The organism is Rhizobium sp. 768_B6_N1_8 (assembly GCF_051811225.1).
In the GTDB taxonomy this organism is placed as follows: Bacteria; Pseudomonadota; Alphaproteobacteria; order Rhizobiales; family Rhizobiaceae; genus Rhizobium.
The window spans coordinates 2284915-2339332 of record NZ_JBPWPV010000001.1 but is presented as its reverse complement, the minus strand read 5'-3'; the positions used below and the strand labels follow the sequence as shown (position 1 = coordinate 2339332).

The following is a 54418-nucleotide window of genomic DNA, read 5'->3' as shown; positions in this document are numbered from 1 at the left end:
CCCTGGTCCCGCAGCCAATTGCGGTAGCCGTGCCAATCGCCTGTCAGTGTCGTATCGGCATAGGATGGCGGTGCCGTATCATCCGCCCGTGCTCCCGCGCCGTAAACAGCAATCGCAAACACAAGGGCGGCGCCGGGCAGTTTTTTCATTCTCTTCCCTTTTTCGGAGGCTCTGATTTGGGAGGATGCAAAGGGGCTCACCTGTAGCGCCTTTGGCGCGAATCTGAGCTCGCTATCATTGGAACGAATTGCGCAGCTGGGCAAGATTTGCGCTCTTATGCAGCACATGCCATCAACCGCGCGCTCATTTACGAGCCAGATTGCCACTTGATACTGCCGGAACGCTTCGCTCTCCGAGGTCCCAATAAAGCCCGGCCATCAACGCGAGTCCTTCACGCGCGATATTCATGGGCAGGTGCTCGTTCGGCGCATGCTGAGAGCACCCCGGATACGAGTGCGGTATCCACACGGTCGGAAGCTGCAGAGTTTCAGAGAAGGCATCATTCGGCAGCGAGGCGCCGAGGTTCGGCAGTATTGCCGGCTTTTTCCCTGTTGTACGGCCGATCGAGTCCACTACCCAGTTGACCCAAGGATGCTCAGGATCGAGCCTCGTGGCACGAAAGACCTCATCGCTCGCCTGCGCTATTTGAACCTGGGAAAAACCGTGACGATCCAGGTGACGGCGAAGAGCCGGCAAGACATTTTCCACGTCAATACCGACGACGAACCGTAACTGACAGCGGGCCCAGGCTCTTGCAGGGATAGCCCCAACAGGCGTTCTCGGGTTTCCGGCCTCGAAGGCGAGTACAGCAAATGAACACCAGGCGAACAGCTTTTCCGCTGCCGTCAGCCCAGGCTCGCCCCAGTTCGGATCAATCTGCGGGCCTTCGGCATCGCTCTCGACCTCACAATCCGCAAGCACTCGACGAACATTGTCCGGGATACTCACCGGAAGCCATTCCGGAACAAGAATCTTGCCAGAGGGCTCAGTGATGCTGGCGATCGCGTGGGCAAGCTGGATTGCAGGATCGGAGAGAAGACCGCCCCAGTTGCCGGAATGATGGCCGCCCTTGCGCGCATCGATCCAGATGTCAAAGCTGATCGCGCCGCGAGATCCCAGAAAGACGGTCGGCCGCGCGGCGGAAAGTCGGGGACCATCCGAAGCGATCAGCACGTCGGCGCGGAATAATTCCTTATGGGCGTCAACCAGTGCATGCAGGCCTGGGGAAATTCTTTCCTCCCCCATCTCAATCAGATACTTGGCATTGAATCCGAGTCTCCCGCGCGTCTCCAATACGGCCCGGAGCGCGCCGATGTTGATGGTATGCTGACCTTTATTGTCGGCGACACCGCGACCGTACCACCTGCCGTCCCGCTCGATGAGTTGCCAGGGAGAGAGACCGTCGGCCCATTCATTATCGAGCCCCCGTATGACGTCACCGTGGCCATAACCCAGCACCGTCGGCCGAAGGGCGTCCTCGTGGCGCTCGACGTAAAGGAAAGGCCAGCCGTTTTGGGAAAGCTTGCGACATTGAAAGCCAAGGGCTTCAAAGGCGGGTGTCATCTCACTATCGAGATACTGATCGAGAACCGGTGCACGATCAGGGTTCTGGCTCTCGGTCGGCATCGCGACACGTCGCGCCAGATCCTTCCGAAAATCGCCGGAAGCGAAGTAAGACTCTGCTCTGGCAATAGCGGCGTCTCGGCTCATACCTGCAACCTAACACGAGAGGGAATTGGCCGGAATGGTCAAAGCGGCATGCAACAACGATCGCGTTGGGCCATGAGCGGGCTTCGGTGACATCTGCTACATGATGCCGAGGTTTTTTCGGGTGCGGTATATTCGATTGCACTTGCCCTGCCGCCAGTCCGGAACTCGCCATCCATCATCTCCATGTCGTCGCACACCGCGGTTTTCGCGGGGTGCGACGATGGTTCGTCATGATGTCGGTGATTTTGCCGGTGCCGCATCCGGCACCATGGCGTCACGGCTTGGCGAGATGCCAGACGCCTTCGGCCCCGTCACCGTGAATATCTCCACGCATGGAATCGAAGTGATAGGTGTATAGCGGCGAGCCGTTATAGGCCCACTGGGTTACCCCGGTCGGTCGCGTGACAACGCTCCAGGGACCGGATGCCTTGGCGCCGGCCGGTGCGACAAAGGGAGGCCAGGCGAGGGCACACAGCAGGGTGCAGGATGACTTGCCGGGCTGGTCCTTGTCGAAGGTGTAGAGCGATTGGCCGTCAGCGTCCGCAAACAGCTTCTGCTGTCCGCTGGTCACGATCGTGGCAGGCGACGGCGTCTTTGCCTCTGCAGCCGATAGCGAGATCAGGGCGAGGCCAAGTGAGATTACCAGGCTTTTCGTGGTACCGGACATTTTGGGGTCCTTTCTGCCGCAACCCTGTGCCACAGGAGGGGTTCCTGCCGGCCACAGGCGGCGGTTGGTTCAGGGGTTGGTGGGATCAGTTTGCGGGCAGCTAACCCTTGGCAGCGGGTGCCGGCGGCACCGGCAGAATGATTTCTGAAGCAACCTTCCAGTCCTTTCCGATATGAAGCCAGTCGATGATCATCAGGAACGGTTTGGGCGTCCCGTCCTGGCCGGCATAGGAGACGGTGATGTTCATCGGCGCGTAGGATTCCGCCACGTCAGGCGTCAAACCGACGATCTTGAGCTTCGCGTAATCCGGCTCGAGCACGACCGGGCCGGATGTGCCGATATCGTGCAGCTTCCGGTCGATCGCTTCGTTGCCCCAGAAACCTGCCCAGTTTCCCTCGGCGGGAACGGCGCTCTTGGCGACAAGGAGGGCTGAGGGGGATTGCCAGAACATCCCGTGAAGACCCTTGAAGTCGTGCCGGTTGGCGAGCTCCATCAGCCTGGAGAACTCTGATTTGATCCTGTCCGTGGTCTGAGCGTTCAGTGGTTTCTCGTTGGCGGAAGCAGCAAGCGAGGGCGCGGCGGAAACGGCCAGGGCGAAGGCCGCGGCCCATAATGTCTTATGCATGTCATTGTTGCCTTTGCGGATTTGACGGCGGGGTCGTTAGGACGGACATGATCTTATGGGCTTGCTTGAACTGGTATTCACTGCGCGTCCGGCGAGCGAGGCGGACGCGTGACGCGCACGGGCGGATCGTCAGCATAAGCGAGCGGCCTCATCGCCTGGCAGGGCGTGCTCCGTTCCATGACCACCTCTCCGTTGTCCAAGAGTGACTGTTTTCAGCCCCGTCAGGATCACCGGGTTAGCCGGGATTTGTAACTATACGAAGGTAGAGAACGCGGTAGATGAAGGGGTGAGTACAAAGTTCCGTGAGCCTGATGTGACCGTGCCGGCCTGCCGTCGTGACGGACCGCTTGGCTCGGCCGCGGCGTGCGCGATCTGCGGGCGGATCTCGGGTACGGCGGCCCTTGCAAAAGTGAGCCGCTGCACACAGTTGATGGGTTCAATATCCCTACGGCATCGGCCCGAAAATCGGGATCGATTTTCGGGGGGGCTGATGCGTAGATTCAAAGAAGTAGAGCGTCCCTAGTGCGTCCGAATGGACGCACGGCGCTCCAGGGAATGGAGAAGAATGCAGCGTATCAAGACCTGGCTGAACCAGTATGAGCCGATGACACTCATCACCTTTGCCTGCATTGCCGGCGGCCTCTTCCTGCTGCAGCGGCTGACGAGCGAGGTGCTGGAAGGCGAAACGCTTGGCTTCGACCAGACGATCCTGCTCTGGCTGCGCCAGCCCGGCGATCTCGGCCGGCCGATCGGCCCGCAATGGCTCGTTCATGCGATGGGCGACATTACCAGCCTCGGCGGTGTCACCGTCCTGACGCTGCTGACATTGCTTGCGACAGCCTATCTGCTGCTCGACCGCAAGACTGTCATCGCCGTCTTCCTGTTCCTCTCGGTTCTCTCGGGCTGGCTGGCGAGCACGGGTCTCAAGATCATCATTGCGCGCGCGAGGCCCGACGTTGTTCCGCATCTCGTCGATGTCAACGATCTGAGCTTCCCGAGCGGCCATGCGATGGTCTCTGCCGTCACCTACCTCACGCTCGGGGCGCTTCTCGCCCGCACGCAGCGCTTCCGCGCCACGCGCATCTTCGTCATGGGGGCAGGCATCTTCCTCGCCGTCACGATCGGCCTCAGCCGCATCTATCTCGGCGTCCATTATCCGACGGATGTGGTGGCCGGCTGGGTCGCCGGCTCGCTCTGGGCGCTGCTGTGCTGGCTGGTGTCGAAGCGTTTCGTTGTGCGGGCGGATGGAGAGGGGCAGGGCGGGGGGGCGTGAGGGTTCTTATGGAGGCCTGGTAGGCTGCTTTTGAACGAGGCGCCACCCAACCTCCCTTGCGTGTGGTCCGAAGGTATCTATTGTCGACGAATGCCGGGCGGTTGGGAGTATCTAATGTCGGCAGTGCCATTCTCAAAGATTTCGACGCCGCTCAACGCGCTGTTCGCTACAATCGGTCTCTTGGTCGTTGCCGCACTGACGACGCAGGGCCTTACTGGTCAGGAGAGGCTTGTCTTTGAGCTGCTACTCGCGGCAATTTGGCTTGCTTATGTCCTCCAATTGAGCGGCACATTGCTTTCACGGCGACACCGCTTGTCGGGCGGGATGCCGGCCCTCGTGATCGATTTGCTCGCGGTTCTGGTTCCGGCTGCTGCATTCTTGTTCGTTGGGTCCCGTGATCGAAACCTCTATTGCGCCATTTGGCTTCTCAAGCCGTTGCGCGACTCGACCTTTTTCAGGCTGCTGGCAAAGGTGGTCGCGAATGAATCGCGCAATCTGCTTGGCGTGACATCGGTGTTCGGCATCGTTCTTTTTGGTGCTGCGTTGGCCGGTTATATCATCGAGCGAGACGTCCAGCCCGATACGTTCGGCAGCATTCCGCAGGCGATGTGGTGGGCGGTCGTGACGCTGTCGACGACCGGCTACGGTGACGAGATCCCGCAGAGCCTTGCAGGTCGAGTTCTGGCCGGATTGGTGATGATGAGCGGGATCGGTATTTTTGCACTTTGGGCCGGCATCCTCGCCACCGGCTTCTACGAAGAGGTTCGCCGCCAAGACTTCGTTCGCAACTGGCAATTGATCGCTGCCGTACCCCTGTTCCAGAAGCTTGGTTCCGCTGCACTGATCGAGATCGTTCGGGCGTTGCGGCCGCGCATTGTCCCCGCAGGTGCCGTGATCTGCCGCAAGGGCGATGTTGGCGATCAGATGTTCTTCATTGTCGAGGGGCGGGTCACCGTGGCGACACCCGACCATCCAGTGGAACTCGGTGCCGGAAACTTCTTTGGCGAGATGGCGCTGATCAGCGGCGAACCGCGCTCAGCGACGGTCAGCGCAGCAACCGAGGTATCGCTGCTGTCGCTCTACGTCGTGGATTTCCAGATGTTGTCGAGCAGTAGTCCTGACATCGCGGAGACCATCCGCAAGACGGCGCTGGAGCGGCGGGGCGGGCCGCCGAAGGAATAATCCAAGCCGGCGGGGGGTACGCCTTGACCGGCTCATAGCGCAGGATAACTGCGCCGGCTGCGGTCGTCGTGCTGTCGAGTAGCTTCAGTGGAAGCTGCCGGCCCGCCGGTTTGAAATGCGGGTTGCCGCCGCCGAGGATGACGGCCACAAGGCAGATTCGGATTTCGTCCACTAGGTCTTCCCTCAGAAGTGAATCCGCCAGTTCCGCGCTGCCGAAAATGAAGATCGTCTTGCCGGTTTTAGCTTCTTGAGTTCCGAGACAGGTTTACTCACGACGCGGGTGTTGTTGAAGACGTAATGCGTCCCCGAAAACTCCCGCGTGTCCGGAAATTTGAATAGCTGTCCCGCCGCATGGTCGTCCTTTTCAGGCCCGGGCTTGTTGGCACTCCACCCAAGAGAGCAAGCCCTAGCTATCGATCCCGAAAACCTTCTCGAGCTTTTCCCAGCTCGCATCCATGGCGAAGGCCGCCGAGAGATAGGGGATGCCGATATGGCCGTAGCGGACCGAAAGCTGCCTCTCGGCGCTTTCCTCGTCGAGGCCGGCGATCTGTTGCAGGTAGAGGACGGAGACGAGGCCGGTGCGGTCGGCGCCGGCCTGGCAGTGGATGAGGATCGGCTTTGGGGCGTTGCGCAGCAGGGTCAGCAGTTCGTGCGCCTGCTCGGCCGTCACCTCCGTGGAGGCGGAAAGCCCGTAGTCGATATGGGTGATGCCGTCTTTCTTCGCTGCCTCGGTTTCCTGCATGTACCAGTTGGCGGTGTTTTCGCCGCGCAGGTTGAGGATGGTCTTGATGCCGTAGCGGGCGACGTAGGTGTCGATATCGGCGCCTGAGGGCTGGGCGGAGCGGTAGAGTTCGCCCGGCAGCACTTCATGGAAATTGCCAAGCAGTTGCAGCCCGCCGAGGTAGCCGCCGAACAACAGGGCGGCGACGCCGAAAGCGGCAAAAGCACGTCCGTAGATGCGGACATGCTTTCGCTTTGTCTCTTTGCGCAATTCCGGACGCAAAACCGCTACACACTTTTGCTGGAATTGCTCCAGACTTCTCCAACGTCTTTTCATTTTTATCCTTGGTATTGGGCGGGAAAGAGGAGGGTGATGCCGAGGCCGGGATGCCGGTCGGTGAGCGTGATGTGGGCGGCATGCAGATCGGCGATTGCCTTGACGAGGCTGAGGCCCAGGCCGCTGCCTGATGTCGTGCGGCTCTTGTCGAGGCGGTAGAGGCGGCGGAAGACGAGTTCGCGCTCCGCTTCGGGAATGCCGGGGCCGTCGTCGGAAATACTGGCCGAAAAGCCGTCATCCTCGGCCCGCAGCGCAAGCGTGATCCTGGTCATCGGCGGGCAATGGTTGATGGCATTTTCCACGAGGTTGACGAAGAGCTGGGTCAGCAGTTCGCGGTCGCCATTGACCATGCAGGGGGAGGCGGGCCTGGTGGTGAAATTGAGCGACTGGCCGCTATCCTCTGCAACGCTGCTGTAGATTTCCGCAACCGAACCCATGATGTCGCTGATATCGACCGGCCGGAAGCGCGCCTTGCGGGCGCCGGCCTCGATCTGCGAGATGCGCAACAGCGCCTCGAACGTGGCGTTGATACGGTCGCTTTCCTCGCGGGCGTCGATCAGCAGGGTCTGGACATCCTCACCGCGCCCGCCCTGTTCGATTGCCTGCTCGACGGTCATCTTCAGGCGGTTGAGCGGTGTCTTCAGGTCATGGGCGATATCGGCGCTCACCTGCCGCATGCCTTCGACGAGGGCCGAAAGCCGGTCCAGCGCCTGGTTCATATGGGTTGCGACGACATCGATATCATCGCCATTGCCTTCGAGCGGAATGCGCCGCGCCAGATCGCCGCCCGAAACATCGCTCATCGCCCGCTCGATGCCGTCGAGCCGGCGCTGGGCGCGGGCGGCGAGAAAAGCGCCGCCGCCGCAGGCGAGAATGATGATGCCGCCGGTGGCCCAGCCGAAGCTCATCAGCGCGATATGTTCCAGATCCTCGGTTTCGGCAAAGCTCTCGCCGACGATCAGCCGGTTGCCGCCAACGGTGCCTGCCAGAATGCGGATGCGGTCGTCGCCCTTCTGTCCGATGTCGCCGGCCTCGATGGTCGAAAGGCCGTCTTCTGCCGCAAACGGCGAGACATTGCCGGCAAGCCGCTTACCCTTTTCGCCCGAAAGCAGGAAAATGCTGTCTTCGGCATTGTTGAGGCGGGCATAGGCTGCGACAGCGGCAACGAGGTCTTCGATGTCGGCCGGTGAATAGGTGGAGGCGACGACCGAATAGGTCTCGCGCACGGAATCGTCCAGCGCCTCGGCCAGATCGCGTTTCAGGAGCTGGTAGGTGATGATGCCGGCCACCAGAAAGGCCAGGATGAAAAGCAGGCCGAAGGCCAGCGCCAGCCGGAAGGGCGTGCTGCGCAGCAGCCTGGAGCTTTTCCTGGAAGCGGCTTTTTCCATCAGCATCGGATTACCCGAAAACCGCTGCGCACTTTTCGGTCCGATGGTCTTTTGCTCAAGCATCGGATTATCCGAAAACCGCTACACACTTTTCGGTCCGATGCTCTTTTGCTCAAGCATCGGATTATCTGAAAACCGCTACACACTTTTCGGTCCGATGCTCTAGCGCGGCGCATGCAGGCTGTATCCGGTGTTGCGCACGGTATGAAGCAGCGGGATGTCGAAAGGCCGGTCGATCTTGGCGCGCAGGCGGCTGACATGGGTTTCGACGACGCTGGTCTTCGGGTCGAAGTGAAAATCCCAGACGCGTTCGAGCAGCATGGTGCGGGTCAGCACCCGGCCTTCGCCACGCATCAGCACTTCGAGCAGGGTGAATTCGCGCGGCTGCAGTTCGATCGTCTGGCCCTGTCGCGTCACCTGCCGGCGCACAAGGTCGAGTTCGAGATCAGCCACACGCAGCACCGTCTTCTGGTCCTGCACGGGCGGGCGGCGCGCCAGCGCATTGACGCGGGCGAGCAGCTCGGAAAAGGCGAAGGGCTTGGTGAGGTAATCGTCGCCGCCGGCCTCCAGCCCTTCGACGCGGTCGTCGACGCCGCTGACCGAGGTGAGGAAAATTGCCGGCGTGCCGATCCTTGCGGCGCGCACCGCCTTGATCAGCGACAGTCCGTCCAGGCCGGGCACCATCCTGTCGACGACCAGCACGTCATATTGCTCACGTGTCGCCTGGAAAAGCGCGTCGCGCCCGTCGTCGATGACGTCGCAGACGTGGCCCGCCTCGATCATGCCGCGAGCGACAAAATCGGCCGTCTTTTTATCGTCCTCGACGACAAGAATGCGCATGGCCGGTCCAAACCCTTCACCTGATCGGAAGATTACTCTCACGCGGCACAATTCGCGCAAAATTGTGTCCTCCGCCTTGTCGAATTCTTACGGATTCGTAAGTCGGCGGAACCGGTCCGATCCCGGCTCTTCCTGCAACCGGACCTTTCTTACGAAAGCGTATCTTCCCGGCAAAGGCTGTGTATGGACCGGCGGCTAGAAGCAGAGACAGGGGTGGCGGAAACACGAACGCCACCGCTGTTCAAACGCCGGCGCCGGGGCGCCGCATTCAAGGAGATATCCCATGAAGACATTCCCAACGACACTAGTTGGCGCAGGCCTGCTCAATGCCCTCGTCATGGCCGGCGTCATCGCCGTTGCCATGCCCGCCCATGCCGCCACCGTGCCCTGCGAAGACATGCTGAAGGATATGCGCGCCGCCAAGGCGAAGGCCAAGCTCAGCGATGCCGACATGGCCAAGGTCAACGATCTCGAAGCGAAAGCCGTCGAGCGCTGCAATGCCGATGACGATACCCGCTCGGACAAGTTCCTGACCGAAGCCATGGCGCTGATGGGCAAGTGATTGCAGCAAGCGAGGAGAGATCCAATGGCAGAAAGATCATCAGACGGGCCGGCGAATATGCCGGCTGATGACATCAACCGCGTGCCGCGCGTCACCGTCGATTTCTGGCTGATCAAGCTGATGGCGGTGACGATGGGCGAGACGGCGGCCGATTATCTGGCGGTCAATATGGGCCTCGGCCTGACGGTAACCTCCATCATCATGACCGCCATCCTCATCGGCGCAATCGTGCTGCAGTTTACCCAGAGGCGTTACGTTCCCTGGGTCTATTGGCTGGCGGTGGTGCTGATCAGCGTCGTCGGCACGCTGGTGACGGATAATCTCACCGATAATTTCGGCGTGCCGCTTCTGACCTCGACCATCGCCTTCTCGATCGCGCTGATCGTCACTTTCATCTTCTGGAAGGCGAAGGAGGGCACGCTGTCGATCCACTCGATCTTCACGACACGACGGGAAGCCTTCTACTGGCTGGTGGTGCTCTTCACCTTCGCGCTCGGAACTGCCGTCGGCGACCTGATCTCCGAGGTGTTCGGCTTCGGCTACATCACGACGGGCCTGATCTTCGGCGCCATCATCGCCGTCATCGCCTTTGCCCATTATGCATTCAGGCTCGATGGCATCCTGTCCTTCTGGCTCGCCTATATCTTCACCCGGCCGCTCGGCGCCTCGCTCGGCGACTATCTCTCGCAGCCATCGGACTATGGCGGCCTCGGGCTCGGCACGATCTATACGAGCCTGATGTTCCTCGCGATCATCGCCTTCATCGTCATCTACATGAGCTTCAACTACGAACCCGAGATCGAAGGCAGCCCGGAAGAGCCATTGCGTTAAGGGCTGCCTGACGTGCTCGCCTCGCTCTGTCATGGGTCAGCCATGAGGGGCGAGGCGAGCGCTTACGGATTTGTAAGATCGCGGAAAAGGGCAGGACAGGTCTTTGACCTACAGCCTGTGACACGACCTCCGCCCGCCGCATGCCAATCCATCCCGCACGGCAATCCTCCCACCCGACAGAGCCGGTGTCTGCGGGCTGATCCATGAGGGTGATGGACATGCCGGGTTCGCTGCTGGCATTCTCCCTGCCAAGGCAGCGATGCCCGGTCCTTCCCGCCTGCCTGTCCGGATCGAAGCCAAGAAAACCGAGTAGAAGATGACGACGATCACAAGCATAACCTCGACAATGACGGCCTCCTTCCTCGGCTCCTTCGTGGAAGTCGTGGAGGCCTTTACGATCATCCTTGCCGTCGGCGTGACACAGAGCTGGCGGCCGGCCTTTATCGGCACGGGGCTGGCGCTTTTCGTGCTGGCGGTGCTGGTGCTGGTCTTCGGGCCTTTGCTCGGCCTTGTCCCGATCGACATCCTGCAATTTACCATCGGTACGCTGCTGATCCTGTTCGGCATGCGGTGGCTGAGAAAGGCGATCCTCAGGGCCGCGGGCTTCATTGCGCTGCATGACGAAGAGAAGGCCTTTGCCTCGGAAACGGATGCGCTTGCCCGCCAATCCGCCGACCGGCGGGCCGATTTTCTGGCCGGTACGGCCGCCTTCAAGGCGGTGCTGCTCGAAGGCGTCGAAGTGGTGTTCATCGTGATCGCGACAGGTGCGCGGCCCGGCATGCTGCCCTATGCAAGTCTCGGAGCGCTGATTGCCTGCATCGCGGTGCTCGTCATCGGGCTTCTCGTCCACAAGCCACTGTCTTCAGTGCCGGAAAATACGCTGAAATTCATCGTCGGGCTGCTGCTGACGGCTTTCGGCATCTTCTGGATCGGCGAGGGCATCGGCACGCCGTGGCCGGGCGAAGACCTCTCGCTGCTTGGAATCTTCGCCCTGCTCGCCGCCTTCTCCTTCATCGCAGTCCGGTGGCTGCGGCAATATCACGATACGCATGCGGAGCTCGCCCGATGAACATTCTCAAGATCGCCTTCAAGGAACTCATCGGCATGTTCATCGATGACGGGGCACTGGCGCTGTTGAGCCTGCTGCTGGTGCTCGCCGTCGGCCTCGCGGTGGAAACCACGCTCATCGGCCCGATCGCAGGGGCGGTGCTGCTCGTGGCTGGCTGTCTTGTGATCCTCGCAGAAAGCGTGATGCGGGCGGCGCGGCGGAAGTTTCGGCGTTAGCGGCGGCAAGACACGCGGTATGGGGGCAGGGCGATCTTACCGGCGTCTTTCGCGCGCCGCCGCCAGAATGAGAGGCGAGACGGCGGTGGCGAGGGAGCAGAAGGGCAGCGGTCAAAGATGGAGGTCTCCGGTATAGCCGCGGCAGTGTGAGCCGCACCGGCGACTTCCATTTTGCCTTCGACTCGTAAGTCTGTCGAAGCACCACCATCCACTCTTCGGTAAAACCGACTACGAATAGCCAATTTTGTTCTTACTGGTTCCATACCGAAATTTCACGCTCCCTACGCGCTTTTAGCCCAGGCAAAAGGGTGCCGCTGCGCATTGCCCATCTCCTCATCTCGTCCGGTACCTTTTCATACTGACCGGCGTTTAGCGTTTGTAGCAATGTGGATGACGAGAAATTTTTCACTCCGACGTTCCATACAAAAGAGACTAGAGCTTCACGCTGATTGGGCGAGAGTGGAACTTTAACGAGTTGATCTATGGCCGAGTTGGCGGCCTTAAGATCGTTGGCTAATAAATCTTTCGCCTGATCCACGGTAACCGCTGGTGTGTCCGGACCGACACCGTCCGTGTGGCCAAATCCAATGCTCCACCCGCCAAATGGGTCACGAATGGGGGTTGAGCTGAACCCCTCGAATGCACTGACAAGATCCACACCTGCGACGTTGGATGGAAGAGGATTGCTGCGCAGCTCTTGCAACGCCTTTGGTGACAATGGTTGACTAGCTGATGCGAGTGTATCTCTGAAAACACCCTCGGCCCAAGCCCTAAGCTCTGGGGTGGCGGGATTATCAGATTGGAGAATACTTATCGCTATTTCGGCAGTTTTTTGCTTAGCTGAGCGATCTTGTAACGCTGTATTTACATAGAATCCAGCAATGGCGACGGTGAGCGGAATTAGAATAGAGCCTAGCAATTTACCTAGTATGTCGATTTTGTCCCAAATGTCCTTTGAAACTTCAGGCTCAATTAAATCCGACTGTGTTACGGGCGTGATTGGCTGCTGTTGCATTTTTATGCCCCCAATACATTCCTTGTTCTTGCTACCTTAGAGAGTGGGGGTTCTGGGAGCAATACTCTGGACTTCCGTGTGGAGGAAGTGGTTCCGCGTCAGAAACTGATGTCACCCGGATGATGACGAAGGTGAACGATTTTTGGAATGCGGCTGCCCGATAGAAGCCACTCCGCCATGGCCGGGCGAAGATTTGTCGCTGCTTGCCATCTGCAAGTTCCGGCGCTAGCGGCTGCAGAATACGCGGTATGGAAAGGCCAATCCTACCGGCCTCTCTCCCGCGCAGCAGCAATCACCAGCGGTGCGGCTGCCGTCACCAGCGAGCCGAAGGGCAGCCGCTGCAAGGCCTTGCCCACGAGGAAGGCTGCGGCCATGGCGCCAGACAGTTTCAGCCAGGGATAAGCGCCAAGCTGCGCATGGGCGCTCGCATCCGCCCAGCGAATATTTTCTTCCACCACGCTGCCCGCCTGATGGCGGATGATGTGCAGCCGGGCGCGAAGATTATTGATCTCGTAACGCACATTCTCGATCTGCCGCTCGAGCTCCTCGCGCGCGGCGGCGCGCTCGACATCGACGACGATCTCCTCTATCGGCGCATCCTCGGCGACCGCATGCAGATAGTCTTCATAGGCCGCCTCACTCGCAAAACCCTCGGCCTTCGCGTGCTGATCGGCCTTTTCCTGTTCGGGGGTTTTTTCACGTTCGGGCGCTGGCGTGGGCTCGCTCGCGTCTCTGAGTTCGTCCATGCCTTCGATGGCGTCCCTGCCTGTCGTGCTCGCCATTGCGGTCTCCTCTTTCGCTGACGGAGTTCAAACGTTCGAGGCGGAAAAAGGATGCATGGGCGGCGGGGATTGATTGCCGGCGCGATACGCCGACAGAACGGGTTGATCCCTGACGGATTGAACTCAGCCGCTTGGCTAGGATTGAACGAGGATCACCAGGGTCTCGGGCAATACGCCGTCATATTCCATCGCATCGGCCGCTTGCCTGGTCTTCATGAATTCCGCCAGGCGGCCCATATCGGCGACGTCCATGACGAGGCCAACCTTGTTGGACGATTGCGGATCGACGAAGGTGCGAATGTTCGTGCAGCCGATCGGTTCGAAAATTTCCTTGCGACGGGGCGAGGCGAGCCAGTGTTTGACGTCCTTGACGTCATGATGAGCCAGGATGGTCGGCATTGCGTCCTCCTCTTGCTGCTCTGGACATCAGAGCCGGAGAAAACTTTACGCCTCGGGTAATCGCATGGATATCACCCGCATGGGTGGGCGCATCCAGTTTTACGGGGACAGGATGATCACCGTTCCGATCGAACTCGACGTGACGAATATCAAGCCAAACGGGGAACGGGTGCGCGCGAAGGAAACGGAGCTCGATTTTTCCCTCTGCATGCTCGACCTGATGAACGACTTTCCGGTGCCACTGAAAGCGAAGTGAGGCTGCCGGGTGTCCTTTCCGAAACCGGTGCTGGCGGGATTGAAACGCTCGAGATGGTGAAGAGGATGCTTGGGCGGGTGAAGGGTGCGTGGTGGCGGTGGACTCGAACCAAGCGCTTCGATCTTGGTGGGCAAGACACGCACAATACCTGAAGGCAGCTCTCTTACCCAAGCCCATCATAAGCCGCACCCAGCGCCTCGCACTGCGCATCCGGCGCCAGCGTGGCAATCCGCAGCCGCTCCCGCGCATGAAGCGGCAGATGATCGATCAGCCAGTCCATCAGCATGGCGGCATCGTCGGAGGCTTCAAGCTTGCGCGCCTCATATTCCGAGAGGCCGCCGAGCTGCCGCCCAAGCGCGCCGGCGCCCCTGAGATCGCCGACCATCCTTGCCCGCAGCGCCGAAACCTCCACTTTGCCGGTGACCTCCGGCAGCGGTGCAATGCGCACGGCGGCGAGCGCATCTGATGAAACCGGCTTCTGCCGGCGGCGGAAGAGGCCAGTTGTGCCCAGGGCTTCGAAGCTGCCGTCGATGTACTGGCCGGTAACCTCGGCAATCTGCACAGCCTGCCTGGCGCGGAAGGAAAAGCGCATCGCCTTGCCAGGGCTGCCGCCGCTGCCATGGCATTCGGCAATCACGGCGGGAGCGCCGGGGACGAGCTCGGCTGCCACGACAAAGGGCGTGTCGAAGATCGCGAACTTGTCGCCATCGGCAGGCACCGCCGCCTCGATCGGCGCCTCGCCCTGGCTTGAGAAATTCCCGCCTGATCGCGTCACATTGGCCGAGGCGAAGGCCGGGTAGGGACGGGAGAAATCGATCGGCTCCGGCGGTTTCGGGTTATGGGTGTAGATTTTGTCGGTTGCGACCGCTTCCATCAGGCAGAGGAGATCGGGCGGGCGTCTTGCCGGCTTGATCGGCTCGCCGGATACGGGCTGAAACTGCACCACATAGTCGGGCAGCTTGTCGGCGCCGTTATCGCTTGAGCCCTTGTCTGCCGTACCATCCTCCCTCGCGCTTGGCTCGGCGCTCCACTCAAGCGCGGTCACGGTGACGGCATAGTCTCCATTCGCGATGTCGATCCAATATTCCTCAGCATCCGTTGTCTGCGTCATTTGCTCCTTGCCCGGCAGGGTATCGGTATTGTCGAGAAACACCCGTCCATGCCGCACGCTATAGGGAAAGGTCCAGCGCGGACCGGCATAGGACTGTTCCCGCTCCGTCATCGCGCCATCGGTGAGGCGCAAGGCAAAACTGCCGTCGCTGCGCGTCGACCAGGCAATCAGCCGGCCCGCGGCACTTTCGAGCGGGTAGACGAAGGGCTCGGAATACCAGGCGATCGGCCAGTCGCCGGCATGGGCGAGATCATCGGGGTGGAAGAGCACGATATGGGCAACATCGGTCGAAACCATCAGAGCCTTCGAAAATCCCGTCATGAAATATCGTCCCCTGAGAATGTGATGAATGAAACCACGGCGGCATATGGCCCGCAAGGGCGAGGATATAGGCTGATGGCGTGTATTTTGATGAAGGTCTTTTGGGGGAGGAGGTTCGCCTGCGCTAACCTCTTTTCATGAGGGGTTGTGCCGTGGGATACCCCCCCTCTGTCCTGCCGGACATCTCCCCCACAAGGGTGGAGATCGACAAGCGGCCTGACCTTCTCGTCCCTCTACCGTTTTGCCCGCTGCAACGTTCATTGTTTGGGGAAACCGGTGCCCCAGCCAATCTCCCTCCTTGTGGGGGAGATGTCCGGCAGGACAGAGGGGGTGTGCCGGGGCATACTTGCTCAATTGGATGCTGAAGAGCCTTTTTACTTTAGCATTGGTGCACTTATACGTCAGCGTCATCCGCCGGAAGCGCTCACCTCGGCCATGCGGCCGACGGATGCTGACGAAATCTCCGACGTGGAGGCACGGATGGTTTTGCATCCTTGGCAGGTAAGGTGCTAAGACCTGTCCATGACCCTATCAACAGAGCTAGACTGTCAGGCCTGCGGCGCGTGCTGTTCCTATTCGAGCGAATGGCCGAGATTCTCCACCGAGAGCGATGCCGACCTCGATTTGCTGCCGGCTCAGTTCGTCTCGGCGGATCAATCAGGCATGCGCTGCGATGGAGAGCGTTGCTCTGCGCTCTCGGGCACCATCGGTTCGAAAGTATCATGCGTGATCTACGGCCTCAGGCCGGACGTCTGCCGCACATGCCTTCCCGGAGACGACGCCTGTTCGACGGCGCGCAAGGCCTTCGGGCTGGCGTAGAGCATTTCCGTTTCTTCAAATCACGGAAACGCCCCGTCTCTTTGCTTCACGCAATTCCGGAGGACGCAAGACCGCTGCGCAGTTTTGCTGAAATTGCTCTCGTCGTTTCTACCAACTGTCACTCAATCCAGAAGATCGGCCGGCACCTTGCCGCCGTTTTCCGACAGTTTCTTCATGAGTGCCTTGTGGAGGAAGATGTTCATCTTCGCGCTGTCATTCGTATCGCCGGTGTAGCCGAGCTCGCCGGCAAGCTCCTTGCGTTCGGCAAGGCTCGCATCCATTCCGAGCGCCTTCATGAGGTCGACGATCGAATGGCGCCAATCGAGCTTCTGGCCGGACTTCTTCACGGCGGCGTTCAGGATCTGCTCGATATCGGCACTGCTGGCTTGGGCGGGGCTCGGTTGAGCCGGTGGCGGCGCGCCGGTGGCGGGTTCGGTTACCGGTGGGGACTTGGTGGCTGCCGTGGGCTGAGCGGCAGGGGGAGCTGCGGATGCCGGCTCTGGCACGGGTGCTGCCTGCGCTTTGCCAAAAATCGCGTTCTTGATGCGGTCGAAGACGCCCACGGGGAAACCCTCCTCTTGTGGTTGCTATAGGGAAATGCCCGGACGGAGCCGGGGTTGCCAAATGCTCACCGGGAGAGAAGTAGGGTGGTGAGGCGATCCGCAAAGGCCGCTGACGGGGATCATGGTTCGTGGTGGGCCTTGCTGTATCCGCTGCGGCGCTGAAGGAAGACCCCGCCCCAAACCCATCCTGTCGGATGCCGGGGTCGAGCCACGGGTCTCGACCCGTCCTTCGGACCCCCACAGGTGGGAGGGGTTTAACCTGCTGCACCCGCTTTCCGGATCCTCGCGGGATTATGGAGCAAATGCCACCAACCGATAACGATGCGGCGTTGGCAGCTTTGCGCCACAAGCGGACATTGCGGCTATCGCAGAACTCCGTACTATGCGCCGTGGCAAAAGTTAGGAAAACAAGTGTCGCTTTTATCGGGATTTTCGCGAGGATGCTCATGCAGGTAACGATCCAGCTCGTCAGAGATCCGGGTTCACATGAGCGGTCCGCTATTGCCGCGTCGCTGATTGAGTTCAACGCGTCTCGTATCGGGCGTCCGACCGAAGATAAACTGCTGGCCTTAACTGTCACTGAGCCCGAAACGGGAAATATCATTGGTGGGCTTTGGGGCAGCACGATTCATGACCACCTGCATGTCGATCTACTGGTAGTGCCGGAAGCGCTTCGCCATGGTGGTATTGGCCGTCGTCTCATGGCGCTCGCTGAGCAAGAGGCGATAGATCGCGGCTGCCGAGGCGCGTGGCTCACGACCCATAGCTTCCAGGCGCGCGGGTTTTACGAACGGCTTGGGTATGAGGCCTTCGGGATCATGGATGATTTTCCACCGGGACACAGCTTCATCTTTCTGCGGAAGCGATTTGAGACGCCCGGAGACGTAGCGTCATGAACCAGCTGCGGTCATAGCCGCGCAGCACGCCCCTGCGATTGTTGCCGCCGCTGGTGACCATGTCTCGTATCGCTTCTTCGAATTCTTCACCGCCAATATTTGCAATCCCAACACCCGCAGGGCCTATGGGCGTTGGCCCACACTGCCCGAGGCCTGCGGCATCGTCGCACTGATTGCCGACGCCGTCTCCGCGATCCATGTTTTTCACCGGCCGTCTCCGACATTGGGCAATGCCGTGTCGCAGGAATCCTAAGTTTTGCGGCAAAATCGCGGCGTTATGGAGCAAGTGCCACATGGTTCCGCTAGCTTGTGGTGGGGGCTCGCTCGATATGGCCGACAAGGAGCGACGGCGGCGCTATCATTTGCATACTCTCGGGTGCTAAAATCCCGGTGACGAACAGCGAGGGCGACTGCCAGCCCATCAGACGCCAGACTAGGAGACTGTGTCTTGAGATTGCTGACGCGCCTTTTCCGGAGGTTTCTGGTTTTCTGTCTGGGTGTACTCAGCGTTTGGCTGATCGTCTTCGTAGTTTTCGATACTGCGGACCACAGGTTTCCATGGCTCGCTGCGGTGTGCCTCACATATGGCCTGGCTGCTTACGTCATTCTTCCGAGCGTGGTCCGACTGTCCCTGAAGGTTCTTCATCGGGGGCTGATCCCCAGATACACGATCACGGCCGATGGCCTGCCCGGCGATCCTATAAATTTCGCCCTCATCGGCAATCTTCAACAACTCCGGGAGGCCTTTGCAACGGCGGGCTGGTCCACGGCCGACAATTTGGGGATCGCAAGCTCGTTGCGAATGATGCGCGCTTTCCTGATGAACTCTGCCTATCCCACCGCACCTTTCAGCACCTTCTATCTCTTTGGACGACGGCAGGACATAGGATTCCAGGAGCCCATCGACGATAGCCCCCGCAAGCGCCATCACATCCGTTTCTGGGCCCTTAGCCTTGCCCATTCCGAGGACGACATGAGCGCGGCGAGCTTCTGGTTGAATACCGACAGGCCATCGCCCGAGGAGCGCGTCCTATGGGTTGGGGCGGGCACGAGAGATACCGGACTTTCTCTGACTTGGCTAACATTCCAAGTCACACATAAGACCGATTCCGATACGAACGCCGAGCGCGACTACATAGTCAATGAACTGAGGGCAAAGCAAGTAATCGGGGAGGTCGCGCGGCACCAATCTGGCTCACGTTTGAACACCGGAAAGGTCAACCATTACGTTACCGATGGTGAGATCGCGTTTGCCAGCTTGACTGTCAGTGCCACGGGTGCCGGTCACGCCGGTGCCGTTGTGGGGCCGGATACACCCTGATCCGACAAACCAGACCGAATGAGTTCAAAGTGCCGAGCGCCCTTGATCAAGAGAAAGACCGAGTTCCCGCCAGTCTAGGGGGCCCTGACAGCCGGCGTGCAACGCGCCGAGCTAAATCGCTCGCGACGGTTTGTGGCAAATTCTCCATGGTCCGCATTTTGCGCTTTCCACAGCAGCGGGTGCACGTCTGCAATGGGCTGAACTCGGTCTTCCAACGCGTTCAAATTATGCCGAACTTTCGATCCTAGACTACCGGAAGCTCGGGCTTTAGGGAATTGGCCCGGCATGGTGCCGGGCTCGGGATAAATACCCGATTTGCATATCGATACGCTCAAGGTGAGGGCCGAAATTTTCATAGAAGGAACGTTTGATACTGTAGTCTACCGCGCGGTTGATTTCGGCTTTCGAGTGGCAGCTTCGCGCCCTGCTGCTCTACTGTAGCTGTGTTTATGTAGAGCGTGCCAGGTTGGCTCTGACCACCAGGTAATGAAAAGGTCTGATCGCGTTAAGATAAGTGAAGCCCAAGACATTGTGGGTATGCACAACGGTTGTCGCGATGAGCAACGTGCCTATCGGAGAACGGCGTCGGAGAAGAGATAGCCGGAAGTCCAAGTGTCGGTCATCAGTACCGAGCACGATTTCGTCCTTGCCCTCCCAGTGGACCGGGAAGAAGTCCACCCGTTCATGGCTGTCTGGGCTCGTCCTAACCGTATCGGAGGTTTTGATGCCAAAGGGCGTAACCATGGCGTCGCGCAGCGCGATTAACGCCTTTTGCCACGCGGGTGGATTGACGAGTGTCCGAGTCGCCAACTCGCGCATGCTCGACTGCTCCGATGCAGTCAAGTCAATGCTGTAGCTATCGAGTAAACTAGCGTTCTCGTACCAGCTTGCAACGACACTTTCCGACGGCGGCGTCGCCCGGCGTATCTGCGGTTTGCGGTGCGAACCCACACTCATGATGATGTCACCTAATCATGGCCGCCAACTGCGGGCGTGTTGCGGTGAAAACCCATGGTCATGATGATGTCATCTGCTCAAGGGACCGTCAATTACGGGCGTGAAGACAAATCGCCTCAGGGCTCGGCCTGTCCGCTGTGGGCCGACAGCGGTCATCATCACTGCGGGCCGATTGGAGTCATCAACCAGCGACTCAATTGCCACCACCGAGTTGGTGGCATTTGCTACATAATAACGGATCCTCGACGTTTCGGGGGAGCGAGGCGGTGCCGCGTCTTAGTCCCTCCCTCTTGTGGGGAGGGGTTGGGGAGGGGTTTTAATCAGAGGACAGACCGGGTTGATCCCCCCGGAATGAACCGAATTGGTGGTCGACAAGTCATGGTGTGTCGGAGGGAGGGTCCGATCACGAAAACTCATTCGCCCGCGGCCCGGCAAGCGTCACGCGCCAGGTTGATTTTGCCCGGAAATCCTGCGTCGCAAGAAATGTATAGGGCGTGGCTCTCCAGGGTTTGACCACGTTGTTGAGATTGTCGAGCACGTAGTCGCCATCGTCCATGCGGGCGATTAGCACGACGTGGTTCTCGTCATGCGGGCCGATCACCACTGAGAGCGCCAGGCGGTTTGCCGGAAATCCGGCGTCGATCAGGTCCTTCATCTTCTGCAGAGCGTAATCCTCGCAGTCGCCCCGGCCGCCGATGGGCAGGGTCCAGACATCGCCGTTTCCGGAAGAGGAGCGATCCTCCGTCGAGCGGACGGCGAGGTTCACGGCGCGGGTGACCTTGCGCAGAAGCGGCATGCCCGCCTGCTCAACCGGTGCCCGGCCGCCGCCCTGAGCGGATGTCCGATGGCAAAGCCAGCGATAGCTGGCGCAAGCAGAGGCGAACCCCACCGGCGCGCCGATATTCCTGCCAACCGGCAGAGGCTGTCCGGCAAATGCTTGAAATTGCGTAGGAAAAAACACGAGGGAAACAAAACAAAAAAGCCATCGCATGAATCACCTCTTTATTGTGCGCGGGGAAGGTAACATGGTTTATACTAAAACTTTAATAAAATTTATTACTTGCGTAATTAACTATATATTAATGCGCTGTGCCATTATCCACAGTTTATTCTTGGAATTAACGGTTCGCTAATATAGGAATTCTCCCAGTTAACGGTTTGTTAACTTTGGGAGAGAAAAGATGATCCGCAAAGCAGCGAAGTATAGCGTCGCCGTTGCTTACCTTCTGGCAAGCAGCAGCCTCACGATGGCCGCGCCGGCAGTTGTCAACTGCGCCAAGGCAGCGCCGGGTACGATTGAGGCCAGGCTGTGCCTGCCAACGAAATCCATCCGCACCGACGATGACAGCCGCACGGTCAATGACGACAGCAGCGGCAATCGCTTCGGCAACCGTTCCGGCGGCAGCTCCGACTCTGGCAAACAGGCGTCGAACCAGACCTCTTCCGGCGATCAGAACAACGGCGGCGATGACGGCAACGGCAACACCGGCGGCTCCGACCCTGGTGATGGCGACGGCGACGGCCCCGGCGATCACGGCGGTCATCACGGCGGCAAGGACCACGATCACCACGGCGGCAAGGACCACGACCACCACGGTGGCAAGGATCGTGACCACCACGGCGGCAAGGACCACGACCACGATGGTGGCAAGGATCGTGACCACGATGGTGGCAAGGACCACGATCACCACGGCGGCAAGGACCACGACCACCACGGTGGCAAGGATCGTGACCACCACGGCGGCAAGGACCGCGACCACCACGGCGGCAAGGATCGTGACCACCACGGCGGCAAGGACCACGACCACGATGGTGGCAAGGATCGTGACCACGATGGTGGCAAGGACCGCGACCACGATGGTGGCAAGGACCGCGACCATGATGGTGGCAAGGACCGCGACCACGATGGTGGCAAGGACCGCGACCACGATGGTGGCAAGGACCGCGACCATGACGGCGGCAAGGATCGCGACCACGATGGTGGCAAGGACCGCAATGACAAGGGCGGCAACGACCGCAACGACAAGGGTGGCTCTGACAAGGGTGGCTCTGACAAGGGTGGTTCTGACAAGGGCGGCTCCGACAAGGGTGGCTCTGACAAGGGTGGCTCCGACAAGGGTGGCTCCGACAAGGGTGGCTCCGACAAGGGTGGCTCCGACAAGGGTGGCTCCGACAAGGGTGGCTCTGACAAGGGCGGCTCTGACAAGGGCGGCTCTGACAAGGGCGGTTCGGACAAGGGTGGTTCGGACAAGGGTGGTTCGGACAAGGGCGGCTCGGACAAGGGTGGCTCTGACAAGGGTGGCTCTGACAAGGGTGGCTCCGACAAGGGTGGCTCTGACAGGGGTGGCTCGGACAAGGGTGGTTCCGACAGGGGCGGCTCTGACAAGGGTGGTTCCGACAAGGGCGGCTCTGACAAGGGTGGCTCTGACAGGGGCGGTTCCGACAGGGGTGGTTCCGACAAGGGCGGCTCTGACAAGGGTGGCTCTGACAAGGGTGGTTCCGACAAGGGCGGCTCGGACAAGGGCGGCTCCGACAAGGGTGGCTCCGACAAGGGCGGCTCCGACGAGGGCGGTCATGGCGAGGGCGGTCATGACGGCCAGGGCAATGGCGAACACAACCCCGGCTAATCCAGCATCTTGAACCGGAGGAGGGGCTTCAGGGACGAAGCCCTTCTTTCAATAGCGGTATCGGAAATGCGGCCCCGGCGACGGTGTCTTCTCGTCACCATCTGCCAGGCGCATTCCCTTTCCTCCCTCATTCCTGTGCCCGCGTGCTGGCGCAAAGGAAGTCACAGGAATTCAGGCGTCGCCTCCGCGCGGTGATGGTGCATATGTGCCGCGTAGATGTCATTGCGCCCAAAAGGGGCGGCGCGAATCTCTGTGAGATAACCCGGGCTGGGCCGGGAACGCAGAGGTGAGGGAGGAGAGGGGTGTTTGTGAGGGGGCCGGTATCCGGGGAGGGGATGCCGGCTTTGGGGGGGGCAGAAGGGGGGTGCCGTGAGGTGCCCCCTTTTTGTTGCGCGGAGTCCTCGAAGGGATATCCGTCAACCGCCCGATCTGATCCTGCAATCGGAACAGCCGGTCAGATAGGATCGGGATTGTGGAGCAAATGCCACTGACCGATAACGATGCGGCGTTGGCAGCTTTGCGCCACAAGCGGTCGGTGGCAGTTGCTGCCGAAGCCAACTGCAAATTATGAATGTCGCCGCCGCATGTTCGGCGTATGATCCTCCCTGGCAATCGGGGGATTTCCAATGCTTCATCGCACAAAAATCCGCATGGCGACGAGCACCGTGGCTGCCCTGCTGTTCACATATTTGCTGCTTGCCTATTTCGTCATTCCCGAAATCTGGATTTTTCACGATGCCGACCGCGTTGCCAAGGTTGGCAACATGGTCACGACCACCGAGCAGGGTATTCCCGGCGACCCCATCAATGTCGGTCTTGTCGGTTCGAAGGAAGAGGTCATCCGGGCGTTCGCGGCTGCCGGATGGGATCCTGCCGATAAGATTACTTTGCGCACATCGATCGATATCGGACTGAGCGTGGTGCTTGATCGGCCTGATCTCGATGCGCCGGTCAGCCCACTGCTTTTTGAGGGCAGAAAACAGGATCTGGCTTTCGAAAAGCCCGTGGGCAAAAGCGCCGACGAACGCAACCATGTTCGTTTTTGGCTGACCGAACAAACCGGCCCAAATGATCGCCCGCACTGGCTGGGCTCGGCAAGTTTTGATCGGGGCGTCGGCTTCAGCCACGATACCGGTCAAATCACGCATCATATCGGCCCTGATGTCGACGCGGAGCGAGACCTTGTCATCAGCGATCTTCTCAAGGCCGGGCAACTTTTGTCGAGCTATGAGATCAATGGCATCGGAGCGACCAAAGACGGCCGGAACGGAGGCGGCGATCCCTATTTCACCGACGGAAAGGCTCTCGTAGGCGTGCTTCGAAACCAGTAGCAGGCCGGATATTCAATGTCTTCGGCAGCCGGAAAAGCTCTCGCGTTGAGGGCCGCTCACCGGGCTCGTTCAACCGTGAGGCGGGCGGTTACGGATTTGGGAAAATCGGGAGCTCGGTAGCAATGCAGCAATCCGCAATCGACCGCTTTGCGCCAGAAGCGGTCAATGCAGACTCGCTTTTTATCCATGTAGTTCACGGGAGTGAAATGGCAGCAGGCTTATCATCCAATCAGCAACCCGATAGATATCGCCATTATGCGAAACACAGTCGGTGAAGTTTATGAGTAAGTTGCAGGCATCGCTCTATCTGTTTTTTGGGTACTCGATTTGTGCGCTGCTACTATGCGGCGACCTGATCTCCCCCTTGGCCGACGCACCGATCATGGCATCAAGTGGGTCGAGAGATTTCTGGAACGTGTTCTTCATCGGAAGTTTCGTAGCGGCAGCTATGGTCGCATGGCCATTTGTCACTCCTGCGATTTGGCTGGAGTTTCGCCCCGCGCTGTTCATGACTACCTGGATGTGCTTGGCGGCGATATCTGCAGGCATTTACGGCACGTGGAAAAGGACCGAAGCGATCGCTGCCTTCCATGCAGACAAGGTCATTCAGCACTCATTTTTCATGTCCCTGCATCAGGTCCCGCGTGATCTCCAATTCTATATTCACGCGGCCGTTTTGAAGAACTGCGTGCCGTATTCGTGGAGCTACACCCGTCTGTCTTTCTATCCGCTGGCGCCGAACGTTGCTGTAAACGTGCTACCGCAGGACTGGATAGAGGAGTGTAAAATCAAGCCTAGCTGACTGTTGTCCTATCGGTGTCTGTCTTCGAAGGACCACTTTGGGCCGAAAGTGGCCGTTGGTGGCATTTGCTACATAATTCCGGATCGGATTTAGGGGCCAGCAACCCTCTGTTCAGAGGTTAGTTTCTCCCTTTAGATGTCTTCGCCAGCATCTCGCTCAGCGTTGCCGCCGAGAGCATGGCTTCGGCCAAGAGCTTCTTGAGTTTCTGGTTTTCTTCCTCCAGTGCTCTCACCCTTTTGGCTGAGAGACCGCCGCTTCCGAACTGCAGGGATTGCCACCGATAGAAGGTCGGCTCGCTGATGCCGTACCTGTGGCAAACATCTGCCACCGTTACCCCGGCCTGGTGCTCCTTCAGGATGCCCGTAATCTGGTCGTCGTCGAATTTTCTCTTGCCCATCACAGTCTCAGTCCTCGCGAAATGCTCTGTTGAAACTGTCGAGGAGTGGTCTGATGGCATAGAGCGCCACGCTGCTTTGGCCGGTTTCGATCAGTGTCTGCGCGGGCATGCCCGCGACCAGTTCGACATTTCTCATTTTCGCCAGCCGCTCGTCCGTGACACGGATTGTCGCGGCATAGTAGGGCTGGCCGCTCTGCTGATCGATGAGACGGTCCGCTGAAACATATTCGACACGACCTTTCAGGAGTGGAACGCGCCGCTGATTGTATGGAAGGAGATGAACCTGTGCCTCGAGCCCTGCACGGACGAGATTGATGTCCTCAGGCCTGACATGGGCGGACACGATAAGGCGATCGGCGCGTGGCAAGAGATCGACGAGCGGTTCACCGGCGCCGATGACCCCACCGATTGTGTGGATGCGCAGGTTCATGATCGTTCCATCTTCGGGAGCACGGATATCGGTCCTCGAAACCTGGTCGTCGATCGCCCGCAAGCGCTCGCGCAGCTGCATGATCCGGCTTTCCGTATCGCGCATGCCCTGGGCGACTTCGCTCAACCGGTCGCTCTCAAGCTTTGCGAGATCGGCCTGTGACTCGCTGATCACCTGATAGGCGCGGGAGATCTGTGCCTCTACTTCACCCTGCCGGCCATCAAGGTCTGCTTTTTCCCGCTGGAGGTTGAGAAGTCTGCTCTTCTTTTCCAGTCCTTTGGCGTTGAGGGCAGTAACCTGATCCATTTCCTGGCCCGAGATCGTGGTCCTGTCGGCCAGTGATGCCTTCTGTGCGCCAAGTCCGACGATCTCCTGCCGCACCTGCGCGATTTTTTCATTGATGATGCCAATTTCCGCCTGCATGACCCGGCGACGGGCTTCGAAGATTTTCTGTTGCCCGGTCAGAATCTCGCTGACCGAAGGATATCGGTCCATGGCTGCCCTCAGGTCGTCAGGATAGGCGATATGGTCGCTGCCCGTCTGCTCCGCAAGCAGGCGGGCGCGGCTTCCTTCGGCGTCCCAAAGCTGCCCTTGAATGCTGTCGCGCTCCGAGCGGGACTTCGTATCGTCGAGCTCTATCACGATCTGCCCGCCCATGACCGCATCGCCGTTTTTGACGAGGATCCGCCGCACGATCCCACCTTCCAGATGCTGAATGGTCTTGCGGCTGGTTTCCGGTTCGATAATGCCCGATGCGACCGCGGCGCTTTTCAGCGGCGCCAGGGCCGACCAAGTCCCCAATCCGACGATGAAGACCAGGATCAACAGGTTGCCCGTCCAGACAACGCCTCTGAGCCCCGGCATGGGCGAAGGAGGGGCGGGGCCGCGCTGTTTCGGATCGATGACCGGAAGATAGGTTGTCTGTTGCACGGCTGGCGCTGTCGATCGTCGAGCCAACCGCAGACCCGTTCTTGACAGATCTGAAAATTTCGCCAGCGCTACGTTCAACTGAACAAGGGTCACGGCGGCGTCCCTCCCTATGTTCCTGTTCGAGACGGTGGCTGAAGATAGGTGTCGTAAATCCGGTCACTGTCGCCGAAGGCAGTCACCGTCCCGTTACGCATGATGGCAATCTTGTTGGTGACCGGCAGGATCCCCATTCGGTGCGTTATGATGACGACGGTCATCCCCCTGGATTTCATGCGCTCGATTGCCGTGAACAACATGCGTTCGCCGTCATAATCCAGGCTCGAATTCGGATCGTCGAGGACGATGAGAGATGGATTTCCATAGGCTGCGCGCGCCAGTCCCAGCTGTTGGCGCTGAGCCCGAAGGAGCAGGTTTCCCCCTTCGCCGATATCGGTCTCATAGCCCCGGGGCAGCCGCATGATCGCTTCGTGCAATCCCACCAGCTTCGCGGCGTCGATCGCCTTGCCGGGATCTCCTCCGTCCAGCCGGCCGATCACATCCTTGATCGCTCCGCCGAAGAGTTCGATGTCCTGCGGCAGGTATCCGACATGGCGGGTTCCCCCGCAAAGGCGGAGCGCCGAGATATCGACGCCGCCAAGGAGAACACATCCGCTCGTTGCCTGCACAACGCCGGCTATGACGCGACCGAGTGTCGATTTTCCCGATCCCGACGGACCGATCAGCGCTACGCAATCGCCTGGCGCGAGGCGCAAGGTGATATCAGTCAATATCGGCCGATCGGCGAATGGCCTGACATAGCTGACATTATCGAGAATGAGGCCATTGGGTTCCGGTATCGGCACTACTCGGCCGTCTTGTTCCGATGCAACTGTTATCAGCATTCTATTCAGGCGATTGAAGGCATTGCGCGCAAACGTGAAGGAGCGCCATGCGCCTATTGCGCCCTCGATTGGTGCAAGCCCGCGCCCGAGCAGCAGGCTCGCAACGAAGATGATGCCGGGACTGCCGCTGTTTACGAGCACCAGCCATGTGGCCGATCCCATCATCAGGATTTGCGCGAGCGTGCGGATCGATTTGGAGAAACCAATAATGATCTCCGTGCGATGCATCGCGACGTCCTGCGCCTTTCTTGCCATTTCCGCATCGCGATAGACGATCTGCGCTGCGCCATCCTGCATGCCCATCGCCCTGATCACCTCGATGTTCTTGAGGGCGATCGCAAATCGCAGATAGCTGCTCGAAAGGGCAAAATTGGCCTGGGTAAGCGGCTCTTTCGTCGCCAGCTCCGTCATGACCGCAAACAGCAGAAGTGCAACTGCGCTCAGAAGACCGATGGCCCCGAGCAGCGGATGAACGAGAAAGAGCAGGAGCAGGAATACCGGCGCCCAGGGAACGTCAAAAAACAGAGAGCTGGCCGGTGAATCGAGAAACTGGCGCAATGCGGCCAGGTCCCTGTAGCACTCCGTGGCGGCTCCCGCATTGGCAAGAGTGGCATATTCGAATGATGCCGTGAGCACCATGGGCCGCAGCCTGTGGTCCAGCCAGCTGCCGATGCGCGAAAGAGCTGCCCTGCGCACGATATCCAGCATGGACCCGACCAGCACGGCGATGGCGATGATCAAGGTCAGCATCAGGAGCGTGTCGGCACTTCGGCTCGACAGGACCCTGTCATAGATCTGCAGGAGATAGATGGAAGGCGCCAGAAGAAAGAGATTGTAGCCGCAGCTATAGAGGAAGACTAACCCGAAGGCGCCGGCGCAAGCTCGGAGCGCAACAACGAGGTGGGTCTGCGGGTGCGATGGTTTTACGGAAATCGTTGCCATTATCAGATCTCGCTGCATTTGATACTGACACGAAGAGGGCGTTTGCTGGTTCAGCAATACAGGAGGGTCGCCAGCCGAAGCCGGCGACCCTCAGAGCCTTGAGTTCAGGAGCCAAGATGGCTTACGTCGATATGGCCGAAGGCGTTTATGAAATGATCGAGAGCATTGTTCACCGTCGTCGTTTCGGGATTTGTGTGAACCACTGCTGACGAGATGTCGCCGCCCAGAGCGTTGTTCCCGTTGCCGCCGTTGCCGCCGACGCCTGCGAGGATGGTGGCATGCTGGTCAGCCACAAGTTGCGTATACTGTGTTGCGGTCGTAGCCGCATTCACCGTAGCCGTGTCGCCGCCGCTCGTGTTTCCTTGACTGCCGTTGGAGGTAGCCGCTCCCCCTGCGCCACCGGCGCCGCTGGTGAGCGATGCCAGGAAGCCGTTCTGGGCCTGGCTGAAGCCACCGGGTCCACCGCCGCCGGCGTCCCAATCTGCCCCCTGCCAAACGTGATCGCCGTTGTGCAGATGGGTATCTGCCCCGTAGACCGTTTGCACGGGATCTACATAGGCAACCGGGTTGTAGTCGATGTTGCCATGATTGATGCCATCGCCGCCGTTGCCGGCATTCGCGTCACCTGCATCCGGGTTGTGGAGATAGATCGTGTCAGACATTTGAGGAATAGGCATTGATGTCGCTCCTTCTACTTCGTTTCTACCGGGTTTATTCTACGGTGTTTCCCCCTACGGTGTGATTATTCAGGATGCCACCGCCAGCCAATACAACCGCGGCCGAATATTGCCTGCGATTTAATATTTGAACCATCTAGATATTCGGTGACGTTCTTTTGGATGTATACTTGAAAGTGGCGGAGCGTTGTTTTGAGCTTGTTTTTGATGATTTGGCGCCGGATGGCATTGTCATGAACATATGTGCGACCTCACCGAAGCGCCGCCGCTTTTCGAAGCTCGGCCGCCCAAGCGAACCGGCTCTATTGCTGGGTTCTGATCAGGCTGCGCCTGGCGGAGGAGGGCTGAAAGACTCTCATGACACGCCGCGAGAACGGGGGGGTAAAGGATGCAGGGCCTCCACCCCGAAGGCGGATTTAGTGCTCGCAAACGCGCATAACGGGCGCTGCGGCCATGACAGCCAAATGGCTAGAGAACTAGCCAAGGGGATGTAGACGAATTGCAGGCTCCGCTTTTCGTCCGTTCAGATGCACAATGCCTGAACAATTCAGGGCCTGAACAATTCAGCCTACATCCGCTGCACGCCCGGTTGCCGTGCGGTTGTCCGCGGAATGGAGACGGTAATGACGGAAACTCGTCCCTCATCGGAAGACCTGCCCAAGTCAGGCTCCGATCAACACCTCGCTTCCAACGTGGCCGCGGGGCATCTGGCATTGGTGCCGACCTGGCTTCCCTTGGATGTCGCTTCCGGTCCAGGCTATAGCTCAGCCGGCAGCGGCGGTGATGGAATAAGCGACGGCGTGATCAGCAGCAATGCATTGGCCGTCTTCATGCCGTCCAATGCCGCTATTGCAGGACCGCATTCGGCTGCCGACGCCGTCCAGGGCAATGATGCGTTCATCAATCAGCATCCCACCGAAATGGCCGGGATAGGCGGGAACGGTGGAAGCGGCAATGTTGCCATCGGCAGCGGCGAGGGCGCCAGTCATGCCGGCAGCGGCGGCAATGGTCTCTTCTACGGTGGGCTCGTCAGCACCGAAACCGCGGTGTTTGTCCCCGTCAATACGGCCGTGGCGGTAGGCCCTGGCGCGGAGGCTCACGCCCTGCAAACGAACAACGCACTGTTCCTGCAGGGCGCAACCCAGATCGGCGGCATGGGCGGCTCGGGCGGAGACCTTAATGCTGCGGGCCATGACGCGTTGAGCCAGGGGACGTCGCTTACATTGAACGGCGACTTTTATGCGGGCCATGGCGGCAATGGATATTTCGCCGGCAGCATCGTCGACGTGAGTATTGCCATATTCTCACCGATCAACATCGCGATCGGCGCCGCAGGCGGCTCGGCTGAGGCGCATCAGACAAACAATGTCATTTTCGATCAGGGCGCTGTGCAGATCGCCGGCATCGGCGGCAACGGCGGCGGCTTCAACCTGTCGTCGGACACGATTTTCACCGGCAACCATGCGGGCGGCGGTGGCGGGGTCGGATCGTCAACCGGCAGCATGGTCGACGTCAATTTCGCCTATTTCCATCCCATCAACATTGCCGTTCCCGCCGGTGGGACGGCGGACGCCCAGCAGGTCGATCATGTTCTCTATGACCAGCATGCGCTCCAGATGGCCGGTATCGGGGGGCACAGCGGAGAGGGCAACCTCACAGACGCCCATTCGGCTCTCGTCGACGACATTCTGGGCTTCATGCATAGCTAGGATCACGACCGATCAACTGAACAAAATCTCGCAAGACGACTGCGAGCCTCCGACGGATCTCAATCAGCCAGTCGATGGGCAGCCAGTCATGGGCAGCCGGTCGATGCGGCGGTGAAAACCGCCAACTGAGCATCGAAAGCACGCTCGAAGGCGTGCCGCGCTTCGCCGCGGGCGACGTAGGCGGAGAGATTCGGATATTCCTCCAGAATGCCCGATCGTTTCAACCTGCGCAGCACCGACACCATCATCAGGTCGCCGGCGGTGAAGACACCGTCGAGCCAGTCGGCATCGCTAAGCCGGACGGAAAGGTCGCGCAGTCGATCACGGATACCTTCCTCGACGAGAGGCCGGCGCTGCTCGTACCAGGGCTCGTCGAGGCCGCGGTTGATGATCGGCGGCTCCACCGTGCTGAGCGCAGCGAACATCCAGGTGATCGCGCGGGCGCGGGAATTCGCATCGTGTGGCAGCAGGCCTCTATGGCGCTCTGCGATATGGAACACGATCGCCCCGGACTCGAAGAGAGCGAGATCGCCTTCCTCATAGGCCGGGATCTGCCCGAAGGGCTGACGCGCCCGGTGCGCCGGCTCCTTCATCGCTTTGAACGAAACAAGGCGAACCTCGTAAGGCTGTTCCACTTCTTCGAGCGCCCAGCGAACGGGCATGTCACGCGCCAGTCCCTGGCCGCGATCAGGCGACCGTTCAAAGACGGTAATGGTGGGGGTGATCCTGTCGGTCATCGTCGTCTCCTTTTGGCCTGCTATCCGAGAGACGATTGAAACCGGACCGGTCCGACAACGCCAAAACCGGCAGCGAAGCATTTATTCATGTCTATTTCGGCTAAGTTCGGTTTGGATTGAGATGCCAGCTGATGTTAATGCGTCAATGGCCCCCAGTTATTCAGTAATCATAAAGGGTTACCGGCAATCTCGGGCTTTTGTTGCTTTTCGCGCTGGTCGTTTCGCTGGAGAGGTCGGCGACTGATTTGAACTGAGTTATGGGAACAAAGCCGAGCCGATCGGCAGCGCGTTCTATCAAACGGCTCTCTCCAGAAAGGATCTGTAGCAGATCGCCTGCCTTTTCAGTGCCTTTGAAAGCTTTGTTGAGGCGCTTGCCGTAGGTGAATTCGACGAAGACTGGTAAGTCTGCAGCGACAAGTCGCTTCAACAGCGCCTCATAGATAAGCTTTCAAAAGTGCTCTGCGGATACAGTTGTCTCTCACCGGATTCTTATAGACTATAAGAATTATCATGAGAGATCAGACTATTGATGCCCGTAATACACTCATTTTTTATCATGACATGAAGCGAGAACAGGAATATTGTGAATAGCTGTTGGGTTGCAAATCTTCTGGGGAGCACGCAAGTGTCCGACAGTGCCAAGACTAAGCGCCGAATGGGGCGCACTGCACCAACTGTGATCATAATCGAGCATTCTACACTGGCACGCACCACCGTGGTGAAGCTTCTTGAGCATGAACTCGCCGGTTGGAACTTTATCGATTTGATCTCGACCGAGAGCCTCGACCGAGCTCTTGGAGCTGAGGTGCGTTTGATTGCATTGGATTTGGCCGGCAGAAGTATCGAGAGCACTAACCTGCGTGATGACCTTGCGGCCATTGCTGCACGTTTTCCTGAGGCTCCTATCACGTTGCTCTCAGGGACTGACGACGCCTTCATAGCCCGTCAGGCGCTCACGATGGGTATTCGCGGCTTTTTCACGACTTCACTGCCCATTGACATTGCCCTTGCCGGTCTTCGTCTTGTTCTGGCAGGGGGAACATTTTTCCCGCAGCTCATGGGAGCTGTTACAAACGGCTCGAACGAGCATATCCCGGTCAGAACCGAGGCCGAAAGAAGGCTGGACGACAGGATGCAGTACCTGGCGATTGCCGAATTCACTCCGCGGGAAGCGGATGTGCTGGCAGAGCTGCAAAGCGGCTGCTCAAACAAGGTGATTGCGGGAAAGCTCAATCTGTCGGGGCATACGGTGAAGATGCATCTGCAGCACATCATGCGCAAGCTGCAGGCGCAGAACCGTACTGAAGTGGTTGCCCGCCTGGTTCAAAGAGCCGCCGGGCATGACGCCGCGCCGAGTTAGGCAGGGTCGCCAGGGAAGGGCGCTGTCGCAACGTGAGAAGGGCAGGCGCCACCCATGAGCGTTTTGGGCTCAAAGCAGTCTTGAAGCACGTCGCATCACCTGTTCCGAGCAACGCGCTTCAGGAATTGGTTTTTCGGATATCTTCGATGCCGGCCAAAACCGACGCTCATTAGCCAAACCGTTCCACCAGGAAATCTATCATAGTCCGCAACATCGCCGTCGGCCGCCGGTTCGGCGCGTAGACGAGGTACATCGGGACAGGCCGGTAGGACCATTCCGGAAGCACCGGCTCGAGCCGCCCTTCGGCGATGTCAGCGGCCAGCAGCAATTCCGGCTGAAGCGCGATTCCCGCGCCGCTGAGCGCTGCCATGCGCAGCGCCGCACCCTGGTTGGTCGAGAATTTTCCGGAAATCAGTACATCGCGCATTTCATCTCCCGGCCCGATCAGGTGCCAGCGATCCTGCATGCGCCAATAGGAGTGGCCAAGGCAGAGATGGTTCGCGAGATCCTCCGGCGAGGCCGGCCGGCCATGGCGGGCGAGATAATCAGGCGAGGCTGCGAGAATCCGCCGATAGGGGGTCAGCGGGCGGGCGACCAGGCTGCTGTCAGATAGCGGGCCGATGTGGATGCCGAGCTCGAAACCCTCGCCGACGAGGTCATGGACGTTGTTGTCGAGCGATAGCTCGATGCTGACGTCGGGATAGGCGTTCTGATAGTCGATCAGCGCCGGCACAAGGTTCTGCGTCCCGAAGCTCACCGGCGCAACCAGCCGAAGCCGGCCGCGGGGCGCCGATTGGAGCTCGCTTGCCGAAGCCTCGGCTAGCGCCACTTCGGCCAGCGCGCGCTTGCAGCGCTCGTAATAGAGCTGGCCAATCTCCGTCAGCTGATGGCGCCGCGTGGTGCGATGGATGAGCTTCGCCCCGAGCCGGGCCTCGATCGTCTTGATTTGCTTGGCAACCATGGCGGGCGACACGCGCGCGATCTCTGCCGCTGCCGCAAAACTGCCGGCTTCGATAACCCTGACGAACGTTGCCATGCCAGCCAGCTTGTCCGTGATTACCTACCTGTAGGTTTCGAATGACGATACCTGCAGCTTATTTATCAACCGCGGCATTTACAACATAGTCGTCATGCCCGAGCCAAGGCGACGGGACATTGCCAACGTGACCAAGGAAAAAACATGCCCATTCTTCACCTGCAGATGCATCCCGGCCGCACCGACGATCAGAAACGCGCCTTCGTGCGCGAAGCCACCAGGGCCGCCGTCGAAACCCTGGCGTGCCCGCCTGAATCGCTGGAAATCCTGATAACGGAGATCGGCAAGGATTCCTGGGCGGTCGGCGGCAAGCTGAAGTCCGAGGCCTAAAGCGTGTCGCGCAAAAGTGTGCAGCGGTTTTGCGATAACGACACGCGAAAACAACAATCTAAAGTGCGACAAGCGAATCTGAAAGATCGCGACGCGCTTTAGAGACGGCCCGCGGTGCCTCGAGCATCGGCCCGGAAATCGCAATCGATTTTCGGGCGATTTTCGGGCAGCCTGATGCGATCGTCAAAGAGGCAGACCGTCCTTTGGGCACCCGCCAGCGCGTGGCCCTGGCGCCTTCAATCCCCGTTGCCATTTCTCACGAATTGCCACTCGATACCGGTAATCCGCGTCGGCTTGACAATGTGCATGCGCGCCTGCAGCAGCCGGAGGGTTGGCACGAGCTTTTGGGGATCCGCAATCTCTGCAGGGACGGGTCTGCCCATCTCCTTGTAATGCGACTCCATTTCTTCCCTGAAGTCTCTGATATCGAAGGTGTCTACACCTGCGTTGTACCAGTCTACCAGGATGACATCGCATACAATATCAAGGCTGTTTGGGTCGTCGGCATCGAGCAGGGGCGGCATTGGCGGACCTTCTGAAGATGGAGTTCATCCTTAAGCGTCCCCCGAGGCAGTCTGTTCTGACGCAGTTTCGTCAGATGGCTGGTGAAGACATTGGGGCTCGCCACCCAGCACCAAGACGAGCCCCAGCCCCGGTGCTTGTCTCATCTGCGCCCTTCACCGTGACAATGCGATTAGACGCCCGCGCATGACGCGCAGCAATTCGACCAGTTGGATTAACTCGGCGGTTCGCGCCAGAAAATCCCAGTTTCTGCGGGATTTTTTTCGCCTGGAGCTTGCGAATAAACCTGTGGATAAAATTGGAACCGTGCATTGTGATTAGCCTGCTGCGACCACTGGTTAATCCTCTCGGCCCGGTAGCGCCCATCTACCCATACGGATCGTAATCCACCGCCGCCTTGTGGGCGGCAAGGTACGAACGGCGCGAAGTCCGAGACCTGTCTCACTTGATGTCAGGGCGCGGGGTGAACGCTTATGGCGTTTTTGAGCGATGGCCGAGATCGGCCCAACTCGAACGCTCAATTTAGCTTGGTGGAGGACCGCTCGCGAGCCTAAAGCTGTCCTTCAGCGTTTTCGCTTCCCTATTCGACAACTTCATCAGCTCGCTCGATCATGGCTTTTGGAACGACGAGTCCTAGTGCAGTCGCAGCCCCCTTATTGATCGCCAGGGCGTACTGTGCCGCGTACTGAACGGGCAGATCGTCGGGCCTTGCTCCCCGCACGATTTTGTCGATGTACACGGCGGACATGCGCCATTGGGTACCGAGATCCTGCCCGTAGCTGACCAGCCCGCCGCTCCTGACCATTTCGGCGATGCCGTATATGGCTGGCACCCGGTGCTTCGCCATCGCTTCCACCACCGCTTTGCGGTTCGCAAAGGGAAACGTGTGGGGCACCACAATCATGCCGGCGCGGGTATCTCCTGCAACGTCGGCAGCGGCACGTTCGATATCGTTCACGGTATCGACGTGGACCTCGCCGATTTCCGCGCTCTGAGACGCGACGGCCTTCCACCCGGCAAGCGCGGCAGGCGAGACCGAGGCCGGATTGGAGAAGATCGCCAGACGATTGATGCCTGGGGCGATCTCCTTGAGGTGGGACACCCATTTGGCCGCGATATCGGCCTGAAATCCAGCAATTCCTGTCAGATTCCGGCCTGGGTGGTCCAAGCTGGCGACGAGGCCCGCCGCGACCGGATCGAAGGTGCCGACAAAGACGATCGGTGTGGTCGTCATCACCTGCGCAAGGGCGGTTGCCGCGGCCGTCGAAGCGGTGACCACCACATCGATTGGAAGCGCGGCTAGCTCGCTGCCGAGACGCCGGAACGCCGCGACCGTCCCATCTGCCTGACGGACTTCGAGGGAAAAGGCACCCTCGTCGAACCAGCCAACGTCCCGCAGACCATCCCGCAACGATGCCAGGAATTGATCATTGCCGGGCACAGGTAGAAGCACTCCAATCCGTACAGGTAGGTGAGGCTGCATTGTGTCCTCCGTGATGCGACGCCTGTGGGCAGCAATCTTCCGAATTCAGGGTCTGCATTGCAAGCAGCCGACGGAGCGGTCTGATCCCGCCTACAGCAGCTTTCGGTCCGAAGCGGCCATGATGCCCGGTCGCATCTGCGGCCGAATCCCGCAAATCCGCCACGCCGCTACCCATAGACATCATAGTCCACCGCCGCCTTCACCCGGTCCCCGCCCGGTGACGCAGCTTCTTGACCACTGGCTGCGTGAAGGTCAGCGCCAGCGCATCACCCTCATTGGGCGAGGGCAGGCCGCGGTCCTTGATGTCTTCCTTGCTTTCGAGCTGGATCTTGCCGTCCAGCCGCGCCACGGTCTCCGGGCCTACCAGATCCTGATAGAGCGCCTCATTGGCGGGATCGATCGCGCCGCTGATCGAGTGTTTCGACTGGGCTCCGGCTCCTTGGGGCTGTCGCTGAGGAAAGCAGTTAATCAGCATATAATCGGATTATTGACAGAATTTCGTTGAAAATGCTAATTTGACCCGCAAGCGAGGTATTCTATGCTCTACAAGCTTGAGATCGAAAACTTCTTCTCCATCCGCGATCCGCAGGTGCTCGACCTGACGGTGGACGGAAAAGTGCCTGATCCTGAAGGCCGTTATGCTCCCATCTTCGAGGGCGCGGACGTGCGCGCGCCGAAGGTCGTCGCGCTCTATGGCGCGAACGCCTCGGGCAAAACGACGGTGTTGCGCGCGCTCGAATTCGTTGTGACGATGATCCGCGACAGCGTAGTGCGCACTGCGCCAGGCTTCGCTGGTATTGAGCGTTTCAACGATGTGGAATCCGCCAATCGGCCGATCCGGTTCGCGATCGAGCTGGGCGGTATCATGAACCTGACGCCGGAAGTCTATCAGCGCGCCACAAACGGCGAAAAGGTCGAGCAAGGCACTTACCGCTACGAACTGGAAATCGAACTCAAGGACGGGCTCGCCGTACGGATTGCGTCCGAGGCGCTGCGCCAGAGGCCGAACGGCCTAGGGAAATGGCAGCGAGTCTATGAACGCGATGCCGAGGGCAAGGTGAAGGACTCAAAGACCTTCAGCCTCTCGGGCTTCCAGCACCTCGTGAAGACGCTCGCCGGCAATCACACGGTGCTGTCGTCGTTCGCGAAATTTCAGCACCCGACCGCGCAGGTTCTCGTGGATACAGCGCGCAAAGCCGTCTTCCAAATTGAGCCTGTGCACTCCTTCGCCGATCGCGACGTGATCGACTATCTGAAGAACCAGCCCGACGTCGTCTCGCGATTGAGGGATGAGCTAAGTCGCATCGACGTGGGTGTGGAAGGGATGCGCTTTCAGAATACGGACAACGGGCCGCTGCTGCTGTTCAAGCATGCGGGGCTTGAGGTCGAAATGCCTTGGCTGATGGAAAGCCACGGCACGCGGGCCTTTATCAAAATGTTCCCGTTCATCGTAAGCGCGCTGGACACGGGTGGTATCGCCGTGATCGACGAAATGGACGCGGCCATTCACCCGAACATGCTGCCCGAGCTAGTACGATGGTTCTATGCGGCTTCGGGGCGCAACAAATTCGAAGCGCAACTCTGGCTTTCCTGCCATTCGGCTTCGCTGCTTGATGACCTCAACAAAGAGGAAATCGTGATCTGCGAAAAGGATCGGCAGGGCCGCAGCCATCTTTACAGCCTTATGGACGTGAAGGTGCGCCGCGACGAGAACCACTACCGCAAATATCTGAGCGGTGCATACGGCGGGGTTCCACATCTCGGATGAATCGTCGTCGCACGCCATATATCGAGCTTCGCCGTCCGGTATATATCGGCTGTGAGGGCGCGTCAGAAGTCGGTTATGCCGGTTTTCTGCAAGACTTGATCCGCGATGCCAATTTGCCGGTGCACCTGCACGTTGACGAATTAGGGCCTGGGGCAGGCGATCCGCTGTCGCGTATCGAAATGGCAGTGCTGCGCCTGAAGCTGCTCGAGAGAAAACGTGGTGCACCTGCGGAACGCTTCGCGTTTTTGGATTTTGACCAGGCCGAGCGCGATCCGCAGCGCGCCGAGCGAACGAGCAAGCTCGCGGCCGACAACCGAATCACGATCCTCTGGCAACGACCCTGTTTTGAGGCGGTGCTGCTGCGCCATCTGGAGGGCAAGGCGGCCCACCGCCCGCCCGATACGCCGGGGGCGATAAAGGCGCTCGAGAAGGAATGGCCGGAATACAAAAAGCCCATGACGCGCGCCAATCTAGCGCGCCGAATTGATCGGGATGCCGTCCTGCGGGCGGCAGCTGTTGAGGCCGAACTGCAAGCCCTGCTACGCTGTATTGGGGTGCTCTAGCTATCGGATACGCGCGACTTCCGCGCGCTCGGCAACGGTCAACTGACGGCAACGGCAGCTTCACCACGCACTTCCCGGAACCGGACATTCCTGAATCAGCCCTATGGCGGCCATGATGTCCGGTCGCATCTGCGGCCGAATCCCGCAAATCCGCCACGCCGATCTACCCATAGACATCATAATCCACCGCCGCCTTCACCCCGGTCCCCGGCCGGTGACGAATCTTCTTGACCACCGGTTGCGCGAATGTCAGCGCCAGCGCATCGCCTTCGTTGGGCGAGGGCAGACCGCGGTCCTTCATGTCTTCCTTGCTTTCGAGCTGGATCTTGCCATCCAGCCGCGCCACGGTCTCCGGGCCTACCAGATCCTGATAGAGCAGCTCATTGGCGGGGTCGATCGCTCCGCCGGCCTTCAGCCAGCGTTTCATCTGGCCCCAGATATAGGCGCGCATATTGTAATAGCCGAGGTCCAGGACCTTGGTGGAGCCGAACCAGACGAGCTGCCAGGGGCGGCCCATGACCGTGCCGGCGCTGACGATGCCGGTGCCATAACCGGCGTCCACGAAGACCGCATCGGCCTCATATTCATCCTCCAGCCGGGCGATGAGATTGGCGACCTCGATATCATTGTCGTTGCGGGCAATGGTCGCTAGCCGCTTCGAATAAAGCCCCTGGCGCAGCATGATCACCGTCGGGTCATCGCCCGTCCAGGCCGGGTCGACGCCCAATATGACAGGCGCGAAAGCATATTGCTCGGAGCGAAGATGGGTGCCGCGCGCCCGGTCGGCATCGTCGGCGGAGATGAACTGCATGGCGGACTGGCTCGGAAACTGGCCGCGCACGCGCACCTTGACGATATCGCTATCCTCGCCGTGATCGTCCACGAGACGTTGAAGGAACTGCTTGTTGGTGCCCGGCACCGAGCGGCTGTCGATCTGCCTTCCCACCCAGCGGTGGCGGAAGCGGCGGAAACATTCGCGGAAACGGCCGCTGTTTCTCGTCGGGTTGCCGAAGACGATCCAGATGATGACGGTGTCCTCATCCGTCAGCGCGCCCTCGGCCACTTCCCAGACCTTGTCATGGATCTTCGAGGCCTCATCGAAGAGCAGAAGGATGATGCGGCCCTTGTTGTGCAGGCCGGCGAAGGCCTCCGTGTTGTGCTCGCTCCAGGAGATGAAATCCTGCCGCCAGCTTTCGCTGCGATCGGGATCGCGCGACTTGATCGACATGGCCTGCACATCGAACCAGTGGGCGGTGATCGAGAGGCGAAACCACTTGCCGATCTCGGGCGCCGTCTTGGTGCGCAGCTGGCCCTCGGTATTGGCTGTCGTGACCACCTTGCAATCGGCAAAGCAGGACATGGCCCAGTTCGAGAGCATGCCCATTTCCGCCGATTTGCCGATGCCGTGGCCGGAGGCGACTGATATCTGCAGCGGCTGGTAGCGGGTTTCGGGGTCGGCCAGATGGGCGCCGATCAGATCGTTGATCTCGTCCTGCCAGGGGCGCGGGCCATCGTAACCTGCGAGTTCGCCCACACCCCAGTCCCAGGCAATCTGGCTCCAGCGCTTCGGGCTGAAGCGGCAGCCGGCGGCAAGGTCGATGATCTCGTCATTGGGATCGCTGACTTCGCTGCCGGAGGGCAGGGGCTTTCGAGGCATCATGGGCCTATTGCGCCTCGCCATCATTGCCCCCTTCATGTCGCCCTTCGCTGCGCCTTTGCGCCCGCTCCAGCCGCTCGGCAAGCGCGCTCAGGCCCTTATGCTCGACGATCTCCTTGAAGGCATTGATGCGGATATGCTTGCCGATCAGCTCCAGCCGGCGCAGCCGCTCGGCGAATTTCACCTTTTTCACATGGCCGATTTCGCGACGCTCCTTGCCCGTGCCCTCGTAGAGCGCGGAGATTTCGACATCCGTCACCAGCCCCTGCCGCCAGATGGCAGGCCATTCCCGGATCGGCTTGAGATCGCCATTCTCGTCATAGAGATCGCCGAGATCGGCCTCGGCTTCGGCGGCAAGCCGCGTCAAGAGCCAGTCCGCATCGATCCTCGTGCGTTCGGAGCGCTCCGCCTTCGCTCTTGCGATGGCTGCGGCGATATCAGGCTTCTTCAGCAGCTGATAGGCAGTCACCGCCGCTGCGCGCGCCGAATAACCCGCCCTTATCGCCGCCTGCGCGCCGATGGGATCGACGAGATATTCTTCCACAAAGCGCTGCTGCCGCGCCGTCAATTCGCTCATGCCATCACACCTCGGTTTGCCGAGGAGATAACCTGATAATGGTTGGTGCAATGAACGGAAAGGCAACGGAGAATTGTGAACGACGGGCGGGAACCTTTCCGGAGCGTATGCGTTTGGTGCCTCAGCCGCTTTTCGTGCCACGCCATTCCGGAGGAAAATGGATCGATCTGCCTACCTCAAAGCAAGAAATTCCCCGTGGAATACGCTCGTCACACATATCCAAATCTTAACGACCTGATCTTTTGAACGAAAAGCTATTCGTTACGTGAAGCATTGAATTGATTAGGGATTTATTAGAATAGAGGAGCTCGCTGATGCTTGAAAAACTTAAGAATGCTATCGGTGCATCTGAAAAGGCGCGCCGAGACAGGGAAATCAGCAGAATTGGCTATAGCGAAGAGCCTTCGAGGCTCGTCGTCGAATTTTCCGACGGCAGCTTGCACACCCATGTCGATGTCATCGAAGGGCACATTGTCGGCCTGCGCATTGCCGAGGACAAGCTGGATTTCTACGAATCCCAGATCGAGCCGTCGAACCGCCCGCTGGAAGCCGAAGGTGCGGGGCGGAGATGAGCCGAACCCATCACGGGCAAGGGGGCGAGCACGGGGGGCGGCATGACTACGCGGCAGGTGCTGCTGCCGCGCCCGGCCAGCGCGGGGCGCAGTCTCAAGACATCTGCGGAGATGCCGGCACCCGCCCGAGGGTGGCGACGCTGGAACTCGCATCGCGACTGATCAAGGAGATCACCTATGATCCCGCGACGCAGATCCTAGAGGTTGAGCACCGCCTGAAACGGCGCCGCCGCTATTTCAACGTGCCTCCCGCCGTTGTCCTGAACCTGATCACCGCGCCATCGCCCGGCTGGTATTACACGCAGCACATCCGCGATGCCTTCCCCCGCGACGACGACGGAGCCCATCGCCACTTTTCCTTCCCCCGGCTTTTTTCCCGCAGCCATCATCACTGAGACAGGCAGACCGTCGAAGCCGCGGCCCGATGAGGGTCCGATGCTGTCGGCATGGCTGCAAAGCGGGCTAAGTCATTGATCCTGAATAAGTGATCCAGGAAAGCGAAAAAACTTTTGTATTTTTTTCCGTCGTCAGGTGCTCTCTCTTAATTTGAATCTCTTTACGCGTATTTTTGGAGGAAAGTGGATCACTTATTCAGGATCAGTGACTTAGCGGCATTTTTGGCCGTTTTTGCCGCATTTTTCAAAATTCTTTTTCAGGATCAATGGGTTAGTGGTGGGAGGAAGAAGAATGCGAGCTGGTCGCGGCGCTTTCTGGGGTTCTGCGTGACGCCGAACCCGCCCTCCAGTCATGTCCGAAATGCGTGATATCTATAGTTACGAATGTGCTAATTCAATGCTAGATAGCATTCTGCCAAAGTGAGAAGACAGGCTAACAAGGTCGTAAATCTTTATTTCACAGCGTCTTTCTTTGCGCTCGACTGTCGCTTACAGCAGGCGCTCTTTCCCCGTTATTTCAAATATGCTACTATAAAGTGAGTTAGGGAGGGTAACATGCGTATCTTCGTTCTGCTCATCGCCATAGGCCTCTGCGTATCGACCGTGGCAGTCGTTCCGCCTGCTGCGGTGGCGGGCCCGTGCGACCCCGACGTGAGCCGCTGCTAACAAGGAAATCCGGATCCACCGGCACTGACTGGTTCCGCTTGAGAACCTGCGAACGCCACGATTTCTGGAGGGGCGGATGGATAATCCTTGGCCGGCGGATATCCCGTGGTCGCTGTGGAAGTACCAAGGGCTGAGCCTCAGCGACATGCCGCAGCTTCCCATGATGGGCGTCAGGTTCGATCCGTCTTTCCTGTATGCCTTCGCCTTCGGCTGCCTGTTCGTTGTCTTCTTCTCCTGGCCGCGGTTCAAGGCCAAGGGGAGGAACATCAACGCCACATCGGAAGCGCTGCGCGATTTCGATCCCACTGATCTCGGCGGCCAGAATTCGCTGCACAGGGCCTATTTCATCTATGCCGGCGCGATGCTCATCCTCTATGTGTCGCTCACCTTTTTCGGCAAGCTGATCTTCCAGGCAACGCAGATGATCCCCGTTGCCGGCATCTCCGTCGATATTGCCGAACTGAAATTCGACAGCCCGCAATGGCCGCTGACCCTTGCCTTCGCCTTCGCGGGGCTGGCGGATCTGCTGCCGCCGGTACGCATTGCCGAGGAGTGGCTGCGCAACCGCGCCTACCGGGCGGCCGGCATCCCGGTGCGGATCGAGCAGACCACGCGCAGCCTCATCACCACGCTGGAGGAACCGCCGGCCCACCCCGTCGGCGAGGTCGAGGAACATGGGCGCAACAAGTGCAAGGGCGCGCTTGCCGAGATGCTGCAGCGCCACCGCAGGAACTGGAAGGCCCAGATTGAAGCAAATCCGCGCGTCAAGCGGCTCCTGGAAAACCGGACCTCCCGAAAGAGGGAGCTGTTTGGCCTCCTGTCAGAACTGGAACTGTTGATCGCCTGGGCGAAGACTACCCGCGGCAGTTGGCCGGGCGCGGAAGTTTCAGCCCGCGTGCGGGAGGCGGAAAACAAGTTCGTTGATCGGGCGGATACGTTGCTGAACGGCTTTCAGAGCAGGTTGCAGGAAGTCGCGGATCCCACGGCCGCCGATCCCGCCAATCCTGATCGTCATGCCATTGAAACCCGGTTTGACGATTACCTGTCGCAGACCATGAAGCAGGCGACCGACGTTCGTTTCGAACTGGTGACGCTGCTTGCGATCTTCCTCGAGCGCGATCCGGATTTTCGCGGGCCTGACAAGGCGCCCGAGCCCGGCCAGGCTCACGCGATCGATGCGCTTGCCGATCTACTGCTGGAAACGGACCGGCCGGATGCCGTTGGCAGCGGTCCGGAGGCGGGGCTTCTGCTCTCGCTCATTCCGGTCTTCATCCTGTTTGCCGCCAGCGCCTGGCAGGGCGTGCAGGAGCTTGTCGGCCAATATGTCGAAACGACGAATCTGACCGGCGTGCTGCTGACCGCGCTTCTTGAAACACTGAAGATCGCGTCGCTCACCTGGCTACCGCTTCTGGCGGCATTTTCGCTGCGTCAATACCGGTGGGATACGAAGGATTGGGTGGGCGCCCAGCAGGATCGGGAATATAGAAGCTCCTCGCGCCTGTCGCAGATAATGGGCTGTCTTGCGCTTGCGCTCGCCGCATCGGCAATCGGATTGACCGGCGTTGCGATGCTGCGCGCCTTCGCGGTCGCCCAGAATGCGAATTATTTCAATGCCCTGCTGGTCGGCGGATCGAGCCCCTTCATTCTCTATTATCCCACACTTGCCGTCACCGTTCTTCCCATGGTGCCGATATGCCTGGCGGCAGCCGATGCGCGGGCTCATGACAGGCCTGTGCTTGGCCTTGCCTTGCTCTGCGCTGCCTCGGTGCTGGTGCTGTCCATCGCCCACAGCTGGTTCTGGGATCCGCGCTGGCCGGACGCGTGTTTCAAGATGACGACGATTGCGACCGCCGAATGCAGCCGGCGGTCGGACACACTCAGCCGTGTGATCCTGACGGTTCTGGCCTTCCTGGCGAGCTGGAATCTGGGACAGCCCGGCTTCAGCCGGACGCGCCGGCAGATCTACCGGAGGAGGGTGGAACTCGCCTGCGCCGTTCTTATGGCGGCCAGTTTTGCGCTCAGCACGCCTGTCTTCGCCAGGGAGGTCCGTGTCGGCTTCCGCGATGATGTCGAGCCGTTTTCCTATCTCGTCGACGACGGGCACGGAAAGCCCCATCATATCGGCTACCTGGCCGACCTGTGCCACGAGATATTTTCGGGCGGAGAATATACGATCGAGGAAGTGTCGGTCACGGCCGCCGAGCGCTTCAAGCTGGTGAACGGGGAGACGGTCGGGGACAAGAAACCCGTCGAGGTTCTCTGCGATACGGTGACCATGCGCTTTGCGGGATCATCGCTCAGCGCCAATGGCGATGCAGGCGGCGTGGAGGGTCGGTCCGAGCGCAATTGGAACAGCATCTACTCGCCCATCGTCTTTGCGTCCGGCGTCTCCTATCTCGACCGTTCCTCGCGGGATGCGACGACGCGCGGCGGCGATGTCGCGATCGGTTATGTCTCGGCGACGACCGCCGCCGATGTCGCCTTGAAGAGCTGCCAGGTCGACCTTTTCAAGGCGCTTGCGCCGACCCAGCGAAAGGCGATCTATGAGCGATGCCGTTTTCTCGACGCGGCGGCTGCGGTGAAGCGCAAGATCGAGATGCTTCCGGATAATCCTGGGCTGCGTGCTTCCGCCGAGGCGTCGCTCGACAAAGCGCTGGAGAGCGCCCGGATCCTCGCGGGCCTTGAGATTCAGCCGAAGGCAATCGCCTCATCCTTTCTCCCCCTGCCATCCCAGCAAATGGCGCGCGAGCTGCTGGACACCCTGAAGGAGATCTGCCCGCCCGGCCCGAAGAAGGAGGGCGAGCAGGCCGATCCGCCAGTCACTCTGTGTGACGCGGCGCTGACGGCGAATCTGGACAAGCTGGTATCAGCCGTGACCGATCCCCTATGCCCGTCATCCAAACCTCCCGGCAAGAAGCAGGAGGTCAGCGAAGAGGACAAGGGCAAGAGGTCCTGGCGTGAATATCATTTCTGCCCCATGGAGGATTACGGGCAGCTCATCCAGTGGTTCTGCACTCCGAATGCCGGAGTGCGGCCGATCTTCATGGGCGACCGGGAGCTTATCCTCGGCAAGCTCGACAGCTGGAACGCCCGCAATGCGCCCTGCGTGGTGGAGCAGCCGACCGGCGCCGAATATCTGACCTATGAACCCTATGCCCTGCTCGTCGATAGAAGCGATCCGGCGTTGGTGCAATTCGTGCAGACGCGCGTCTACCAGATCTTTTCCCACCGCTCGACGGCAACGGCGCTCTTCGCCTCCTATTTCCCCAAGCGCAGCATGTCTCCTGCGCTCGCCTACCTTTTCCTTCTGAACGCCGTCGATCCGGAGCAGGGCTATCTCGTTCCCTGCGGCATGCATAATGGGGCGCAGAGCCACGAAACAGGCCCGCCCTCAGGGGCGCCCGGCCTGGCTGGCGATATCAGGTCCTGCGCAGATGAGGCGACCGAACAGAAGCCCGGTCCTGCCGCGGCGGGAGCCTGGCTGGCGGCTGCGGGCGACCGGGCACGGTCGATGCTGTCTTCGGTGCTGCGCGCCTCGGGGATCGTGGAGTGAATGAGCATCGCTGTAGCGTGATGCGGTTCATGGCTGCGGAGTTTTTGATCGCGAATAGGCCTGTTCCAGGCTTTGCTGCAGGACATAGGGGAACTCTACCCTGCTGACCTTATAATCACCGAGATCGGCAACGTAGGATAAGAGCAACAGAACTTTGGCATAGGCATAATTGCAGCTGAGACTGTCTTCGACACCTTGGTATTCCAGTGCTGACAGGCAATTGATCATATAGAAGTCGGGATGGCCGTTGTCGAGAATGCTTGCGACCGCGGATGATATGTCCCTCAAGCTCTTCTCGCGCCCGAGCGGTATAAAGCGGGTCGGCTTTTTTCCCCTTAGCACGTCTTCGATGATCGCCCATGCGGCGGCATCATCGATCTTGCCCAAGGGCGGAGTTGAGTACCCGGCAGCAGTGCGGATCCAGAAGAAGACCATCCGGCATTCGTCGGTATTCGTTCCGACGATCCTGGCGGTTGTGGCGCATCTGTAGAGCCCTTTGCCGTCGCTCCCCGTATATTTATCCAGTGCCTGCTTGAAGGTCAGCGCTTCCTTGCTGAAGCCGGAACCCGGAAGCAGGATGATGATCGCAAGAAGGAACAGACGCCACCGGCTGTTATGCATGAAAGCTCCCCAATGCTGGCATTCAGCTATTCGTGACCGCTTGTATATCCGAACTTGCCGCCCGCAATCCATTCATAGGCCTTGGTTGAGATCTCGATAGGGCGAGAGCCGCCCGTTCCGCGGTCTCAGCTCTCTCCATCTGTCCGGCCGATCGTGCCGATGCCGGCGAGGATCAGGTCGATGCCGGCGAGGAATTGCTCGCGGTCGTCATGGTCGCTGAGCTTCGTCGCCAGATGATGCACGAAGGGATATCGCGCCGGGTCTAGCTCGGTCCAGCTTGCGGCGATTGCGCCGAGGGCGGCCGTCCTGTCCGTGCCCTGCGGCAGCAGGCGGGCATTGGCGGCATTCTGTCCGGCAACGCCGAGGATGTAATTGACGAGCGCCGATCCGGCATTGAACAGCGCCTCTTCGGGAACGCCGAGCGCCTGCAGCCTTCCGCCGATGGCTTCGAAGATCTCCAGCATCGCCGCCTGCCACGGCTCGCGAAAAAGATGGGTGCCGACCCAGGGGTGGGCGTCGATCGCGTCAAACAGGCCGAGGGCAAAGATGCGGATCGCCTGGCCCGGCTCGGCATCTGCCGCGACATCGGTCAGCACGCGGCCGATGATGGCGTCGGTGGCGGCGGTCAGCAATTCGTTCTTGTCGGCGACATGCCAGTAGATCGCCCCGCTGCCTGTCGAGAGACGCGCCGCAAGCGCGCGGAAGGTGAGGGCATTTTCGCCCTCGGCATCGAGGATATCGATCGCCGCTTCGACGATCCTTTCCTTCGAGAGGGCGTCGGTGCGCCGCTCGCTGCGTTGGGTCCTGTTTGGGCGGGTTCTGGTCCGCTGAGTCTTGATTTGCTGATTCCTGATTTTCATGGGCCGCATCTTGACATGAATGGAACGACGTTCCAATTACTATCTATGGAACGCCGTTCCAATCATCTTCGGGAAGGAACATAATGACTGTAACAGTCGCGATCGTCGGGGCAGGCCTCGGCGGCCTCACGCTTGCCCGCGTCCTCGCCGTTAACGGCATAGGGGCCACGATCTACGAGGCGGAGCCTTCGGCCGAGGCCCGCACACAGGGCGGCCAGCTCGATATTCACCCGCATAACGGCCAGCGGGCGCTGGAGGACGCCGGTCTCACCGAGGCGTTCCGCGCCATCATCCATCACGGCGCCCAGGCCGCACGCGCGCTTGACCGGCATGGCGCGGTGCTGCTGGAGAAGGCCGATGACGGCGCGCTGTCGCGTCCGGAAGTGCTGCGCGGCGATCTGCGCCGCATCCTCGTCAGCTCCCTGCCTGCGGGCACGATCCAGTGGGGCAAGAAACTCACCGGCGTTGCGGCACTCGGCGCCGGCCGGCACGCGCTGAGCTTTGCCGACGGGACCAGCGTCGTCAGCGATCTGCTTGTCGGGGCAGATGGTGCGTGGTCGAAGGTGCGGCCGCTGCTTTCGGATGCCAAACCCGCCTATGTCGGCACGGCCTTCATCGAAACCTATCTCCATGATGCCGATATCCGCCACACGGCTGCGGCAGAAGTGGTCGGCAGCGGCGCGATGTTTGCGCTTTCGCCGGGCAAGGGCATCGTCGCCCATCGCGAGGCGGGCGGCGTGCTGCACGCCTATATCCAGATGAACCGCTCGCCCGAGTGGATCGCCGGCATCGACTTTTCCAACACCGCCGCGGCAAAGGCCAGGATCGCCGCGGAGTTCGAAGGCTGGGCGCCGGCGCTCACCGCACTGATCACCGAAAGCGATACGGCGCTCGCCCCGCGCCTGATCCATGCGCTGCCGGATGCGCACCGGTGGCCGCGTCTACCCGGCGTGACGCTTATCGGCGACGCCGCCCATCTGATGGCGCCATCGGGCGAGGGGGCAAACCTGGCTATGTTCGACGGCGCTGAGCTCGCAAAGGCAATCGCCGCGCAGCCCGACAATATCGAAGCAGCGCTCGCCGCCTATGAAGAGCCGATGTTTACCCGCAGTGCAACGGAGGCGGAAGGCGCCCGCTTTATCCTGGATCTCTGCGTCGGCGACCGGGCGCCCTATGGGCTGTTGGATTTCTTCACCGGCAAGCTCGGGCAGGGATGAGGCGCCAAGCCTCGATCTTGCCGGCCGACGTTCCTTCCGTAACGCGTCCGCACTCTTCCCGGCGAAGCGATGACTCTGTAAAGTGGCCGGACGTGTGTCAGACCATCTCACCCGGAGGCTCCCTATGGCCGAGGTCTTGTTGTTCCACCACGCACAGGGGTTGACCCCGGGCGTGCGCGCCTTCGCCGACGACATCAGGGCCGCCGGTCACATCGTGCACACGCCTGACCTCTTCGACGGACGCACGTTCCAGAGCATCGAACAGGGTCTCGCCTATATTGGTGAGACCGGATTCGACGACATGCGGGAGCGCGGCGTCCGCTTTGCCGACAAACTGCCTGCCGGGATCGTCTATGCCGGGTTCTCGTTCGGCGTGCTGCCGGCGCAGAAGCTCGCGCAGACACGGCCAGGAGCCCGCGGAGCCCTGCTTTTCTATTCCTGCCTGCCAATCAGTGGCACATGGGCCTTCGGGCCCTGGCCGGACGGCGTCCCGGTGCAGATTCACGGTATGGACAAGGACCCGGTCTTCGTCGGCGAGGGCGATATCGATGCCGCCCGCGAGATCGTGGCGAAGGTCGAGGACGCGGAGCTTTTCCTGTATCCCGGCGACCAGCACTATTTCGCCGACAGTTCGCTCCCATCCTATGACGCGGATGCAACCGCGTTGCTCACCAAGCGAGTGCTCGCGTTTCTGGATCGCGTTTGATCCATTCCTGCGCCCCCGCAAGCGGAACGACCGGCGGGCATGGGCAGGGAGAGTGTGTGTCAGTCCGGGTAACAGGCAGCGATTGACCTGCCAGGGCGAAGATGTAGCCTGTGCCCATGCACAATGCGCTGCTCGACTATGCCGATCTCATTTCGCTGCTGACGGCCGTTGGCACCTTCGTCGCGATCGTCGCCGGCGTCGTCGAGCTTATCAAGGCGCGCCGTGCCCATGTGAAGGAGAAGGAGCAGGAGTTCAACAGCTCCTATCTGACGATCAGCGACGCCTATCACCGGCTGCTCGAACTCTCCGTCGAACATCCCCACCTCGGCATCTTCCCCTGGCAGGAGGAACCCGCCGACCTCTCACCCGACGACCTCGTCAGGCGCGACATTTTCTACGAGATGATGATCTCGATCTTCGAGCGCGCCTTTCTGGAACGGCACAAGACGCCTGAAATAACAGAGCATTTCTGGCCGGGGTGGGAGACGTTTCTCAAGCGGCAGATCGAGAAGCCGTCGTTCCGGAAATATTGGGGGATATTCGATGGGGAAGGGGCGTTCGGGGCTTATGATGCGCGGTTTGAGGCGTTTGCGCGGGGGCTGGATGGCGGGCAGGGCGCGGGTGGTCAGGATGGAGCGTGACGGCGGGGTGAGCTCGGCCTCTCGATGAGGAGGGCAAGTCGTGTGCCGCTCACCGCTGGGTAAAAGTCTCAGATTAGATGACAAAGACCAGCGGTCTAGGCAGCTATCTCAACCGTGCACCAAGAGCAGCTATTGAAGCTGCCCGCCTTTAAAGTTGACTGTAAAAATCAACTAGCATAGCGAAGACGTCATCTTCCCAGGCTGGAGTCGATCATGACAGTCGCAAACTCTGCGATCGTGCCGATCTTGCGTTCGCTCATTGCTCAGTATTTCCGGCAGGCTCACACCACCACGGCGCTTGTCGTTCTCGCTACCATGATAGGGGCGGTCGCTTCTATCGCCTCTCCCTATCTCTTTTCCCGCGCCGTCGATGACCTGTTGAAAGTCGGGGATCATGGCGGTGCGCTTGGAACGTTGCTTCTGTACGCGCTCCTTTTCGCCATCGCGACCGGGTTTGGCCAGGCGTCCCGTTTCCTGATTTTTCTTTGCGCCGAGCGGCTTTGCTTTATCGCGAATTCTACATTTTTTGCCCGCATCCTTCGGAAGAAACCTGCATTCTTCCTCGACCACAATGCAGCCGAGATCGGAAGGGCGCAGCAGCAAGGGGCCGAGACCCTTAACATCATCACGCAGTTGAGCATTGGCGGTTTGCTGCCCGGTTTCGTCCAGATTATTTTCAGTGCAGGCCTTCTCGGCCATTTCATAGGCTGGGAAATCGCTCTGATCGTCGTGATCTATGGAGCGGTGGTGATTGGCCTTGATTATGTCAGGGTCGGGCGGGTGACGCCGTTCCTCGACAAGGCAATGGAACGGAGCCAGCAGAACGCGCAGCTTATCGGCAATGCCGTTGCCATCGTCGACACGTTGCGTCAGACACGCGGCGAAAGGTGGATGGCGGAGCGGTTTGCCGCAAGCGCAAGCGATGCCTTCGCGAACTGGCGGCACTATGCGCTCGCAAGCAGCAGCTTCTCCGTCGTGCTTGGCATTGCGGCCGGGTTCCAGCTTGCAATCACGTTTCTGATCCTCGTTCCCCGCGTCGATGCCGGGCTGCTGTCTGTCGGCGCAGTCGTGCTTTTCAACACGCTGCTCATCCAGCTCAATGAACCCTTCCATCTCGTCGGAATGGCGATCAAGGAAACGGTGGAGGCTGCGGCCCGATTTCGTCCACTTGCCGCCATGTGGCATGCGCCGGAAGAGGAAGACCCTGCAGATCCAATCTCCTATCGCCCATCGCAGGGGGTGGTCGCGTTCGACGATGTGACGTTCAGCTATGAGAATGGGCGTGGCGTTACGAAAACATCATTCGGCATACAAAGGGGAACACCAACTTTCATCGTAGGCGAGACGGGCTCGGGCAAGTCCACCATCCTTCGCCTGCTTCTCAAGGCGCTGCAACCTTCCGAGGGGCGCATTCTGGCTGACGGGATCGATCTGGCCCGGATTGCCAGCGAAGATTGGTTCGCGCATGTCGGCGTGGTGCCGCAGGACGTGGCGCTTCTCAACGATACGCTTCTGTCGAACATCGTTCTCGGTCGCCCCTTTGATGCCGAACGCCTGCGCGAGGCGGCGCGGCAAGCCTCTATCCTTGAACGGATCGAAGGCATGCCTGATGGTTTCGAAACGGTGGTTGGCGAGCGAGGGCTGAAATTATCGGGCGGCGAACGCCAGCGCATAGCAATCGCAAGGGCACTCTACGGCAAGCCGGCGATCCTCGTCCTCGACGAAGCAAGTTCTGCGCTCGACGAGGAGACTGAACGGCAAATCATGGATGGCCTGCGTGATCTTGCCGACGATCTTACCATCGTGGCCGTCACACATCGGATGTCATCCATTCGCCCAGGCGATCAGATCGTGCGTCTGCCTGTCGTGACGTCAGCGAAATAAAGTGCGCGTTGGGCCGCTTTCGGACCGGCGCGCTCAAACGCCGGCCACGCACTTGGCTCATTGTAGACTTTGCCGGATAGCCATCCTGCAGGGATTTGACAGACACGGCAGTACGGCCCATACCCGAACCACCCTTCTGCGGAGCAGAATGCATGATGGACAGGATTTTCATTGTCGGGAATGGCGGAAGCGGCAAAACTTGGCTGTCCAAACAGTTAGCCGAAAGACTTCATGCCCCGCTTATTCATCTCGACGATCTCCACTGGTTGCCGAATTTTGCGGGAGAACGTCCGCGCCAGGAGCGTGATCGGCTGGTGACTGAGGCCGCGGACGGTAGCAATTGGATCATTGAAGGCCTCTACGGGTCGATCCTCAGGCAAGTCTTCTCGCGTGTAACCACGCTTATCTGGCTCGACGTCTCCGACGACGAGTGCATTTCAAACCTCGTGCAGCGAGGCCAAACCGAGGGTGGAACACAGGAACAGTTCGAGGAACTGTTGGAATATACCCGTGGTTACCGCCTCAGAAAGAACCACCTAAATTCCTTCGAAGGCCATCAATGGTTCTTCGAGCAGCATCCGTTTCAAAAGTTTAGGCTGTCGAGCAGGCCAGATATCGCTGCCTTCTTGGCCGAGGTCTGAAGTCGTCGAAATTCAGGATTTTTGTAAATGTGCAAGCGGCGCACCGCTCTTACGATAGCAGCGAGCGTCCGCCGATCCAGAAGCAAACGCGGGCGGGAGGGTGACAGCAAGCTCAGTCCGCCATCTGCACAAAATGCCTCTCGGTCAAATAGCGCCCATCCGCCACCGCATCCCTCACCACTGACGGCCGCAGGTCTGCGCCTGCGAGCGTCGCAAGCGGCAGCCAAGACTGTTTCAGATGCGTCTCGCGGCTCACGACATCATGCCGGTCCAGCGACACGAGGAAATAATGTTCGGCCTGCTGGATGAGCTGGCCGCGATAGCGAAAATGGTTTTCGACGCAGAAGAGATACCGGGCCTCTCTCACCCTGGCGTTCGTCTCTTCCTCGAATTCCTTGCGCAGCCGCGTCTCGAACGTATCGCCGGTCTCATATTCGCCGCCGATGAAGGCGTAGCAGGAGGATGGGTCGTCGGCGGGCTGCTGGACTAGCACCTTTCCATCCTCCACCACGATGCCCGCAACCCTGATCCTCGGTATCTGCCTCATCGCTACGGCCTGAAAGAACCGGTCCTGACTGGTTTCCACGATTTCCCCTCCAAGTCGGTCGAGCCCATCTCGGCAGGCATCGCGCACCATCAGATTCATGACATAAATCCACTATCAGCTACTGTGCCATTCCCGCGCAGGTCAAGTTGCATACCAGTGAAACTCCCCGGCAGGATAGCCCGAATGATGGCATCCTCAAGATAAAATCTACCAAAACGGCTTAGCCCAATTCTTGCAATCATCAGGGGTGGTGCAGGCATTATTGTCGCGATAATATCAACCGGATCTGCGGGTGGGCCGGATCTGTAACCTCGACTTGGAACTTGTTGAAGGCCCAACGTATTGTTTAGCGTTGTTCTATCGATCGAGGAATAAAAATGTCTTCAGAGTCCACGCGTCTCACATCCGAAGCGATGACACTATCGGCCGCTGCCGTTCTGAACTCGCTCATCTCCGTGCTTGGCAATAAGGGCCTGCTTTCTCCCGAAGAAGAGCGGGAAGTCTATCGCACCGCCGCCGAGATGATCGACGAAGCCTCCGGCGACGACGAGGATGGAACCTACGAACTGGCGCGTGAGCTGATCGAACTCAGGCTTGCCGATACCTAGGGCAAGTCCGTTTTTCTGCGGGCCGTGGAAATGCTCTACTCCTCCTGATCATGCGAGCGCTTGAGCAGTCGAAGCATTGCATGGTGAAAGACGGCGCGCTCCTCGGCCTTCCAGTCATCAGTCAGTCGCTCGAACACCTCTTCCTGCCAATGGTGGGCGTCGACAAGCAGTCGCTGGCCCGTCCTGGTGACAGCGACCACGCGTTCGCGGGCATCGCGAGGAGAGGGGTTCATTTCCAGATATCCGGCTTCCACGGCATCCCTGACGAGACGGGAAGCGCCGCTTTGATCGATGCCGATTTCACGGGCCACGGAATTGATCGTCGCAGGCGCCCGCTTCGAAAGGGAGTCGACCGCCTCGGTGACGAGGACATATCTGCCGTTCTGCTCCGTCGAGCGGCTCGCAGGAGTGCTCGAGCGGCGGGACCAGTGCCGGATGAACTCGAACAGGGTCTGTCCGGGACCGCCGGTCTCTTGCTGCGAAGAGTCTTCGTCCGGGTCTCTCATTCGCTGGCGGCCATTTCGCGGCAGATGAATGCGAGTTCCAGCGCCGAGCTCAGATCGGGCAATCTCAGCGCTGCCGATATTTTGGCGCCGGTGACGCGAAAGACCGTCGCCACGCGCGTCGGCCCCGGGCTTTCCGGCCATGACGCATCCTGTTCGACCACCATCAGGCGATCGCTGACCGGATGCCAGGATCGCGCCACGAGCTTGATCCCCGACCTTTCCACCCAGCCGGCGAAGTCGGCGGGCGAGATGGGGTCGGCACCCTTCGGGCCTAGCACCACGACCAGGTCGCTCACTGCCGCTGCAGCCTGCGTCGGATCGCCGGCGTTCACTGCTTCGTGCCACCGGTTGATTGCGGATTCGAGTTTTGTTTCCATCCGGTA

58 protein-coding genes and 1 pseudogene (1 of these 59 cut by a window edge) are annotated in these 54418 nt (G+C 59.9%); 26 read left to right on the top strand and 33 right to left on the bottom strand.

Annotated elements, in window-relative coordinates; translation table 11 throughout:
* The 4 genes from AB8B33_RS12015 to AB8B33_RS12000 all read right to left on the bottom strand — a co-directional run.
* Positions 1–149: the beginning of a carbohydrate porin gene (locus tag AB8B33_RS12015; RefSeq protein WP_439015534.1), read on the bottom strand. The gene continues 1201 nt to the left of window position 1, outside the view; only the first 149 of its 1350 coding nucleotides appear in the window; its start codon is at positions 147–149; its stop codon lies beyond the left edge, outside the window.
* Between the two features lie 154 nt (positions 150–303).
* Positions 304–1710: a M20 family metallopeptidase gene (locus AB8B33_RS12010; RefSeq protein ID WP_439015533.1), complete on the bottom strand. Its 1407-nt coding sequence runs from the start codon at positions 1708–1710 to the stop codon at positions 304–306.
* A 274-nt stretch (positions 1711–1984) separates the two neighbouring features.
* The gene (locus AB8B33_RS12005; protein WP_439015532.1) at positions 1985–2377 is read right to left on the bottom strand and encodes a hypothetical protein; all 393 of its coding nucleotides are present in this window, start codon (positions 2375–2377) and stop codon (positions 1985–1987) included.
* 100 nt (positions 2378–2477) lie between these two features.
* A complete protein-coding gene (locus tag AB8B33_RS12000; protein WP_439015531.1) occupies positions 2478–3002 on the bottom strand; it encodes a hypothetical protein in 525 nt (174 codons plus the stop codon).
* A 565-nt stretch (positions 3003–3567) separates the two neighbouring features.
* Between AB8B33_RS12000 and AB8B33_RS11995 the strand changes: the two genes are divergently transcribed.
* Both AB8B33_RS11995 and AB8B33_RS11990 read left to right on the top strand, forming a co-directional pair.
* Positions 3568–4275: a phosphatase PAP2 family protein gene (locus tag AB8B33_RS11995; protein WP_439015530.1), complete on the top strand. Its 708-nt coding sequence runs from the start codon at positions 3568–3570 to the stop codon at positions 4273–4275.
* Between the two features lie 114 nt (positions 4276–4389).
* A complete protein-coding gene (locus AB8B33_RS11990) occupies positions 4390–5457 on the top strand; it encodes a cyclic nucleotide-gated ion channel (protein WP_439017243.1) in 1068 nt (355 codons plus the stop codon).
* Between the two features lie 19 nt (positions 5458–5476).
* Here the strand turns inward: AB8B33_RS11990 and AB8B33_RS11985 are convergent.
* The 4 genes and pseudogenes from AB8B33_RS11985 to AB8B33_RS11970 all read right to left on the bottom strand — a co-directional run.
* A pseudogene (locus AB8B33_RS11985) lies at positions 5477–5748 on the bottom strand (dihydrofolate reductase family protein); the annotation flags it as partial.
* 115 nt (positions 5749–5863) lie between these two features.
* Positions 5864–6448, bottom strand: a complete 585-nt coding sequence (locus AB8B33_RS11980; RefSeq protein ID WP_439015529.1) for a dual specificity protein phosphatase family protein — start codon at positions 6446–6448, stop codon at positions 5864–5866.
* A 68-nt stretch (positions 6449–6516) separates the two neighbouring features.
* Positions 6517–7965, bottom strand: a complete 1449-nt coding sequence (locus AB8B33_RS11975) for an ATP-binding protein (protein ID WP_439015528.1) — start codon at positions 7963–7965, stop codon at positions 6517–6519.
* A 99-nt stretch (positions 7966–8064) separates the two neighbouring features.
* Positions 8065–8742: a response regulator transcription factor gene (locus AB8B33_RS11970; protein WP_037109214.1), complete on the bottom strand. Its 678-nt coding sequence runs from the start codon at positions 8740–8742 to the stop codon at positions 8065–8067.
* Positions 8743–9025: 283 nt separating this feature from the next.
* On the opposite strand from AB8B33_RS11970, the gene AB8B33_RS11965 reads away from it, so the two are divergent.
* From AB8B33_RS11965 to AB8B33_RS11950, 4 genes are all read left to right on the top strand, one after another.
* Positions 9026–9304, top strand: a complete 279-nt coding sequence (locus AB8B33_RS11965; RefSeq protein ID WP_439015527.1) for a hypothetical protein — start codon at positions 9026–9028, stop codon at positions 9302–9304.
* 24 nt (positions 9305–9328) lie between these two features.
* Complete coding sequence (locus tag AB8B33_RS11960) at positions 9329–10135, top strand: COG4705 family protein (RefSeq protein ID WP_439015526.1); 807 nt, start codon at positions 9329–9331, stop codon at positions 10133–10135.
* A gap of 316 nt (positions 10136–10451) precedes the next feature.
* Complete coding sequence (locus tag AB8B33_RS11955) at positions 10452–11204, top strand: COG4280 domain-containing protein (RefSeq protein ID WP_439015525.1); 753 nt, start codon at positions 10452–10454, stop codon at positions 11202–11204.
* A complete protein-coding gene (locus AB8B33_RS11950) occupies positions 11201–11419 on the top strand; it encodes a hypothetical protein (RefSeq protein ID WP_439015524.1) in 219 nt (72 codons plus the stop codon). The genes AB8B33_RS11955 and AB8B33_RS11950 overlap by 4 nt, the downstream gene beginning before the upstream one ends.
* 250 nt (positions 11420–11669) lie before the next feature.
* Here AB8B33_RS11950 and AB8B33_RS11945 read toward each other — a convergent pair whose 3' ends face one another.
* The 3 genes from AB8B33_RS11945 to AB8B33_RS11935 form a co-directional block, all read right to left on the bottom strand.
* On the bottom strand, positions 11670–12434 hold the full coding sequence (locus AB8B33_RS11945) for a lysozyme (protein WP_439015523.1): 765 nt from the start codon (positions 12432–12434) through the stop codon (positions 11670–11672).
* 263 nt (positions 12435–12697) lie between these two features.
* On the bottom strand, positions 12698–13216 hold the full coding sequence (locus AB8B33_RS11940) for a hypothetical protein (protein ID WP_439015522.1): 519 nt from the start codon (positions 13214–13216) through the stop codon (positions 12698–12700).
* Between the two features lie 135 nt (positions 13217–13351).
* Entirely contained in the window at positions 13352–13615 is a 264-nt protein-coding gene (locus AB8B33_RS11935; protein ID WP_113325044.1) for a hypothetical protein, read from the bottom strand.
* Between the two features lie 64 nt (positions 13616–13679).
* On the opposite strand from AB8B33_RS11935, the gene AB8B33_RS11930 reads away from it, so the two are divergent.
* Positions 13680–13871, top strand: coding sequence for a hypothetical protein (locus tag AB8B33_RS11930; RefSeq protein WP_439015521.1), 192 nt, complete (start codon positions 13680–13682; stop codon positions 13869–13871).
* A gap of 163 nt (positions 13872–14034) precedes the next feature.
* Here AB8B33_RS11930 and AB8B33_RS11925 read toward each other — a convergent pair whose 3' ends face one another.
* Entirely contained in the window at positions 14035–15303 is a 1269-nt protein-coding gene (locus AB8B33_RS11925; protein WP_439015520.1) for a hypothetical protein, read from the bottom strand.
* Positions 15304–15825: 522 nt separating this feature from the next.
* On the opposite strand from AB8B33_RS11925, the gene AB8B33_RS11920 reads away from it, so the two are divergent.
* Positions 15826–16122, top strand: coding sequence for a YkgJ family cysteine cluster protein (locus AB8B33_RS11920; protein WP_439015519.1), 297 nt, complete (start codon positions 15826–15828; stop codon positions 16120–16122).
* A gap of 122 nt (positions 16123–16244) precedes the next feature.
* Here AB8B33_RS11920 and AB8B33_RS11915 read toward each other — a convergent pair whose 3' ends face one another.
* A complete protein-coding gene (locus tag AB8B33_RS11915; RefSeq protein WP_439015518.1) occupies positions 16245–16685 on the bottom strand; it encodes a DUF3597 domain-containing protein in 441 nt (146 codons plus the stop codon).
* Between the two features lie 302 nt (positions 16686–16987).
* Here AB8B33_RS11915 and AB8B33_RS11910 point away from each other — a divergent pair, with 302 nt between their 5' ends.
* Positions 16988–17581, top strand: a complete 594-nt coding sequence (locus AB8B33_RS11910) for a GNAT family N-acetyltransferase (RefSeq protein ID WP_439015517.1) — start codon at positions 16988–16990, stop codon at positions 17579–17581.
* 448 nt (positions 17582–18029) lie between these two features.
* Entirely contained in the window at positions 18030–18902 is an 873-nt protein-coding gene (locus AB8B33_RS11905) for an LssY C-terminal domain-containing protein (protein WP_439015516.1), read from the top strand.
* A gap of 447 nt (positions 18903–19349) precedes the next feature.
* On the opposite strand, the gene AB8B33_RS11900 is transcribed toward AB8B33_RS11905, so the two are convergent.
* The 3 genes from AB8B33_RS11900 to AB8B33_RS11890 form a co-directional block, all read right to left on the bottom strand.
* Positions 19350–19859 (bottom strand): DUF2867 domain-containing protein, encoded by a 510-nt coding sequence (locus AB8B33_RS11900; RefSeq protein WP_113324882.1) that lies wholly within the window; start codon positions 19857–19859, stop codon positions 19350–19352.
* A gap of 403 nt (positions 19860–20262) precedes the next feature.
* Complete coding sequence (locus AB8B33_RS11895) at positions 20263–20850, bottom strand: transglutaminase-like cysteine peptidase (RefSeq protein WP_113325673.1); 588 nt, start codon at positions 20848–20850, stop codon at positions 20263–20265.
* Positions 20851–20977: 127 nt separating this feature from the next.
* Positions 20978–22435, bottom strand: a complete 1458-nt coding sequence (locus AB8B33_RS11890; protein WP_439017242.1) for a pentapeptide repeat-containing protein — start codon at positions 22433–22435, stop codon at positions 20978–20980.
* Positions 22436–23112: 677 nt separating this feature from the next.
* Between AB8B33_RS11890 and AB8B33_RS11885 the strand changes: the two genes are divergently transcribed.
* Together AB8B33_RS11885 and AB8B33_RS11880 are read left to right on the top strand one after the other, a co-directional pair.
* Positions 23113–23817, top strand: a complete 705-nt coding sequence (locus tag AB8B33_RS11885; protein WP_439015515.1) for an LssY C-terminal domain-containing protein — start codon at positions 23113–23115, stop codon at positions 23815–23817.
* 280 nt (positions 23818–24097) lie between these two features.
* A complete protein-coding gene (locus tag AB8B33_RS11880) occupies positions 24098–24619 on the top strand; it encodes a hypothetical protein (RefSeq protein WP_439015514.1) in 522 nt (173 codons plus the stop codon).
* Between the two features lie 118 nt (positions 24620–24737).
* On the opposite strand, the gene AB8B33_RS11875 is transcribed toward AB8B33_RS11880, so the two are convergent.
* The 4 genes from AB8B33_RS11875 to AB8B33_RS11860 form a co-directional block, all read right to left on the bottom strand.
* Positions 24738–25016: a transposase gene (locus tag AB8B33_RS11875; protein WP_007827499.1), complete on the bottom strand. Its 279-nt coding sequence runs from the start codon at positions 25014–25016 to the stop codon at positions 24738–24740.
* Between the two features lie 7 nt (positions 25017–25023).
* Positions 25024–26469, bottom strand: a complete 1446-nt coding sequence (locus tag AB8B33_RS11870) for an HlyD family type I secretion periplasmic adaptor subunit (protein WP_439015513.1) — start codon at positions 26467–26469, stop codon at positions 25024–25026.
* 14 nt (positions 26470–26483) lie between these two features.
* Positions 26484–28199 (bottom strand): type I secretion system permease/ATPase, encoded by a 1716-nt coding sequence (locus AB8B33_RS11865; protein ID WP_439015512.1) that lies wholly within the window; start codon positions 28197–28199, stop codon positions 26484–26486.
* A gap of 104 nt (positions 28200–28303) precedes the next feature.
* The gene (locus AB8B33_RS11860; protein ID WP_439015511.1) at positions 28304–28876 is read right to left on the bottom strand and encodes a PE-PGRS family protein; all 573 of its coding nucleotides are present in this window, start codon (positions 28874–28876) and stop codon (positions 28304–28306) included.
* Between the two features lie 623 nt (positions 28877–29499).
* Here AB8B33_RS11860 and AB8B33_RS11855 point away from each other — a divergent pair.
* Entirely contained in the window at positions 29500–30585 is a 1086-nt protein-coding gene (locus AB8B33_RS11855) for a hypothetical protein (protein WP_439015510.1), read from the top strand.
* A gap of 86 nt (positions 30586–30671) precedes the next feature.
* Here the strand turns inward: AB8B33_RS11855 and AB8B33_RS11850 are convergent, their stop codons facing one another.
* Both AB8B33_RS11850 and AB8B33_RS11845 read right to left on the bottom strand, forming a co-directional pair.
* Positions 30672–31310, bottom strand: coding sequence for a glutathione S-transferase family protein (locus AB8B33_RS11850; protein ID WP_439017241.1), 639 nt, complete (start codon positions 31308–31310; stop codon positions 30672–30674).
* Positions 31311–31482: 172 nt separating this feature from the next.
* Positions 31483–31749 carry a hypothetical protein gene (locus tag AB8B33_RS11845; RefSeq protein WP_439015509.1) on the bottom strand — a complete coding sequence of 89 codons (267 nt, stop codon included), beginning with the start codon at positions 31747–31749 and terminating at the stop codon, positions 31483–31485.
* A gap of 228 nt (positions 31750–31977) precedes the next feature.
* On the opposite strand from AB8B33_RS11845, the gene AB8B33_RS11840 reads away from it, so the two are divergent.
* Complete coding sequence (locus AB8B33_RS11840) at positions 31978–32682, top strand: response regulator transcription factor (protein ID WP_439017240.1); 705 nt, start codon at positions 31978–31980, stop codon at positions 32680–32682.
* Between the two features lie 169 nt (positions 32683–32851).
* Here AB8B33_RS11840 and AB8B33_RS11835 read toward each other — a convergent pair whose 3' ends face one another.
* On the bottom strand, positions 32852–33718 hold the full coding sequence (locus AB8B33_RS11835) for a LysR family transcriptional regulator (protein WP_439015508.1): 867 nt from the start codon (positions 33716–33718) through the stop codon (positions 32852–32854).
* Between the two features lie 51 nt (positions 33719–33769).
* On the opposite strand from AB8B33_RS11835, the gene AB8B33_RS11830 reads away from it, so the two are divergent.
* Positions 33770–34048 (top strand): 4-oxalocrotonate tautomerase, encoded by a 279-nt coding sequence (locus AB8B33_RS11830; protein WP_310386685.1) that lies wholly within the window; start codon positions 33770–33772, stop codon positions 34046–34048.
* A 236-nt stretch (positions 34049–34284) separates the two neighbouring features.
* On the opposite strand, the gene AB8B33_RS11825 is transcribed toward AB8B33_RS11830, so the two are convergent.
* The 3 genes from AB8B33_RS11825 to AB8B33_RS11815 all read right to left on the bottom strand — a co-directional run bounded on the left by AB8B33_RS11825 (position 34285) and on the right by AB8B33_RS11815 (position 36528).
* Positions 34285–34572, bottom strand: a complete 288-nt coding sequence (locus AB8B33_RS11825) for a hypothetical protein (RefSeq protein WP_113324981.1) — start codon at positions 34570–34572, stop codon at positions 34285–34287.
* Between the two features lie 578 nt (positions 34573–35150).
* A complete protein-coding gene (locus AB8B33_RS11820) occupies positions 35151–36053 on the bottom strand; it encodes an ABC transporter substrate-binding protein (protein WP_439015507.1) in 903 nt (300 codons plus the stop codon).
* A gap of 199 nt (positions 36054–36252) precedes the next feature.
* Positions 36253–36528 (bottom strand): hypothetical protein, encoded by a 276-nt coding sequence (locus AB8B33_RS11815; RefSeq protein ID WP_439015506.1) that lies wholly within the window; start codon positions 36526–36528, stop codon positions 36253–36255.
* Positions 36529–36591: 63 nt separating this feature from the next.
* On the opposite strand from AB8B33_RS11815, the gene AB8B33_RS11810 reads away from it, so the two are divergent.
* Positions 36592–37821 (top strand): AAA family ATPase, encoded by a 1230-nt coding sequence (locus tag AB8B33_RS11810; protein ID WP_439015505.1) that lies wholly within the window; start codon positions 36592–36594, stop codon positions 37819–37821.
* On the top strand, positions 37818–38384 hold the full coding sequence (locus AB8B33_RS11805; protein WP_439015504.1) for a hypothetical protein: 567 nt from the start codon (positions 37818–37820) through the stop codon (positions 38382–38384). The genes AB8B33_RS11810 and AB8B33_RS11805 overlap by 4 nt, the downstream gene beginning before the upstream one ends.
* A gap of 163 nt (positions 38385–38547) precedes the next feature.
* Here AB8B33_RS11805 and AB8B33_RS11800 read toward each other — a convergent pair whose 3' ends face one another.
* Positions 38548–40044 carry a terminase gene (locus AB8B33_RS11800; protein WP_439015503.1) on the bottom strand — a complete coding sequence of 499 codons (1497 nt, stop codon included), beginning with the start codon at positions 40042–40044 and terminating at the stop codon, positions 38548–38550.
* A 4-nt stretch (positions 40045–40048) separates the two neighbouring features.
* On the bottom strand, positions 40049–40618 hold the full coding sequence (locus AB8B33_RS11795) for a terminase small subunit (RefSeq protein WP_439015502.1): 570 nt from the start codon (positions 40616–40618) through the stop codon (positions 40049–40051).
* A gap of 314 nt (positions 40619–40932) precedes the next feature.
* Between AB8B33_RS11795 and AB8B33_RS11790 the strand changes: the two genes are divergently transcribed.
* The 3 genes from AB8B33_RS11790 (at position 40933) to AB8B33_RS11780 (ending at position 45804) form a co-directional block, all read left to right on the top strand.
* On the top strand, positions 40933–41190 hold the full coding sequence (locus AB8B33_RS11790; RefSeq protein WP_113324987.1) for a KTSC domain-containing protein: 258 nt from the start codon (positions 40933–40935) through the stop codon (positions 41188–41190).
* Positions 41187–41585: a KTSC domain-containing protein gene (locus tag AB8B33_RS11785; protein WP_439015501.1), complete on the top strand. Its 399-nt coding sequence runs from the start codon at positions 41187–41189 to the stop codon at positions 41583–41585. Before AB8B33_RS11790 ends, AB8B33_RS11785 begins: the two co-directional genes overlap by 4 nt.
* A gap of 742 nt (positions 41586–42327) precedes the next feature.
* Positions 42328–45804, top strand: coding sequence for a hypothetical protein (locus AB8B33_RS11780; RefSeq protein ID WP_439015500.1), 3477 nt, complete (start codon positions 42328–42330; stop codon positions 45802–45804).
* Between the two features lie 27 nt (positions 45805–45831).
* Here AB8B33_RS11780 and AB8B33_RS11775 read toward each other — a convergent pair whose 3' ends face one another.
* Positions 45832–46425 (bottom strand): hypothetical protein, encoded by a 594-nt coding sequence (locus AB8B33_RS11775; RefSeq protein ID WP_113324990.1) that lies wholly within the window; start codon positions 46423–46425, stop codon positions 45832–45834.
* A 125-nt stretch (positions 46426–46550) separates the two neighbouring features.
* Entirely contained in the window at positions 46551–47285 is a 735-nt protein-coding gene (locus AB8B33_RS11770; RefSeq protein WP_439015499.1) for a TetR/AcrR family transcriptional regulator, read from the bottom strand.
* A gap of 83 nt (positions 47286–47368) precedes the next feature.
* Here AB8B33_RS11770 and AB8B33_RS11765 point away from each other — a divergent pair, with 83 nt between their 5' ends.
* The 5 genes from AB8B33_RS11765 (at position 47369) to AB8B33_RS11745 (ending at position 52374) form a co-directional block, all read left to right on the top strand.
* Positions 47369–48502 (top strand): FAD-dependent oxidoreductase, encoded by a 1134-nt coding sequence (locus AB8B33_RS11765; protein WP_439015498.1) that lies wholly within the window; start codon positions 47369–47371, stop codon positions 48500–48502.
* A gap of 124 nt (positions 48503–48626) precedes the next feature.
* Positions 48627–49208 carry a dienelactone hydrolase family protein gene (locus tag AB8B33_RS11760; protein ID WP_439015497.1) on the top strand — a complete coding sequence of 194 codons (582 nt, stop codon included), beginning with the start codon at positions 48627–48629 and terminating at the stop codon, positions 49206–49208.
* 116 nt (positions 49209–49324) lie between these two features.
* Entirely contained in the window at positions 49325–49849 is a 525-nt protein-coding gene (locus AB8B33_RS11755) for a hypothetical protein (protein ID WP_439017239.1), read from the top strand.
* 213 nt (positions 49850–50062) lie between these two features.
* On the top strand, positions 50063–51733 hold the full coding sequence (locus tag AB8B33_RS11750; protein WP_439015496.1) for an ABC transporter ATP-binding protein: 1671 nt from the start codon (positions 50063–50065) through the stop codon (positions 51731–51733).
* 152 nt (positions 51734–51885) lie between these two features.
* Positions 51886–52374, top strand: coding sequence for an AAA family ATPase (locus tag AB8B33_RS11745; RefSeq protein WP_310386259.1), 489 nt, complete (start codon positions 51886–51888; stop codon positions 52372–52374).
* 112 nt (positions 52375–52486) lie between these two features.
* Here AB8B33_RS11745 and AB8B33_RS11740 read toward each other — a convergent pair whose 3' ends face one another.
* On the bottom strand, positions 52487–53020 hold the full coding sequence (locus AB8B33_RS11740) for an NUDIX domain-containing protein (protein WP_439015495.1): 534 nt from the start codon (positions 53018–53020) through the stop codon (positions 52487–52489).
* Between the two features lie 278 nt (positions 53021–53298).
* On the opposite strand from AB8B33_RS11740, the gene AB8B33_RS11735 reads away from it, so the two are divergent.
* Positions 53299–53529 carry a hypothetical protein gene (locus AB8B33_RS11735; protein ID WP_113325709.1) on the top strand — a complete coding sequence of 77 codons (231 nt, stop codon included), beginning with the start codon at positions 53299–53301 and terminating at the stop codon, positions 53527–53529.
* A 35-nt stretch (positions 53530–53564) separates the two neighbouring features.
* Here AB8B33_RS11735 and AB8B33_RS11730 read toward each other — a convergent pair whose 3' ends face one another.
* Positions 53565–54035 (bottom strand): MarR family winged helix-turn-helix transcriptional regulator, encoded by a 471-nt coding sequence (locus AB8B33_RS11730; RefSeq protein WP_439015494.1) that lies wholly within the window; start codon positions 54033–54035, stop codon positions 53565–53567.
* Positions 54032–54412, bottom strand: a complete 381-nt coding sequence (locus tag AB8B33_RS11725; RefSeq protein WP_439015493.1) for a hypothetical protein — start codon at positions 54410–54412, stop codon at positions 54032–54034. Before AB8B33_RS11725 ends, AB8B33_RS11730 begins: the two co-directional genes overlap by 4 nt.
* Positions 54413–54418: the final 6 nt, after the last annotated feature.

Excerpts from the sequence above, each read along its gene's own strand:
- AB8B33_RS11885 (WP_439015515.1), top strand. The coding sequence starts at position 23,113 with ATGCTTCATCGCACAAAAATCCGCATGGCGACGAGCACCGTGGCTGCC.
- AB8B33_RS11950 (WP_439015524.1), top strand. The coding sequence starts at position 11,201 with ATGAACATTCTCAAGATCGCCTTCAAGGAACTCATCGGCATGTTCATC.
- AB8B33_RS11900 (WP_113324882.1), bottom strand. The coding sequence starts at position 19,859 with ATGAGTGTGGGTTCGCACCGCAAACCGCAGATACGCCGGGCGACGCCG.
- AB8B33_RS11860 (WP_439015511.1), bottom strand. The coding sequence starts at position 28,876 with ATGCCTATTCCTCAAATGTCTGACACGATCTATCTCCACAACCCGGAT.
- AB8B33_RS11785 (WP_439015501.1), top strand. The coding sequence starts at position 41,187 with ATGAGCCGAACCCATCACGGGCAAGGGGGCGAGCACGGGGGGCGGCAT.
- AB8B33_RS11895 (WP_113325673.1), bottom strand. The coding sequence starts at position 20,850 with ATGCGATGGCTTTTTTGTTTTGTTTCCCTCGTGTTTTTTCCTACGCAA.
- AB8B33_RS12010 (WP_439015533.1), bottom strand. The coding sequence starts at position 1,710 with ATGAGCCGAGACGCCGCTATTGCCAGAGCAGAGTCTTACTTCGCTTCC.
- AB8B33_RS11955 (WP_439015525.1), top strand. The coding sequence starts at position 10,452 with ATGACGACGATCACAAGCATAACCTCGACAATGACGGCCTCCTTCCTC.
- AB8B33_RS11995 (WP_439015530.1), top strand. The coding sequence starts at position 3,568 with ATGCAGCGTATCAAGACCTGGCTGAACCAGTATGAGCCGATGACACTC.
- AB8B33_RS11805 (WP_439015504.1), top strand. The coding sequence starts at position 37,818 with ATGAATCGTCGTCGCACGCCATATATCGAGCTTCGCCGTCCGGTATAT.
- AB8B33_RS11730 (WP_439015494.1), bottom strand. The coding sequence starts at position 54,035 with ATGAGAGACCCGGACGAAGACTCTTCGCAGCAAGAGACCGGCGGTCCC.
- AB8B33_RS11940 (WP_439015522.1), bottom strand. The coding sequence starts at position 13,216 with ATGGCGAGCACGACAGGCAGGGACGCCATCGAAGGCATGGACGAACTC.
- AB8B33_RS11965 (WP_439015527.1), top strand. The coding sequence starts at position 9,026 with ATGAAGACATTCCCAACGACACTAGTTGGCGCAGGCCTGCTCAATGCC.
- AB8B33_RS11795 (WP_439015502.1), bottom strand. The coding sequence starts at position 40,618 with ATGAGCGAATTGACGGCGCGGCAGCAGCGCTTTGTGGAAGAATATCTC.
- AB8B33_RS11925 (WP_439015520.1), bottom strand. The coding sequence starts at position 15,303 with ATGACGGGATTTTCGAAGGCTCTGATGGTTTCGACCGATGTTGCCCAT.
- AB8B33_RS11890 (WP_439017242.1), bottom strand. The coding sequence starts at position 22,435 with ATGACCGCCCTCGTCGGAGCCGCCCTTGTCGGAGCCACCCTTGTCGGA.
- AB8B33_RS11735 (WP_113325709.1), top strand. The coding sequence starts at position 53,299 with ATGTCTTCAGAGTCCACGCGTCTCACATCCGAAGCGATGACACTATCG.
- AB8B33_RS11910 (WP_439015517.1), top strand. The coding sequence starts at position 16,988 with ATGCCACCAACCGATAACGATGCGGCGTTGGCAGCTTTGCGCCACAAG.
- AB8B33_RS11960 (WP_439015526.1), top strand. The coding sequence starts at position 9,329 with ATGGCAGAAAGATCATCAGACGGGCCGGCGAATATGCCGGCTGATGAC.
- AB8B33_RS11825 (WP_113324981.1), bottom strand. The coding sequence starts at position 34,572 with ATGCCGCCCCTGCTCGATGCCGACGACCCAAACAGCCTTGATATTGTA.
- AB8B33_RS11840 (WP_439017240.1), top strand. The coding sequence starts at position 31,978 with ATGGGGCGCACTGCACCAACTGTGATCATAATCGAGCATTCTACACTG.
- AB8B33_RS11835 (WP_439015508.1), bottom strand. The coding sequence starts at position 33,718 with ATGGCAACGTTCGTCAGGGTTATCGAAGCCGGCAGTTTTGCGGCAGCG.
- AB8B33_RS11820 (WP_439015507.1), bottom strand. The coding sequence starts at position 36,053 with ATGCAGCCTCACCTACCTGTACGGATTGGAGTGCTTCTACCTGTGCCC.
- AB8B33_RS11755 (WP_439017239.1), top strand. The coding sequence starts at position 49,325 with ATGCACAATGCGCTGCTCGACTATGCCGATCTCATTTCGCTGCTGACG.
- AB8B33_RS11725 (WP_439015493.1), bottom strand. The coding sequence starts at position 54,412 with ATGGAAACAAAACTCGAATCCGCAATCAACCGGTGGCACGAAGCAGTG.
- AB8B33_RS11775 (WP_113324990.1), bottom strand. The coding sequence starts at position 46,425 with ATGCATAACAGCCGGTGGCGTCTGTTCCTTCTTGCGATCATCATCCTG.
- AB8B33_RS11970 (WP_037109214.1), bottom strand. The coding sequence starts at position 8,742 with ATGCGCATTCTTGTCGTCGAGGACGATAAAAAGACGGCCGATTTTGTC.
- AB8B33_RS12005 (WP_439015532.1), bottom strand. The coding sequence starts at position 2,377 with ATGTCCGGTACCACGAAAAGCCTGGTAATCTCACTTGGCCTCGCCCTG.
- AB8B33_RS11765 (WP_439015498.1), top strand. The coding sequence starts at position 47,369 with ATGACTGTAACAGTCGCGATCGTCGGGGCAGGCCTCGGCGGCCTCACG.
- AB8B33_RS11975 (WP_439015528.1), bottom strand. The coding sequence starts at position 7,965 with ATGCTTGAGCAAAAGACCATCGGACCGAAAAGTGCGCAGCGGTTTTCG.
- AB8B33_RS11865 (WP_439015512.1), bottom strand. The coding sequence starts at position 28,199 with ATGGCAACGATTTCCGTAAAACCATCGCACCCGCAGACCCACCTCGTT.
- AB8B33_RS11935 (WP_113325044.1), bottom strand. The coding sequence starts at position 13,615 with ATGCCGACCATCCTGGCTCATCATGACGTCAAGGACGTCAAACACTGG.
- AB8B33_RS11945 (WP_439015523.1), bottom strand. The coding sequence starts at position 12,434 with ATGCAACAGCAGCCAATCACGCCCGTAACACAGTCGGATTTAATTGAG.
- AB8B33_RS11810 (WP_439015505.1), top strand. The coding sequence starts at position 36,592 with ATGCTCTACAAGCTTGAGATCGAAAACTTCTTCTCCATCCGCGATCCG.
- AB8B33_RS11855 (WP_439015510.1), top strand. The coding sequence starts at position 29,500 with ATGACGGAAACTCGTCCCTCATCGGAAGACCTGCCCAAGTCAGGCTCC.
- AB8B33_RS11750 (WP_439015496.1), top strand. The coding sequence starts at position 50,063 with ATGACAGTCGCAAACTCTGCGATCGTGCCGATCTTGCGTTCGCTCATT.
- AB8B33_RS11800 (WP_439015503.1), bottom strand. The coding sequence starts at position 40,044 with ATGATGCCTCGAAAGCCCCTGCCCTCCGGCAGCGAAGTCAGCGATCCC.
- AB8B33_RS11790 (WP_113324987.1), top strand. The coding sequence starts at position 40,933 with ATGCTTGAAAAACTTAAGAATGCTATCGGTGCATCTGAAAAGGCGCGC.
- AB8B33_RS11815 (WP_439015506.1), bottom strand. The coding sequence starts at position 36,528 with ATGCTGATTAACTGCTTTCCTCAGCGACAGCCCCAAGGAGCCGGAGCC.
- AB8B33_RS11875 (WP_007827499.1), bottom strand. The coding sequence starts at position 25,016 with ATGGGCAAGAGAAAATTCGACGACGACCAGATTACGGGCATCCTGAAG.
- AB8B33_RS12000 (WP_439015531.1), bottom strand. The coding sequence starts at position 3,002 with ATGCATAAGACATTATGGGCCGCGGCCTTCGCCCTGGCCGTTTCCGCC.
- AB8B33_RS11780 (WP_439015500.1), top strand. The coding sequence starts at position 42,328 with ATGGATAATCCTTGGCCGGCGGATATCCCGTGGTCGCTGTGGAAGTAC.
- AB8B33_RS11745 (WP_310386259.1), top strand. The coding sequence starts at position 51,886 with ATGATGGACAGGATTTTCATTGTCGGGAATGGCGGAAGCGGCAAAACT.
- AB8B33_RS11930 (WP_439015521.1), top strand. The coding sequence starts at position 13,680 with ATGGATATCACCCGCATGGGTGGGCGCATCCAGTTTTACGGGGACAGG.
- AB8B33_RS11740 (WP_439015495.1), bottom strand. The coding sequence starts at position 53,020 with ATGAATCTGATGGTGCGCGATGCCTGCCGAGATGGGCTCGACCGACTT.
- AB8B33_RS11770 (WP_439015499.1), bottom strand. The coding sequence starts at position 47,285 with ATGAAAATCAGGAATCAGCAAATCAAGACTCAGCGGACCAGAACCCGC.
- AB8B33_RS11990 (WP_439017243.1), top strand. The coding sequence starts at position 4,390 with ATGTCGGCAGTGCCATTCTCAAAGATTTCGACGCCGCTCAACGCGCTG.
- AB8B33_RS11880 (WP_439015514.1), top strand. The coding sequence starts at position 24,098 with ATGAGTAAGTTGCAGGCATCGCTCTATCTGTTTTTTGGGTACTCGATT.
- AB8B33_RS11920 (WP_439015519.1), top strand. The coding sequence starts at position 15,826 with ATGACCCTATCAACAGAGCTAGACTGTCAGGCCTGCGGCGCGTGCTGT.
- AB8B33_RS11760 (WP_439015497.1), top strand. The coding sequence starts at position 48,627 with ATGGCCGAGGTCTTGTTGTTCCACCACGCACAGGGGTTGACCCCGGGC.